The 57,075-nt window shown below is 70.1% G+C and carries 50 protein-coding genes and 2 pseudogenes (2 of these 52 only partly in view); 23 read left to right on the top strand and 29 right to left on the bottom strand.

What is annotated here, in order from left to right:
* Positions 1-419 carry the end of a bifunctional salicylyl-CoA 5-hydroxylase/oxidoreductase gene (locus ABZ953_RS19450; RefSeq protein WP_361725023.1) on the top strand. Its footprint begins 1,927 nt before the window's first position, so 419 of the gene's 2,346 nt are visible here — the last part of the coding sequence; its start codon lies beyond the left edge, outside the window; its stop codon occupies positions 417-419.
* Here the strand turns inward: ABZ953_RS19450 and ABZ953_RS19445 are convergent.
* From ABZ953_RS19445 to ABZ953_RS19435, 3 genes are read right to left on the bottom strand one after another with little or no spacing between them, the layout of a single operon-like run.
* Positions 394-984, bottom strand: a complete 591-nt coding sequence (locus ABZ953_RS19445; protein ID WP_361725020.1) for a HutD family protein — start codon at positions 982-984, stop codon at positions 394-396. The two genes, ABZ953_RS19450 and ABZ953_RS19445, sit on opposite strands and share 26 nt — an antisense overlap.
* Positions 981-1,793 carry a PaaX family transcriptional regulator C-terminal domain-containing protein gene (locus tag ABZ953_RS19440; RefSeq protein ID WP_361725017.1) on the bottom strand — a complete coding sequence of 271 codons (813 nt, stop codon included), beginning with the start codon at positions 1,791-1,793 and terminating at the stop codon, positions 981-983. The genes ABZ953_RS19445 and ABZ953_RS19440 overlap by 4 nt, the downstream gene beginning before the upstream one ends.
* 9 nt (positions 1,794-1,802) lie before the next feature.
* Positions 1,803-3,437 (bottom strand): AMP-binding protein, encoded by a 1,635-nt coding sequence (locus ABZ953_RS19435; protein ID WP_361725014.1) that lies wholly within the window; start codon positions 3,435-3,437, stop codon positions 1,803-1,805.
* A 109-nt stretch (positions 3,438-3,546) separates the two neighbouring features.
* On the opposite strand from ABZ953_RS19435, the gene ABZ953_RS19430 reads away from it, so the two are divergent.
* The 4 genes from ABZ953_RS19430 (at position 3,547) to ABZ953_RS19415 (ending at position 7,038) form a co-directional block, all read left to right on the top strand.
* Positions 3,547-4,836 carry an acyl-CoA dehydrogenase gene (locus tag ABZ953_RS19430; protein WP_361725011.1) on the top strand — a complete coding sequence of 430 codons (1,290 nt, stop codon included), beginning with the start codon at positions 3,547-3,549 and terminating at the stop codon, positions 4,834-4,836.
* On the top strand, positions 4,833-5,234 hold the full coding sequence (locus ABZ953_RS19425) for a RidA family protein (RefSeq protein WP_361725008.1): 402 nt from the start codon (positions 4,833-4,835) through the stop codon (positions 5,232-5,234). The genes ABZ953_RS19430 and ABZ953_RS19425 overlap by 4 nt, the downstream gene beginning before the upstream one ends.
* Before the next feature lie 24 nt (positions 5,235-5,258).
* Complete coding sequence (locus ABZ953_RS19420; protein ID WP_361725005.1) at positions 5,259-6,164, top strand: alpha/beta hydrolase; 906 nt, start codon at positions 5,259-5,261, stop codon at positions 6,162-6,164.
* A gap of 121 nt (positions 6,165-6,285) precedes the next feature.
* Positions 6,286-7,038, top strand: a complete 753-nt coding sequence (locus ABZ953_RS19415; protein WP_361725002.1) for a hypothetical protein — start codon at positions 6,286-6,288, stop codon at positions 7,036-7,038.
* On the opposite strand, the gene ABZ953_RS19410 is transcribed toward ABZ953_RS19415, so the two are convergent.
* The 4 genes from ABZ953_RS19410 to ABZ953_RS19395 form a co-directional block, all read right to left on the bottom strand.
* On the bottom strand, positions 7,010-7,870 hold the full coding sequence (locus tag ABZ953_RS19410) for a methyltransferase domain-containing protein (protein WP_361724999.1): 861 nt from the start codon (positions 7,868-7,870) through the stop codon (positions 7,010-7,012). The two genes, ABZ953_RS19415 and ABZ953_RS19410, sit on opposite strands and share 29 nt — an antisense overlap.
* Before the next feature lie 151 nt (positions 7,871-8,021).
* On the bottom strand, positions 8,022-9,137 hold the full coding sequence (locus ABZ953_RS19405; RefSeq protein ID WP_361724996.1) for an NAD(P)/FAD-dependent oxidoreductase: 1,116 nt from the start codon (positions 9,135-9,137) through the stop codon (positions 8,022-8,024).
* 442 nt (positions 9,138-9,579) lie between these two features.
* A complete protein-coding gene (locus ABZ953_RS19400; RefSeq protein ID WP_361724993.1) occupies positions 9,580-11,109 on the bottom strand; it encodes a UDP-N-acetylglucosamine 1-carboxyvinyltransferase in 1,530 nt (509 codons plus the stop codon).
* 116 nt (positions 11,110-11,225) lie between these two features.
* Entirely contained in the window at positions 11,226-13,184 is a 1,959-nt protein-coding gene (locus ABZ953_RS19395; protein WP_361724990.1) for an amidohydrolase, read from the bottom strand.
* Positions 13,185-13,277: 93 nt separating this feature from the next.
* On the opposite strand from ABZ953_RS19395, the gene ABZ953_RS19390 reads away from it, so the two are divergent.
* Entirely contained in the window at positions 13,278-14,303 is a 1,026-nt protein-coding gene (locus tag ABZ953_RS19390; RefSeq protein WP_361724987.1) for a LacI family DNA-binding transcriptional regulator, read from the top strand.
* Between the two features lie 20 nt (positions 14,304-14,323).
* Here ABZ953_RS19390 and ABZ953_RS19385 read toward each other — a convergent pair whose 3' ends face one another.
* The gene (locus ABZ953_RS19385) at positions 14,324-14,917 is read right to left on the bottom strand and encodes a TetR family transcriptional regulator (RefSeq protein ID WP_361724984.1); all 594 of its coding nucleotides are present in this window, start codon (positions 14,915-14,917) and stop codon (positions 14,324-14,326) included.
* Between the two features lie 186 nt (positions 14,918-15,103).
* Here ABZ953_RS19385 and ABZ953_RS19380 point away from each other — a divergent pair, with 186 nt between their 5' ends.
* The 3 genes from ABZ953_RS19380 (at position 15,104) to acnA (ending at position 19,624) form a co-directional block, all read left to right on the top strand.
* Positions 15,104-15,886, top strand: coding sequence for a class I SAM-dependent methyltransferase (locus ABZ953_RS19380; protein ID WP_361725113.1), 783 nt, complete (start codon positions 15,104-15,106; stop codon positions 15,884-15,886).
* 57 nt (positions 15,887-15,943) lie between these two features.
* Positions 15,944-16,639, top strand: coding sequence for a formylglycine-generating enzyme family protein (locus ABZ953_RS19375; RefSeq protein ID WP_361724981.1), 696 nt, complete (start codon positions 15,944-15,946; stop codon positions 16,637-16,639).
* 264 nt (positions 16,640-16,903) lie between these two features.
* The gene (gene acnA, locus ABZ953_RS19370; RefSeq protein ID WP_361724978.1) at positions 16,904-19,624 is read left to right on the top strand and encodes an aconitate hydratase AcnA; all 2,721 of its coding nucleotides are present in this window, start codon (positions 16,904-16,906) and stop codon (positions 19,622-19,624) included.
* A gap of 95 nt (positions 19,625-19,719) precedes the next feature.
* On the opposite strand, the gene ABZ953_RS19365 is transcribed toward acnA, so the two are convergent.
* Positions 19,720-20,112 (bottom strand): VOC family protein, encoded by a 393-nt coding sequence (locus ABZ953_RS19365; RefSeq protein ID WP_361724975.1) that lies wholly within the window; start codon positions 20,110-20,112, stop codon positions 19,720-19,722.
* A 219-nt stretch (positions 20,113-20,331) separates the two neighbouring features.
* Between ABZ953_RS19365 and ABZ953_RS19360 the strand changes: the two genes are divergently transcribed.
* Positions 20,332-21,504 (top strand): S1 family peptidase, encoded by a 1,173-nt coding sequence (locus tag ABZ953_RS19360; protein ID WP_361724972.1) that lies wholly within the window; start codon positions 20,332-20,334, stop codon positions 21,502-21,504.
* A 72-nt stretch (positions 21,505-21,576) separates the two neighbouring features.
* Here ABZ953_RS19360 and ABZ953_RS19355 read toward each other — a convergent pair whose 3' ends face one another.
* From ABZ953_RS19355 to ABZ953_RS19335, 5 genes are all read right to left on the bottom strand, one after another.
* Positions 21,577-21,930 (bottom strand): hypothetical protein, encoded by a 354-nt coding sequence (locus ABZ953_RS19355; RefSeq protein ID WP_361724969.1) that lies wholly within the window; start codon positions 21,928-21,930, stop codon positions 21,577-21,579.
* Positions 21,927-22,490 carry a hypothetical protein gene (locus ABZ953_RS19350; protein WP_361724966.1) on the bottom strand — a complete coding sequence of 188 codons (564 nt, stop codon included), beginning with the start codon at positions 22,488-22,490 and terminating at the stop codon, positions 21,927-21,929. Before ABZ953_RS19350 ends, ABZ953_RS19355 begins: the two co-directional genes overlap by 4 nt.
* 187 nt (positions 22,491-22,677) lie before the next feature.
* Positions 22,678-23,061, bottom strand: coding sequence for a VOC family protein (locus ABZ953_RS19345; RefSeq protein WP_361724963.1), 384 nt, complete (start codon positions 23,059-23,061; stop codon positions 22,678-22,680).
* Positions 23,062-23,067: 6 nt separating this feature from the next.
* On the bottom strand, positions 23,068-23,322 hold the full coding sequence (locus ABZ953_RS19340; protein ID WP_361724960.1) for a DUF397 domain-containing protein: 255 nt from the start codon (positions 23,320-23,322) through the stop codon (positions 23,068-23,070).
* Positions 23,319-24,146 carry a helix-turn-helix transcriptional regulator gene (locus ABZ953_RS19335; protein WP_361724958.1) on the bottom strand — a complete coding sequence of 276 codons (828 nt, stop codon included), beginning with the start codon at positions 24,144-24,146 and terminating at the stop codon, positions 23,319-23,321. The genes ABZ953_RS19340 and ABZ953_RS19335 overlap by 4 nt, the downstream gene beginning before the upstream one ends.
* A gap of 111 nt (positions 24,147-24,257) precedes the next feature.
* Between ABZ953_RS19335 and ABZ953_RS19330 the strand changes: the two genes are divergently transcribed.
* Positions 24,258-24,827 carry an ATP-binding protein gene (locus tag ABZ953_RS19330; RefSeq protein WP_361724955.1) on the top strand — a complete coding sequence of 190 codons (570 nt, stop codon included), beginning with the start codon at positions 24,258-24,260 and terminating at the stop codon, positions 24,825-24,827.
* A 455-nt stretch (positions 24,828-25,282) separates the two neighbouring features.
* On the opposite strand, the gene ABZ953_RS19325 is transcribed toward ABZ953_RS19330, so the two are convergent.
* The 3 genes and pseudogenes from ABZ953_RS19325 to ABZ953_RS19315 all read right to left on the bottom strand — a co-directional run bounded on the left by ABZ953_RS19325 (position 25,283) and on the right by ABZ953_RS19315 (position 26,340).
* The gene (locus ABZ953_RS19325) at positions 25,283-25,801 is read right to left on the bottom strand and encodes a hypothetical protein (protein WP_361724952.1); all 519 of its coding nucleotides are present in this window, start codon (positions 25,799-25,801) and stop codon (positions 25,283-25,285) included.
* Positions 25,802-25,833: 32 nt separating this feature from the next.
* Positions 25,834-25,971 (bottom strand): annotated as a pseudogene (locus ABZ953_RS19320) (IS630 family transposase); the annotation flags it as partial.
* Positions 25,972-26,007: 36 nt separating this feature from the next.
* The gene (locus tag ABZ953_RS19315) at positions 26,008-26,340 is read right to left on the bottom strand and encodes a glyoxalase superfamily protein (protein WP_361724949.1); all 333 of its coding nucleotides are present in this window, start codon (positions 26,338-26,340) and stop codon (positions 26,008-26,010) included.
* Positions 26,341-26,983: 643 nt separating this feature from the next.
* On the opposite strand from ABZ953_RS19315, the gene ABZ953_RS19310 reads away from it, so the two are divergent.
* Positions 26,984-28,339 carry a hypothetical protein gene (locus tag ABZ953_RS19310; protein ID WP_361724946.1) on the top strand — a complete coding sequence of 452 codons (1,356 nt, stop codon included), beginning with the start codon at positions 26,984-26,986 and terminating at the stop codon, positions 28,337-28,339.
* Positions 28,340-28,721: 382 nt separating this feature from the next.
* Here ABZ953_RS19310 and ABZ953_RS19305 read toward each other — a convergent pair whose 3' ends face one another.
* Positions 28,722-29,243, bottom strand: coding sequence for a TetR family transcriptional regulator (locus tag ABZ953_RS19305; protein WP_361724943.1), 522 nt, complete (start codon positions 29,241-29,243; stop codon positions 28,722-28,724).
* Positions 29,244-29,756: 513 nt separating this feature from the next.
* Here ABZ953_RS19305 and ABZ953_RS19300 point away from each other — a divergent pair.
* Complete coding sequence (locus ABZ953_RS19300) at positions 29,757-30,602, top strand: class I SAM-dependent methyltransferase (protein ID WP_361724940.1); 846 nt, start codon at positions 29,757-29,759, stop codon at positions 30,600-30,602.
* A 123-nt stretch (positions 30,603-30,725) separates the two neighbouring features.
* Here the strand turns inward: ABZ953_RS19300 and ABZ953_RS19295 are convergent, their stop codons facing one another.
* From ABZ953_RS19295 to ABZ953_RS19265, 7 genes and pseudogenes are all read right to left on the bottom strand, one after another.
* Entirely contained in the window at positions 30,726-30,884 is a 159-nt protein-coding gene (locus tag ABZ953_RS19295; protein ID WP_361724937.1) for a hypothetical protein, read from the bottom strand.
* 43 nt (positions 30,885-30,927) lie between these two features.
* A pseudogene (locus tag ABZ953_RS19290) lies at positions 30,928-31,092 on the bottom strand (tetratricopeptide repeat protein); the annotation flags it as partial.
* A 79-nt stretch (positions 31,093-31,171) separates the two neighbouring features.
* A complete protein-coding gene (locus ABZ953_RS19285) occupies positions 31,172-34,693 on the bottom strand; it encodes a tetratricopeptide repeat protein (protein WP_361724934.1) in 3,522 nt (1,173 codons plus the stop codon).
* Between the two features lie 121 nt (positions 34,694-34,814).
* Entirely contained in the window at positions 34,815-36,422 is a 1,608-nt protein-coding gene (locus ABZ953_RS19280; protein WP_361724931.1) for a serine hydrolase, read from the bottom strand.
* Positions 36,409-36,654, bottom strand: coding sequence for a hypothetical protein (locus ABZ953_RS19275; RefSeq protein WP_361724928.1), 246 nt, complete (start codon positions 36,652-36,654; stop codon positions 36,409-36,411). The genes ABZ953_RS19280 and ABZ953_RS19275 overlap by 14 nt, the downstream gene beginning before the upstream one ends.
* Before the next feature lie 94 nt (positions 36,655-36,748).
* Complete coding sequence (locus ABZ953_RS19270; protein WP_361724925.1) at positions 36,749-37,705, bottom strand: PDR/VanB family oxidoreductase; 957 nt, start codon at positions 37,703-37,705, stop codon at positions 36,749-36,751.
* 22 nt (positions 37,706-37,727) lie between these two features.
* A complete protein-coding gene (locus tag ABZ953_RS19265) occupies positions 37,728-38,321 on the bottom strand; it encodes an MSMEG_1061 family FMN-dependent PPOX-type flavoprotein (RefSeq protein WP_361725110.1) in 594 nt (197 codons plus the stop codon).
* Positions 38,322-38,562: 241 nt separating this feature from the next.
* Here ABZ953_RS19265 and ABZ953_RS19260 point away from each other — a divergent pair, with 241 nt between their 5' ends.
* The gene (locus ABZ953_RS19260) at positions 38,563-39,195 is read left to right on the top strand and encodes a TetR/AcrR family transcriptional regulator (RefSeq protein WP_361724922.1); all 633 of its coding nucleotides are present in this window, start codon (positions 38,563-38,565) and stop codon (positions 39,193-39,195) included.
* Positions 39,196-39,230: 35 nt separating this feature from the next.
* Here ABZ953_RS19260 and ABZ953_RS19255 read toward each other — a convergent pair whose 3' ends face one another.
* Both ABZ953_RS19255 and ABZ953_RS19250 read right to left on the bottom strand, forming a co-directional pair.
* Complete coding sequence (locus ABZ953_RS19255; RefSeq protein WP_361724919.1) at positions 39,231-39,839, bottom strand: RICIN domain-containing protein; 609 nt, start codon at positions 39,837-39,839, stop codon at positions 39,231-39,233.
* Between the two features lie 121 nt (positions 39,840-39,960).
* Positions 39,961-40,599, bottom strand: coding sequence for a helix-turn-helix domain-containing protein (locus ABZ953_RS19250; protein WP_361724916.1), 639 nt, complete (start codon positions 40,597-40,599; stop codon positions 39,961-39,963).
* Positions 40,600-40,649: 50 nt separating this feature from the next.
* On the opposite strand from ABZ953_RS19250, the gene ABZ953_RS19245 reads away from it, so the two are divergent.
* On the top strand, positions 40,650-41,579 hold the full coding sequence (locus tag ABZ953_RS19245; protein ID WP_361724913.1) for an NADP-dependent oxidoreductase: 930 nt from the start codon (positions 40,650-40,652) through the stop codon (positions 41,577-41,579).
* Positions 41,580-41,710: 131 nt separating this feature from the next.
* Here the strand turns inward: ABZ953_RS19245 and ABZ953_RS19240 are convergent, their stop codons facing one another.
* Positions 41,711-45,610 (bottom strand): GH92 family glycosyl hydrolase, encoded by a 3,900-nt coding sequence (locus ABZ953_RS19240; RefSeq protein WP_361724910.1) that lies wholly within the window; start codon positions 45,608-45,610, stop codon positions 41,711-41,713.
* A 534-nt stretch (positions 45,611-46,144) separates the two neighbouring features.
* Between ABZ953_RS19240 and ngcE the strand changes: the two genes are divergently transcribed.
* The 8 genes from ngcE (at position 46,145) to ABZ953_RS19200 (ending at position 56,797) form a co-directional block, all read left to right on the top strand.
* Positions 46,145-47,578, top strand: coding sequence for an N-acetylglucosamine/diacetylchitobiose ABC transporter substrate-binding protein (gene ngcE / locus ABZ953_RS19235; RefSeq protein WP_361724907.1), 1,434 nt, complete (start codon positions 46,145-46,147; stop codon positions 47,576-47,578).
* A 198-nt stretch (positions 47,579-47,776) separates the two neighbouring features.
* The gene (locus ABZ953_RS19230; RefSeq protein WP_361725107.1) at positions 47,777-48,718 is read left to right on the top strand and encodes a sugar ABC transporter permease; all 942 of its coding nucleotides are present in this window, start codon (positions 47,777-47,779) and stop codon (positions 48,716-48,718) included.
* 21 nt (positions 48,719-48,739) lie between these two features.
* Positions 48,740-49,636, top strand: a complete 897-nt coding sequence (locus tag ABZ953_RS19225; protein ID WP_361724904.1) for a carbohydrate ABC transporter permease — start codon at positions 48,740-48,742, stop codon at positions 49,634-49,636.
* A 149-nt stretch (positions 49,637-49,785) separates the two neighbouring features.
* On the top strand, positions 49,786-51,048 hold the full coding sequence (locus ABZ953_RS19220) for an extracellular solute-binding protein (protein WP_361724902.1): 1,263 nt from the start codon (positions 49,786-49,788) through the stop codon (positions 51,046-51,048).
* Positions 51,049-51,168: 120 nt separating this feature from the next.
* Entirely contained in the window at positions 51,169-52,047 is an 879-nt protein-coding gene (locus tag ABZ953_RS19215; RefSeq protein ID WP_361724900.1) for a sugar ABC transporter permease, read from the top strand.
* On the top strand, positions 52,047-52,928 hold the full coding sequence (locus ABZ953_RS19210; protein WP_361724897.1) for a carbohydrate ABC transporter permease: 882 nt from the start codon (positions 52,047-52,049) through the stop codon (positions 52,926-52,928). Before ABZ953_RS19215 ends, ABZ953_RS19210 begins: the two co-directional genes overlap by 1 nt.
* 3 nt (positions 52,929-52,931) lie before the next feature.
* Positions 52,932-53,435, top strand: a complete 504-nt coding sequence (locus ABZ953_RS19205; RefSeq protein WP_361724894.1) for a hypothetical protein — start codon at positions 52,932-52,934, stop codon at positions 53,433-53,435.
* Positions 53,436-53,482: 47 nt separating this feature from the next.
* The gene (locus ABZ953_RS19200; RefSeq protein ID WP_361724891.1) at positions 53,483-56,797 is read left to right on the top strand and encodes a CHAT domain-containing protein; all 3,315 of its coding nucleotides are present in this window, start codon (positions 53,483-53,485) and stop codon (positions 56,795-56,797) included.
* An 11-nt stretch (positions 56,798-56,808) separates the two neighbouring features.
* On the opposite strand, the gene ABZ953_RS19195 is transcribed toward ABZ953_RS19200, so the two are convergent.
* Positions 56,809-57,075: the final stretch of a serine/threonine-protein kinase gene (locus ABZ953_RS19195; RefSeq protein WP_361724888.1), read on the bottom strand. Its footprint extends 1,338 nt past the window's final position; only the last 267 of its 1,605 coding nucleotides appear in the window; its start codon lies beyond the right edge, outside the window; the stop codon is at positions 56,809-56,811.

The following is a 57,075-nucleotide window of genomic DNA, read 5'->3' as shown; positions in this document are numbered from 1 at the left end:
ATACGGCCGAGGACGCCGTCGAGATCGCCCGTGCCTTCGCCGCGCACGGCGCCGACGCGATCGACGTCTCGACGGGCCAGGTGGTCTCGGACGAACGCCCCGACTACGGCCGCTCCTACCAGACGCCGTACGCCGACCGCATCCGCAACCGGACCGGCATCCCCGTGATCACGGTCGGCGCCGTCTCCTCCTGGGACGACGTCAACTCCCTGCTCCTCGCGGGCCGCGCGGACCTCTGCGCCCTGGCCCGCCCGCACCTCTACGACCCGCACTGGACCCTGCACGCCGCGGCCGAACAGGGCTACTCGGGTCCGGGCGCGACCTGGCCCGTCCAGTACCGCGCGGGCAGCCGGAGGCCCCAGACCGGTCGCACGGACGCCCCCAAGCAGCGGCTCACGCTGGGCGACCGAGCGGGCTGAGCGGGCTGAGCGCGCTGATCGTGACCCGGGCCACCGTGCCCTCGCCCCGCAGCGTCAGCGCCCCCGGACCATCCCGGCGCACGCAGTCGAGACGGCCCAGCGCGATCGCCCGGCCGTCAGGGCCGCCGACGGTGACACCTTCGGTGACGGCCATGACGAGCAGGGTCTCGCCCGCGGCGCACGCGGCCTCCGTCGCCCGTTCGGCGGTGACCGGGACGATCCGGACCTCGGCCGTCGCCCGGCCCCTGCGGGTCATCACGTTCATGTTGCGGACCGCGCCCGCCGTCAGTCGGCAGTCCGTCTCCGCGTCGCCGGGGAAGGTGAAAGGGCTCAGGGAACCGACCGGGTGCGAGGCCCCGTCCACGGTCAGCACCATGCCGTCGCCCTCGACCGGGGTGATCACGCGGTCGAGCCCGGGGAAGACGGAGAAGGCGCCGTCCCCGGCCACGTCCGCGACGCTCAACCGCCAGTCGTCACCGTCCGCGACCTCCCTGGTCGTACCGCCGCCGTTCTTCCACGGCACGCTGCGGTACGCGCTCCAGCGCAGCACGTCCGTGTCCCTCATGCGGGGCCCACGAACCGCGCCCCGGCCTCCCGCAGCCGCTCGTCCAGGGCCGCGAACACCGCCGCCGAGCGGGCGCCGGGCCACTCCTCGGGCAGCAGGGCGGCGGGCAGACCCGGGTCGGCGTAGGGGAGTTGCCGCCAGGAGTCCAGGGCGAGGAGGTAGTCGCGGTAGGCCTCCTCGGCCGGTGGCGCGTCCTCGCGGGACTCCCAGGAGCGCAGCACCGGCTCGTGCCGGTCGAGGAACGCCTCGTGCTGCTTGGCCAGGGCCGCCAGGTCCCACCATCGTGCGACCGCCTCGGCCGTCGCCGCGAAGCCCAGGTGCTCGCCGCGGAACAGGTCGACGTACGGGGCGAGTTGGAGCCGGTCCAGGGTGTGCCGTGTCTCCTCGTAGAGATGGGCGGGGGCGATCCAGACGCCGGGGGCCGCCGTGCCGAAGCCGAGGCCCGCGAGGCGGGAGCGCAGCACGTGCCGCTTGTTGCGTTCCGCCTCGGGGACGGAGAACACGGCGAGGACCCAGCCGCCCTCCTGTCGCGCGGCCTCCGTGCCGTAGATGCGGCGGTCGCCGTCCTCCAGGAGCTGGCGGGCGTCGGGCGAGAGTGCGTACCCCGCGGCGCCCGCCTCGGTGCGCGCGGGCACGAGGAGGCCGCGCCGCTTCAGACGGGACACCGAGGAGCGCACCGACGGCGCGTCCACGCCCGCCGGTGCGAGGAGGCGCACCAGTTCGGCCACCGGGACCGGGCCGGCCGCGGCCCGCCCGTAGGCGCCGTAGAAGGTGACGATCAGGGACCGTGGAGTGTGCTGCTCGGACACGTGATCACTCTACGGGCGTCCGGGCCCCGCCGCCCGCAGCCGGAACCGCTGCAACTTGCCCGTGGCCGTCCGCGGGAGCGCGTCCAGGAAGACGATCTCGCGCGGGCACTTGTACGGCACGAGTTCCGCCCTGACGAATGCGCGCAGCCGGTCCGCGTCCGGCGTCGAGCCCGCGCGCGGGACCACATACGCCACCGCCACCTGCCCGCGCAGTTCGTCGGGGCGCCCCACGACCGCTGTCTCCGCGACGTCGGGATGGCGCAGGAGGGCCTCCTCCACCTCCGGGCCCGCGATGTTGTACCCGGCCGAAATGATCATGTCGTCCGCGCGCGCGACGTAGTGGAAGTAGCCGTCGGCGTCGCGGATGTAGGTGTCGCCGGTGATGTTCCAGCCGTGCCGCACGTACTGCGCCTGGCGGTCGTCGGCGAGGTAGCGGCAGCCCACCGGGCCGCGCACGGCGAGCAGACCGGGCTCGCCGTCCGGCACCGGCGTGCCCGCGTCGTCGACCACGCGCGCGTGCCACCCCGGTACGGCCCGTCCCGTCGTGCCGGGTCTGATCGCGTCGTCGGCGGCGGAGATGAAGATGTGCAGCAGTTCGGTCGCGCCGATGCCGTTGATGACGCGGTGCCCGGTGCGTTGGTGCCAGGCCTGCCAGGTGGCCGCGGGGAGGTTCTCACCGGCCGAGACGCAGCGGCGCAGGGAGGACACGTCGTGCCCGTCGAGCTGGTCGAGCATCGTGCGGTACGCGGTCGGCGCGGTGAAGAGCACCGTGATCCCGTGCCGGCCGATCGCGGGCAACAGCTGCTTGGGCGCGGCCTGTTCGAGCAGGACGGACGAGGCGCCGAAGCGCAGCGGGAAGATGACGAGGCCGCCGAGCCCGAAGGTGAAGCCGAGCGGCGGGCTGCCCGCGAAGACGTCGTCGGGGACCGGCTTCAGGATGTGCCGGGCGAAGGTGTCGGCGATGGCGAGCACGTCGCGGTGGAAGTGCATGCACCCCTTGGGGCGGCCGGTCGTGCCGGAGGTGAACGCGATGAGCGCGACGTCGTCGGCCGCCGTGTCCACCGCCTCGTACCGCTCGGGCCGCCCGGCGGCGCGCGCGAGGAGGTCGTCGGGCCCCTCGCCCCCGTACGTGGTGACGCTCAGGCCCGGCACCCCGGCCTTGATCAGGTCGTCCACCGACCGGACGTCGCACAGCGCGTGCCGCACCTCGGCTATCTCGCACATGGTGGCCAGCTCCTGCGAGCGCTGCTGGGCCAGTACCATCACGGCGACCGCGCCCGCCTTCAGCACGGCGAGCCAGCAGGCCGCGAGCCACGGCGAGGTGGGCCCGCGCAGCAGCACGCGCCCGCCGGGCAGGACGCCGAGTTCGTCGGTGAGGACATGCGCGATCCGGTCGACGTGCTGCCGCAGCCTGCCGTACGTCCAGATCTCGCCGGACGCCGCGTGGAAGGCGGGGCGCTCGGAGCCGAACCGTTCGAGGGTCCGGTCCAGGAGCTCCGCGCCGCAGTTGAGGCGGTCGGGGTAGTGCAGCTCAGGGCGGTCGTGCACCAGCGCGGGCCACTGTTCGCGCGGCGGGAGATGGTCCCGGGCGAACGTGTCGATGTGGCCGGATGGTGTCAGCCCGTGCTTGCCGGTGGATCCCATGGCGGCTCTGCCCCCTTGCCTGCCGGTCGGGCGCTGTGGTGGGCTCGCTCCATGAGCGTATCGTGATGGTGACGACAGTCAACGGTGCGCGATAAAGGAGGGGTCCGCGGTGACGGCATTCTCGCTCAATCCCGAACAAACCGCCCGTTGTGCGGAGCTGCGCACGCTGGCCGCCGAGCGGCTGCGCCCGCTCGCGGAGAAGGGCGAACCGGGCCATGTGAACCGGCCACTGGTCGCGGCACTCGGCGAACTGGGCTTGCTGGGGGCACTGTTCGAGGGGGGAGAGGCGGGAGAGGGCGCGGGGAGAGCCGCGGGCTCGGGCGAAGGCGCGGGCTCGGGCGAAGGCGCGGGCCCAGGTGGCGCTCCCTCAGGGGCGCGGGGAACCGCGCGACCAGCCACATCCAGCGCCGGGAAGACCGGTGGGGCCTCCGCCATGGACCTCTGCCTGACCCGCGAGTCCCTCGCGTACGCCTGCACGGAGGCCGAGACCGCCCTCGCCCTGCAGGGCCTCGGCGCCCACCCCGTGCACGCCCACGGCTCCCCGGCGCAGCGGGAACGCTGGCTGCCGCCCGTCCGCGCCGGACAGGCCGTCGCGGCCTTCGCGCTCTCCGAGCCGGGCGCGGGCTCCGACGCGGCGGCCCTGGACCTCACGGCGGCACCGGACGGCCCCGACGGCTGGCGCCTCACCGGCGAGAAGTGCTGGATCTCGAACGCCCCCGAAGCCGACTTCTACACCGTCTTCGCCCGTACGAGGGCGGGCGCGGGAGCCCGCGGCGTGACCGCGTTCCTCGTCCCCGCCGACCGCGCGGGCCTCACCGGCACCCCCCTCGACATGCTCTCCCCGCACCCGATCGGCGCACTCGCCTTCGACGGCGTGCCGGTCGGCCTGGGCGACGTGCTCGGTGAGGTCGACCGCGGCTTCCGGGTCGCGATGACCACCCTCAACCGGTTCCGGCCCAGCGTCGGCGCCTTCGCGGTCGGCATGGCCCAGTCCGCCCTCGACGCGACGCTGGCCCACACCGCCGCACGGACCGCGTTCGGCGGCACCCTCAAGGACCTCCAGTCCGTCGCGCACCAGGTCGCCGAGATGGCCACGCGCACCGAGGCGGCCCGCCTGATGGTGTACGCGGCGGCCGAGGCGTACGACCGCGAAGGACCCCAGGGCCCCGGCATCGCCCGGCGCGCCGCCATGGCCAAGCTCATCGCCACCGAGACCGCCCAGTACGTGGTCGACGCGGCCGTCCAACTGCACGGCGCCCGCGCCCTGCGCCGCGGCCACCTCCTCGAACACCTCTACCGCGAGGTGCGCGCGCCCCGCATCTACGAGGGCGCGAGCGAGGTCCAGCGCACGGTCATCGCCAAGGAGCTGTACGCCGACCTGAAGGAGCCCTCCGCATGAGCAGCCTGCACCGCGTCAACCCCGCCGAACTCTCCCCGCCCACCGGCTTCTCGCACGCCGTCACCGCCACCGGCTCCCGCCTCGTCTTCCTCGCCGGACAGACGGCGCTCGACAGCGAGGGCAAGGTCACGGGAGCGACCCTGCCCGAGCAGTTCGAGCGGGCCCTGACCAACCTCCTCACCGCCCTGCGCCACGCGGGCGGCACCCCCGCCGACCTCGCCCGGGTCACCGTCTACGCCACCGACGTGGCCGACTACCGCGCCTGCGCCCCCCAACTGGGCCGCATCTGGCGGAGGTTGGCGGGCCGCGACTACCCCGCGATGGCAGTGGTGGGGGCGGTGAGGCTGTGGGACGATGCCGCGCTCGTGGAGATCGACGGAACGGCCGTACTCGACTGAGCGGCCCGGCCGGGGGGAGCGCATATGCCACAGGTGGAGACCAGCGCGGGGGACGTCGCGTACGAGGACACCGGCGGCGACGGGGTGCCGGTGGTCCTGTTGCACGGCCCGGCCCAGGACGGCACGGTCTGGCGCCGCGTGGTCGCGGAGCTGGGCGCGACGGGCTCGGAGTCGGGCGCGACGGGCTCGGAGTCGGGCGCGCAGGGCTCGTCCGGCCCGGGGTTCCGCTGCCTCGTGCCCACCCTGCCCTACGGCAGCCACCGCGTGCCGCTGCGCCCCGGCGCCGAGCTCACCCCGCGCTCGATGGCGCTGCTCATCGGCGAGTTCGCGGACGCCCTGAAGCTCGGCGACGACGCGGTGTTCGTGGAGAACGACGGGGGCCGCCTCCAGCAGCTCGTCGCCGAACGGCCGGACCGCGTGGGGCGGTTGGTGATCGCCGGATGCGAGGCCTTCGACAACTATCCGCCGCGTGCGGGCGGCAAAATGATGGCGGCGGCGGCCCGGGTGCCCGGCGGCATCGCACTCATGGCGAACGTCCTCGCGGTCCGGCCGCTGCGCCGCGTCCCCGGTACGGGCTACGCGGTGATGGCCCACAGACCCGTGCCGGACGACCTGATCGACCGCTGGACCGAACCTCTGCGCAAGGACCCCGTGGCCCGTGACGTCCTGGTCCGCTACCTACGGGCCGCGCACCCCTCGGACATGCTGGACGCGGTCGGCGGCCTGCGCGCCTACGACCGCCCCGCGCTCGTGGTCTGGGGCAGGCAGGACCGCATGATGCCGCCCGAACACGGCCGCAGACTCGCCGAGTTGCTGCCGCGCGGCAGACTCGTGGAGCTGGACGACTGCCGCACCCTGATCCCGCTGGACCGCCCCGAAGGGCTGGCCGCGGCGGTACGCGACTTCGTACGGGAGACGGCTGCCGCGTGAGCACAGGCGGAATGCCGGATACCGGGTGAGGGCTGGGGATCAGTGGGTACCTGGTGACGACCGCGGCCACCCGGGCCGCGGCTTACCGGGACGTTCCAGCGTTCCGCGGGAGGGTGACCACGTGCGGACGACCAAGCTTTCGGGTGTCATCGGGATCACGGTGCTTTCGGCGGCCCTGCTGACTAGTTGCGGTGACGGGGACGACGGCGGGGGCGGTTCGGACAAGCCGTTCGCCAAGGACAGCGCCGACCAGATCGCGGCCAAGGCGGTGGCGGCCACCAAGGGAGCCGACTCGATGCGCCTCAAGGGCGACATGAAGCAGGCCGACGGGAAGTCGGTGAGCCTGGACCTCGCGGTCGACCAGGAGAAGAACTGCGAGGGAACCGTCGACACGGCGGGCTCCAAGGCGGAGCTGCGGCACACGAACGGGACGCTGTACGTGCGCGGCAACGAGCAGTACTGGAAGAACGCGCTGAAGAACCAGCCCGGCTCGGACAAGGTGCTCGCCAAGGTCGCCGACAAGTGGGTCAAGATGCCCGCCGACGACGCCTCGACCTCAGGACTGTGCGACAAGCAGGGCCTGGTCGCGTCGATGGACGAGGACAAGTCGAGCCGCAAGGGCCTGAAGAAGGGCGACACGACGTCGATCGACGGAAAGGAGGCCATCACGCTGACGAAGAAGGCATCCGGCGGCGAGACGCACACCTTCTACGTCGCCACGGAGGGCAAGCCGTACATCCTGCGCAGCTCGGTCAAGGGCGGCGACAAGCCCAACGAGGCGACGTTCAGCGACTACGGCAAGCCCGTGAGCCCGAAGGCTCCGGGCAAGGGCGAGACGGTCGACCTCAAGGAGCTGGCCGCCTCGGGCCGATGACCCGAGTAGCCCGAGTACCCCCAGTAGCTCCAGCAGCACGCTGGTCCTGGTCGGCGCGGGTGATGAGGTGGAAGTGCCGGGCGACGCGCCGGTACGGATCGATACGCCCGGCCTCCCACTCCACCCGCACCACCTCGTCGAGGTCGGCACCGGCGCGCTCGTCCTCCAAGTGGTCGGTGAACACCCGCACTCCGTACCACTGCAGCAGTTCGAGGTGGTGTTCGGCGAGGACCCGCAGGACCATGGCGCGGTCCACGCCCCGGCTGACCGTGCCGATGCTGTTGTCCTCCACCGGGTCGTGCAGTGCCCGCAGCGCGCCGCTCCAGTCGCGCGTCAGTCCGTGCCGTATGGCCAGGGCATCGGCCTGATAGGCGAGGACGGAGACGATGCCGCCGGGGCGCGGGCACTGTGCGAGCGCGCGCAGCAGCGGGACCGGGTCCTCCAGATACATGAGGACGCCGTGGCACAGCACCGCGTCCCATCCGGTGCCGGCCAACTGCGGTGCCTGCTCGCCGAACCCATGGCGGAAGGCGATGCTGCCGGGCGCGTCGGAAGCGTACGGCAACCAGGAGGCGCGGGCCCGGTCCAGCATGGTCGCATCGGGGTCGAGCACGGTGACGTGGTGGCCGCGCTCGGCCAGGAGCCGGGCCTGGACGCCGGTGCCGCCGCCGATGTCGAGCACGCGCTGCGGCGGTGCGGCGGGCAGGTGCTCGGCCAGGGCGCGGTCGACGAGCCGGTGGCGGACGGTGCCGCGGAGCGTGCCGCTGCGGTGGGCGTAGCGGTCGGCGAGCGGTTCACCGGGGCGGGCAGGCGTGGTCCAGGAATTCGTCATGGGTGTCTCTGCATCTGGGGCCGGGGTGTCATGTCCGTTCCGCGCGGGCCGAGGGGCCCGCGCGGTCCGCCGGTCACTGCTCAGCCAGCGGAACACCAAGCCAACGAAGTGAAATCCCTTAAGAAACGGGACAGTTGACTGACGATCGGGCTCACCTGCCGGTCAGCACATCGATCGAGCCCTCCGGAACGCCGAGGTCCGCAAGACCATCGAGGCCTCCGAAGGCCGCCGCCTCGGCGCTGCGGGGGAACATTTCCCGCTCGTACGCGGTGAACGCCGTCTCGATGTCGTCCGGGTGCGCGGCGATGGCCTTGCCGAGTTCGGCGCCGTCGACCATGGCCAGATTGGCGCCTTCGCCGTTCGGGAGCGCGAGGTGGGCGGCGTCACCGAGCAGGGTCACGCCCGGCACCCGGTCCCACCGGTGCTCGGGCGGCAGGGTGTAGAGGGGGCGCAGGGACGGGGGGATGTCGCAGTCGGTGATCAGCGCGAGGATCTCCGGCGCCCAGCCGTCGAACTCCTTCGCGATGCGCGCGGCGGTCGCGGCGGCATCGGTGAAGTCGATCGCGTCGAACCAGTCGAGGGGCCTGTCCAACCCCACGTAGGCGTGCAGAGTCCCGCCCCTTTCCCGGTGGGCGAAGATCTCCCGGTCCGGCGCGGGCACGATCATCGACCCGCCGCCGACCGCTTTCGCGGTGGCCGGGTGCCGGGTGTCGGAGTCGAACAGGTAGGTGTCGACGACCGACTTGCCGGTGTACGCGGGTGTGGCGTCGGAGAGCAGCGGCCGGACCCGCGACCAGGCGCCGTCCGCGCCGACCAGCAGGCCGGTGACGACGGTGCCGCCGTCGGTGAAGGTCACCTCGTGGCGCCCATCGCCGAGGCTCCGCACGCCGCTGACCTTGTGGCCCCACCGCACGGTGCCTGCCGGAAGCGAGTCGAGCAGGATCTCCCGCAGCTCGCCGCGCTGCACCTCGGGGCGGCCTCCCGTGCCGTCGTCGGGCATCTCGTGCAAGACGGCCCCGTCGGGGTCGAGGACCCGCATGACCTGGTGTCCCTCCAGGACGATGCCACGGAACTCGTCCATCAGGCCCGCGTCCGCGAGGGCGAGTTGCCCGTTGTTCTCGTGGATGTCGAGCAGCCCGCCCTGCGCACGAGCGGCGGGGGAGGGCTCGGCCTCGTACACCGTGGCCGGTATTCCGTGCACGTGCAGAACGCGGGCGAGCGTGAGGCCGCCGAGCCCGGCGCCGATGATGGTGACGTCAGTGACCATGGGACTTCTCTCCTGATCGAGGACTGCTGGGCGGATCGCCAACAAGCCTCAATGTCCCGGCAGTCGTCGACAGCCTACCGACAGCCCACCGACAGAGGGCCACCGCCACCGACAGCCGTCCGACAACGTGCGGGCCAACCCGCCGTGTTCGACCGGGAGTTCCGCGTTCTGCGGACGGGGGCCCATACCTCGTGATGTCGCCACCTGACGGCCGATCAACCGGGTTCCGTCCAGGGGCACTTAGCAGATCGGGCACGCATATACGATACCGCCCAGTATGGGAAGCGGTACTTCCAGTCAAGGTTGGCTTACTTCGGGGCCGGGCAGTCGGAGGTCGAGATCGCCGACCTCTACGTCGTGAACAAGGCCGATCAGGACGGAGCCGCACCGCCGGACCCGACCGGGCGCTGAGCCGCCCGGGTCCGGCGGTGCGGCATCCCGCTCAGATGTCCCGGAACGTCTCGATCTGCGCGCCCACCGAGTTCAGGCGCTCCGCCAGGTCCTCGTAACCGCGGTTGATCACGTACACGTTGCGCAGCACGGACGTGCCCTCGGCCGCCATCATCGCGAGCAGCACGACGACGGCGGGCCGCAGGGCGGGCGGGCACATCATCTCGGCGGCGCGCCAGCGGGTCGGGCCCTCCACCAATACCCGGTGCGGGTCGAGGAGTTGGAGGCGGCCGCCGAGGCGGTTCAGGTCGGTGAGATAGATCGCCCGGTTGTCGTACACCCAGTCGTGGATCAGCGTCTTGCCCTGCGCCGCCGCCGCGATGGCCGCGAAGAAGGGGACGTTGTCGATGTTCAGGCCGGGGAACGGCATCGGGTGGATCTTGTCGATCGGCGCCTCCAGCTTGGAGGGGCGCACGGTGAGGTCGATCAGGCGCGTACGGCCGTTGTCGGCGGGGTACTCCGCCGTGCGGTCGTGGTCGAGGCCCATCTCCTCGAGGACCGCGAGCTCGATCTCCAGGAACTCGATGGGCACCCGGCGGACCGTCAGCTCGGACTCCGTGACGACGGCGGCGGCCAGCAGGCTCATCGCCTCGACCGGGTCCTCGGAGGGGGAGTAGTCGACGTCGACGTCGATGGTGGGGACGCCGTGCACGGTCAGCGTGGTCGTGCCGATGCCCTCGACCTCGACGCCCAGCGCCTCCAGGAAGAAGCACAGGTCCTGGACCATGTAGTTCGACGAGGCGTTGCGGATGACGGTGGTGCCCGCGCTGCGCGCCGCGGCGAGGAGCGCGTTCTCGGTGACCGTGTCCCCGCGTTCGGTGAGGACGATGGGGCGGTCGGGGCTGACGTCGCGTGCGACCTCGGCGTGATACAGCCCCTCGGTCGCCGCGATGTCCAGACCGAACCGGCGCAGCGCGATCATGTGTGGCTCGATCGTGCGGGTGCCGAGGTCGCAGCCGCCCGCGTACGGCAGCTTGAAGTGGTCCAGGCGGTGCAGCAGCGGGCCGAGGAACATGATGATGGAGCGGGTGCGACGGGCGGCCTCCGCGTCGATGGCCTCCATCTCCAGCCTGGCGGGCGGCACGATCTCCAGGTCGATGCCGTCGTTGATCCAACGGGTGCGTACGCCGATGGAGTTGAGCACCTCGAGGAGGCGGTAGACCTCCTCGATGCGGGCGACGCGGCGCAGCACCGTACGCCCCTTGTTCAGGAGGGACGCGCAGAGCAGCGCCACGCACGCGTTCTTGCTCGTCTTGACGTCGATGGAGCCGGAGAGCCGGCGGCCACCGACCACTCGCAGGTGCATCGGCCCGGCATAGCCGAGCGACACGATCTCGCTGTCGAGCGCCTCGCCGATCCGGGCGATCATCTCAAGGCTGATGTTCTGGTTGCCGCGCTCGATGCGGTTCACGGCGCTCTGGCTTGTGGAGAGCGCCTCGGCGAGCTGCGTCTGTGTCCAGCCCCGATGCTGCCGGGCGTCACGGATGAGCTTGCCGATGCGTACGAGGTAGTCGTCTGCCATGCGTCGAAGGCTATCTCAGATATGAGATGAAGGCCGTGCTGGGGTAGGCCATATGGGGATCGGCCGTCCGGTGGCTTTTCCCGCCCGGAAGTCCGCCCGGAAGTCCGCCCGGGAGGTCAGCCGCACCCGCACGAGGCGTGCCGCCCGCCGTGCACCGACGCGTACGACGTGGGCCGGGGCCCCGCCGCCGCCCGCGTCACTCGGGCGGCGGCCGCGCGTCCTGCCGACGACTCCGCGTCGTGCACCACTGTGCCTCCGACCAGCGTGAGGCGCACCTCGGACGAGCTGATATCAGCCACCGGACACCGCGTCACATCGCGGTCGAGCAGCACGAGATCGGCTGCTTTTCCCCTCTCCACGGTCCCGGTGACGTGCTCCGAGCGGAGTTGACGCGCGGTGCCCAAGGTGTGCATGAGCAGGGAGGACGTCCGGCTGATCCCTTCCTGTGCCCGGTAGAGATCGCCCTCGCCCGCCATGCCCTCGCGGTCGACCGCGGTGCGGATCTGATTCCAGACCTGCAGAGGGTCGACCGGCCAGTCCGAGCCACCCGCGAGCGCCGCGCGCCGCTCGCGCAGGCTGCGCGCCGGGTAGAGCCGCCGGTGGCGCGCGGCGCCGATGTAGGGCAGCAGGGCGTCCATGGTCCAGACGTTGCGCGTGGCCCACTGGAGCTGCATGCACGCCACGACACCGAGCGCGGCGAAGCGCGGCAGGTCGGCGGGGTCGACCAGCTGGAGATGGGCGGTGGTGTTGCGGACATCGCGGCGGCCGGTCCTGCGCAGGGCGTACGCGTATCCGTCGAGGGAGGTGCGCACGGCGCGGTCGCCGATGGCGTGGGCGTGCATCTGCCAGCCCTCGGCGTTGAAGGCGGCGCTGAGCCGTCCGTAGTCGGCGGCGCTCACGTACAGGTCGCCGCGGTGGTCCGTGGGTGTGCCGTCCTCGTCCAGATAGGGGGCGAGCAGGGCGGCGGTCTGGGCCGGGTACTCGATGACACCGTCGAGGAAGACCTTGACCGTGCCGAAGCGCAGCCCGGGTACGTCCGAGAACCGATCCCGCAGCCCCTTCGCGTACGCGAGCGCGGCGGCCGGGTCCTTCGTCAGGTCGGCGTCGAGGCGCAGGGCGGGCACGATGCGCTGGAGCAGCCGGTCCGACTCGGCGAGCCGCTGATAGAGCTTCAGCTCGTCGTGCCCCACCACGGCTTCCATGAAGGTGGTGATCCCGGACGCGGCGGCCTCGGCGAGGATTTTCGCGGCGGCATCGGCCAACCGGGTCCCGTCGGGCTCGGGGATGTGCCGGGTGACGATCGGCTGGGCGTCGTCCTTGAGCACGCCGGTCGGCTTCCCGTCCGTGCCCTTGACGATCTTTCCGCCGACCGGGTCGGGGGTGCTCGCGGTGACCTTCGCGATGTCCAGGGCGCGCTGATTGGCCCACAGGTTGTGGCCGTCCCCGCCGCGCAGGGCGATGGGGCGCCGGGTCGGCAGGGCGTCGAGCATCGAGTGGTGCGGGGCCGTGCCGCGGGGGAGCAGCCCGACCGGATTCCAGTCCTCCACCACCAGCCAGCCGTCGGGCTCCTGCTCGGCGGAGTCCTTCAGGAAGCCGGTCAGCGTCTTCCGCAGCTCCTCGACGGTCTGCTCGGCCCCCGCGAGCGACGGCCGCAGCGAACGGCTCGCGGCGTCCATCGGGTGGGCGTGCCCGTCGTGGATGCCGCTCATGAGGGTGCCGCCCCGCGCGTCCACCACGTCGGTGTCGCGCCCCACGAAGCGCCTGACGGCGGAGTCCGGGCCGACGGCGAGGATCCGCCCGTCCCGCCCGACGGCCACCGCATCGGGGCAGCCGCGGCCCGAAGTGCCGGTGCCCGAAGCGCCGGTGCTCGAAGTGCCGGTGAAGACGCGGGCGTTGTGCACGACGAGAGCGGCGGACCTGCGGGGCGACGAGGCCGCGGCGGGACCCGCCGCGGTGACGGTGAGGCCGATGGCCCCTGCGGTTACGGCGACTCCGGCGACTCCGGCGGCTCCCGCGGTGGCGAGGAGGCCGCGCCGGGAGAGGGCGGAGGGCACGGGGACGGGCGGCTGGGGCATGACCACACTCCAAGACGTAGCGGCTGCGAGTGGGGGAACCCTCGACGAGTAATCCGTTAACCAGAACCCGCCCCGGACGACGGATTCCGTACGATGAGCCGCGTGCCAGGGCCGACTCTCGCCGACATAGCCCGCGCCGCGGAGGTTTCGACGGCGACGGTCTCGCACGCCCTCAACGGCACCGGCAGGGTCGGCGAGGCCACCCGCCGCCGGGTCCGCGAGACCGCGACCCGGCTCGGCTACGGCACCCCGGGGCCCCCGCGCAGCCGCACCCTGGGCATCGCCGTCACCACGTTCCCCGCCGCCTGGAACTACACCGAGATCGCCTACTTCTCACGCGTGGTCACGGCGGCCACCTCGGCGGCCCACGCCCGCGGCTACGCCCTCACCACGCTCCCCGCCGACCGTGCCGCCGACGACTCCTGGCACCGGCTCGCCGTCGACGGCATGCTGATCGTGGACAGCCCGCGCGGCGACCCCATGGTCCGCGCCCTGCGCGCCCGCGGTGTCCCCCTCGTCTTCGACGGCCTCCCCGGCGACCCGCGCCCCGGCGACCACTGGGTCGACAACGACCACGACACGACCACCCGCCAGGTCCTCGACCACCTCGCCGCCGCCGGTGCCCGCCGGACCGCCCTTCAGTCGGGCAACGGCGACGAGCACTACGCCCGCGCCGTGACGACGGCGTACGAACAGTGGTGCGCGGAGCGCGGCGCGGCCCCGCTGGTCGTGCCCTTCGACCCGGACGACGGCCAGGGGCACGCCCTCGACACGCTGCTGACGTGCCGGGACCGCGTCGACGCCGTCTATGCCGCCTACGACCCCGGCGGCCGCCAGCTCCTCGCCGCGGCGAGGCGGCACGGGCTGCGCGTCCCCGACGACCTGCGCGTGGTCTGCGCGAGCGAGGACCCCGCCTACGAGACGACCGACCCGCCCGTCACCACGGTGACCCTCGACCCGGAACGGACGGCCCACGCCGCCGTCGCCGTTCTCGTGGACCTGATCGAGGGCAGGAGCACGCCGCTCCGGGGCCCGGTCGTCGTACCGGCGGGGCTGCTGGTCCGCGCGTCGTCGGGAACCGGTCCGGGCCCGCACAGCGGCAGGTCACACCGGCCGTAGGGCGCACCGGCGCCGGAGACTCATGCCTCCCCCGCGGCTCCTCCGACCACCGACGCCACGACCTTCCGTACCGCCCCCGGTTCCGGCGGCGCGCCCTCCCGCCCGGCGAAGAGCAGGTGCCCGCTGCCGATCAGGGTGAGCGCGAGCGTATCGACGTCGGCGTCCGCGGCGAGACGGCCCAGCTCGCGCTCCGCCGCGAGGTAGCCGATGAGCACGGCTCCGGCCTCCGTCAGCAGGGGGATGCCGACCGGTGTGGTCCGGCGCAGCCGTGCGCGCAGGGCGTCCCGCGAGGTGATGAGCCCGAGGATGCCCAGGGCGGCCGACCCGAACAGCTCCGTCAGGGCGTCGGTCACATGACCGGTGACGGTGCCGGTCCCGGCGGCGGCGCGCAGCGCATCGCCCTGCTCGGTGATCCTGCCGATGCGGTCGAGCACCAGCTCGGCGAGGAAGGCGTCGAAGTCGTCGAAGTGCCGGTGCAGGACCCCTTTGGCGCAGCGGGCCTCCGTGGTGACCGCGCGACTGGTCAGGGCGTTCGGCCCGGCGCGGAGCAGAACGCGCTCGGCGGCGTCGAACAACTGCTCGCGCACATCGCGGATGGCGACTCCGGTCGGCACGTGTGCCTCTCCTTCTTCGGCCCCTACCGAACTGTGGTCGCCCGTACGTACGTTGACGAGTGGGCACGTGCCCACCATAGTGGGCGCATGCCCACTATGCCTGAGAACGGGCCCGGCAAGGAGCCCCACGAGCCCCACGAGCCCCACGAGTCCGACGAGTCCGACGAGCCCCACCGGTACCGCCGGATCGCGGAGTCCTTCGGTGTGGACGCCGAACGCTACGACCGCACCCGCCCTCGCTACCCGGATGCCCTGATCGGCCGGATCCTCACCGGCGGGTCCGTCACCGGTGGCCCCCGGCCCGCCGTTCTCGACGTCGGCTGCGGCACCGGCATCGCGGCCCGGCAGTTGCAGGCGGCGGGTTGCTCCGTGCTCGGGGTCGAGCCCGACGGCCGGATGGCGGAGCTGGCGCGGCGGCTCGGAGTCGAGTCCGAGGTGGCGGCGGTCGAGGATTGGGAGCCCGCGGGCCGACGCTTCGACGCGGTGGTCTCCGGTCAGGCCTGGCACTGGGTCGACCCGGTCGCGGGGGCGGCCAAGGCCGCGCGGGTGCTGCGCCACGGCGGGCGCCTGGTGGCGTTCTGGAACGTGCCCGAGCCGCCGCCCGCCGTGGCGGAGGCGTTCGCCGAGGCCTACCGGACGGAGGCCCCCGATTCCCCGATCGCGGTCCAGTCGACGTCGCCCCTGGCGAACGACGCCTACCGGCCCATCCTCGACAAAGTCACGGACGGCATCCGGCGGGCGGGCGGCTTCGGCGCACCCGAGGAGTGGCGTTTCGACTGGGAGCACGTCTACACCCGGGACGCCTGGCTGGACCAACTGCCGACCCAGGGCGCCCTCACCGGACTCCCGCCGGACGGCCGGTCCCGGATCATGGACGCGGTCGGCGCGGCCGTCGACGCACTGGGCGGCGCCTTCACGATGAAGTACGCGACGCTGGCGGTCGCCGCGGAGCGCACAGCGGACGCCTGACTAAGATCCACACCTCATGAGCACGAGCACGAGATGCGCACGAGCACGAGCACGAGCATGAGCGCGAGCACTGGCTTCGAGCCCGAGATGGTCCCCGTCCCGCCGGGCCGGGTCACTCTGTCGGACCGCAGGACCCGCCGCAGCTGGCAGGCCGAGGTCGCGCCCTGCCGCCTCTCGGCGTTCCCGGTCACCCAGGCGCTGTACGCGGAGGTCACCGGCGAGCGGCCCGGCGCCGCCCACGGCGATCTGCTGCCGGTCGAAGGCGTCTCCTGGCGGGACGCGGTCCTCTTCTGCAACGCCCTGTCCCGGCGCGACGGCCACACGCCCGCCTACCGCCTCGACGCCGAGAGCCTCGCCGAGGGCCGCGACGAGACGGTCGAGTGGGACACGGCGGCCGACGGATACCGGCTGCCGACCGAGGCCGAGTGGGAGCACGCCTGCCGCGCAGGAACGACGGGCCCGCACTACGCCCCGCTCGACGACATCGCCTGGTACCGCGGCAACTCGGGGGAGCGCCTCCACGAGGTCGGCGGCAAGCGCCCCAACGCCTGGGGCCTGTACGACATGCTCGGCAACGTCTGGGACTGGTGCTGGGACGTCTACGACGCGGAGGTCTACGGCACGTACCGGGTGCTGCGCGGTGGAGGCTGGTTCGACGAACACTGGAGCTGCCGCGCCTCCGCCCGCCGCCGCAGTCACCCGAGCTACCGCGTCGACGACGTGGGCTTCCGCCTGGCCCGCTCCGGCCCGTGAGGGACCGCACATGGGCCGCACGGAGGGCGCACGGGGGCCGCACAGAGGCCGCGCCGAGCCACCCGTCGGCGATGGCGGGCGGGCGCGCCTCGTCGTACGCACGGGTCATGTACTAGAGTTATCTCGACATCGAGATATCTGCCGAGGCGCACCAGAAGCCGCCACTCGGTAAGGGTTACCTAACTAAGCCTTACCTTAGCGGATCGACGAGGAGTCGTGGCGGCAGGATGTGAGCGAACGCGCACAAATATGAAGGAGACTGTCGTGTCGGCGAACAGCTTCGACGCCCGCAGCACGCTGCGCGTGGGCGACGAGTCGTACGAGATCTTCAAGCTGGACAAGGTCGAAGGCGCCGCACGGCTGCCCTACAGCCTGAAGGTCCTCCTTGAGAACCTGCTCCGTACCGAGGACGGCGCGAACATCACCGCCGACCACATCCGCGCACTCGGCGACTGGGACTCCCAGGCTCAGCCGTCGCAGGAGATCCAGTTCACGCCGGCCCGCGTGATCATGCAGGACTTCACCGGCGTGCCCTGCGTCGTGGACCTCGCGACGATGCGTGAGGCCGTCAAGGAGCTCGGCGGTGACGCGGACAAGATCAACCCGCTGGCCCCGGCCGAGCTGGTCATCGACCACTCCGTGATCGCCGACAAGTTCGGCACGTCGGACGCCTTCGGCCAGAACGTGGAGCTGGAGTACGGCCGCAACAAGGAGCGCTACCAGTTCCTGCGCTGGGGCCAGACCGCCTTCGACGAGTTCAAGGTCGTCCCCCCGGGCACCGGCATCGTCCACCAGGTCAACATCGAGAAGCTGGCCCGTACGGTCATGGTCCGGGGCGGCCAGGCCTACCCCGACACCCTGGTCGGCACGGACTCGCACACCACGATGGTCAACGGCCTCGGCGTGCTCGGCTGGGGCGTCGGCGGCATCGAGGCCGAGGCCGCGATGCTCGGCCAGCCGGTCTCCATGCTCATCCCGCGCGTCGTCGGCTTCAAGCTGACCGGTGAGCTGCCCGCCGGCACCACCGCCACCGACCTGGTGCTGACCATCACCGAGATGCTGCGCAAGCACGGTGTCGTCGGCAAGTTCGTCGAGTTCTACGGCGAGGGTGTGGCGGCCACGAGCCTCGCCAACCGCGCCACCATCGGCAACATGTCGCCGGAGTTCGGCTCCACCGCCGCGATCTTCCCGATCGACGACGAGACCCTGAAGTACCTGCGCCTGACCGGCCGTGACGACCAGCAGGTCGCGCTCGTCGAGGCATACGCCAAGGAGCAGGGCCTCTGGCTGGACCCGGCCGCCGAGCCGGACTTCTCGGAGAAGCTGGAGCTCGACCTCTCCACGGTCGTCCCCTCCATCGCAGGCCCGAAGCGTCCGCAGGACCGCATCATCCTGGCCAACGCCGCGCAGCAGTTCGCCCTCGACGTGCGCAACTACGTCGACACCGCGGACGAGGCCGGCGAGGAGTCCTTCCCGGCCTCCGACGCCCCCGCCACCACCAACGGCACCCCGTCGCGTCCCACCACGGTCACGGCCCCCGACGGCTCGACCTACGAGATCGACCACGGTGCGGTGACGGTCGCGGCCATCACCTCCTGCACCAACACCTCGAACCCGTACGTGATGGTCGCCGCCGCGCTCGTCGCGAAGAAGGCCGTCGAGAAGGGCCTGACCCGCAAGCCGTGGGTCAAGACCACCCTCGCCCCGGGCTCCAAGGTCGTCACCGACTACTTCGACAAGGCGGGGCTCACCCCCTACCTCGACAAGGTCGGCTTCAACCTCGTCGGCTACGGCTGCACCACCTGCATCGGCAACTCGGGCCCGCTGCCCGAGGAGGTCTCGAAGGCCGTCAACGACCACGACCTCGCGGTCACCTCGGTCCTCTCCGGCAACCGGAACTTCGAAGGCCGCATCAACCCCGACGTCAAGATGAACTACCTGGCGTCCCCGCCGCTGGTCGTCGCGTACGCGCTCGCGGGCTCCATGAAGGTGGACATCACCACCGAGGCGCTCGGCACCGACCAGGACGGCAACCCGGTCTTCCTCAAGGACATCTGGCCCTCCGAGGCCGAGGTGAACGACGTCGTCGCCAACTCCATCGGCGAGGACATGTTCAACAAGTCCTACCAGGACGTCTTCGCGGGCGACGCCCAGTGGCAGGCCCTCTCGATCCCCACCGGCAACACCTTCGAGTGGGACGCCGAGTCGACGTACGTCCGTAAGCCCCCCTACTTCGAGGGCATGACGATGGAGACCAGCCCGGTCTCCGACATCGAGGGCGCCCGCGTCCTCGCCAAGCTGGGCGACTCGGTCACCACCGACCACATCTCCCCGGCCGGTGCGATCAAGGCCGACACCCCGGCGGGCAAGTACCTGACGGAGCACGGCGTGCAGCGCCGCGACTTCAACAGCTACGGCTCGCGCCGAGGCAACCACGAGGTCATGATTCGCGGCACCTTCGCGAACATCCGCCTGCGCAACCAGCTCGCGCCGGGCACCGAGGGCGGCTTCACCCGCGACTTCACCCAGGCCGACGGCCCGGTGTCGTTCATCTACGACGCCTCGCGCAACTACATCGACCAGGGCACCCCGCTCGTCATCCTGGGCGGCAAGGAGTACGGCTCCGGCTCGTCCCGCGACTGGGCCGCCAAGGGCACCGCGCTGCTCGGCGTCAAGGCCGTCATCACCGAGTCGTACGAGCGCATCCACCGCTCGAACCTCATCGGCATGGGCGTCCTGCCGCTGCAGTTCCCGGAGGGCCAGACCGCCGACTCCCTCGGCCTGACCGGCGAGGAGACCTTCTCCTTCACCGGCGTGACCGAGCTGAACGAGGGCACGACCCCCCGCACGGTGAAGGTCACCACCGACACCGGCGTGGAGTTCGACGCGGTCGTCCGCATCGACACCCCCGGCGAGGCGGACTACTACCGCAACGGCGGCATCATGCAGTACGTGCTGCGCAGCCTGATCCGCAAGCAGGCCTGATCCGCAAGCAGGCCTGAGCCACGCAGCAGTTGAGCACGCAGTAGTCGAGGCCCGCACCCCGTCGCGTACGGGGTGCGGGCCTCGTCGTTCTCCGGCTACTTCTGCGGCCACCCGCCGTAGGGGACGGTGATGAGCTCCATCGCGTGCTCCGCCGGGTCCAGGAAGTACACGCCCTTGCCGCCGTCGTTGCGATTGATCTCACCGGGCTGCTTCTGGTGCGGATCGGCCCAGTGCCGGATGCCGCGCGCCCCGATCTTCTCGTAGGCGGCGTCGAACTCCGCCTCGGAGACCAGGAAGGCGTAGTGCTGCGGGGTGATGTGCTCGGCCGGAATGGTGGCGAAGTCCAGAGTGACTCCGTTGCTCAGGGCCACCGCGACGAACGGCCCCCATTCTCCGGCGACTTCGAGCCCGAGCAGATCCGCGAAGAACTCGGCGGACTCCCGGTTGTCCCGGGCGTGGACGATCGTGTGATTCAGCTGTACCGACAAGGAATGCCTCCAACGGGCATGTCCCGACACCTCCATGCCTCACCCAGCCGGTGACCGACACGCGATGTCGCCGTGGATCTTAGCAGTGCCCTCCCGGCGGCAGGTATGGACTTGTCCGCACCGCCTCCGTACGCTCATCCGCACCATGGATTGAGAGCGCTCTCAATAGTTCAACTCCCGTTCACCAAACCCCCGTTGGCACGACGAGAGGACCCCCCTGTGAGACGCACGCCCAAGTCCAGCACCCGCCTCGGCCTGTCGGCCGTACTCCTGACGGCCGCCTGCATCGGCACCGGCCTCACCCCCGTCACCGCTGCCGCCGACAGCGGGAGCACGAGCCGGGCCCCCGCCTCCGACGCCCTGCTGCGGGCCATGCAGCGCGACCTGGGCCTCAGCCCCGCCGCCGCGCGTGAGCGGCTCGCCGACGAGAAGCAGGCCGTCAAGACCGAGCGCGCGGCGCGGAAGGCGGCCGGTGCGGCCTACGGTGGGGCGTGGTTCGACGCCGGGCGCGGGCGGCTCACCGTCGCCGTGACCGAGCGGGGCGCGGCGGCGGACGTCCGCGAGGCGGGCGCAGACGTCCGCTTCGTCGAGCACAGCGCCGCGGGCCTCGATGCGGCGAGGAAGCGCGTAGACCGGCTCGCCGTCACAACCAAGGCGCCCTCGGGCGTGGCCAGTTGGCGGGTGGACGCGCGGGCCAACCGGGTCGTGGTGGACATCGTCGAAGGCCACCGTGCCGACAACGATGTCACAGCCTTCCTGCGACGCGCTCGCGCCACCGCGCCCGTAAAGGTGGGCACGGTCCCCGGCGCCCCGAGCACCTTCGCCGCCGGAACCGTCGGCGGCGACCCGTACTACACCGGCAACGTCCGCTGCTCCATCGGCTTCTCCGTGCACGGCGGCTTCATCACGGCCGGGCACTGCGGCAAGGCGGGCGCGGGCGTGCGCGGCTGGGACAACTCCACCATCGGCTCGTTCCAGGGCTCTTCGTTCCCCGACAACGACTACGCGTGGGTGTCCGTCGGCAGCGGCTGGTGGACCGTGCCGGTCGTGCTCGGCTGGGGCGCCATCCCCGACCGGCTGGTCAAGGGCTCCGCGGAGATGCCGGTCGGCACGTCGATCTGCCGCTCCGGTTCCACCACGAAGTGGCACTGCGGCAATCTGCTCGCCAAGAACGAGACGGTCAACTACTCGGGCGGCGCCGTCGTGCACCAGCTCACCAAGACCAGCGTCTGCGCCGAGGGCGGCGACTCGGGCGGCTCGTTCATCAGCGGCGACCAGGCCCAGGGCGTGACGTCCGGCGGCTGGGGCAACTGCAGCAGCGGCGGCGAGACGTGGTTCCAGCCTGTGAACGAGATCCTCTCGCGGTACGGGCTGAGGCTGCACACCGCCTGATCCTGCCTGACTGGGATACGGGTCAGAGGGCGCCCGGCAATCGATCGACCGGGCGCCCTCCTTCCCCTCCCGCTACACCAGCGTGCGCGGATCGACCCCGCCCGGAAGCAACTTCACCTCTGCCACTCCGCGCGTGCCGAAGCCCGCCTCGCCGAGCGCCCGGCGCGTCTCCGTGACGGCGAGATCAACGGCCTGGCCGGGTGTCATGCCCTCGACCTGGAAGACGCCGCCCGCCGCCGCGACCGCCCCCGCGGGGCCGTCCGGGCTCGGAGCGGTGGCCGTCGCGACGAACTCGTAGGCCTCGCCCATGGCGCCCATGAGCTGTTCGCACAACTCCGGCCAGTCCGGTGCGGGAGCGGCCAGCAGCAGCTCCACATGCACTTCCCACGCGTCGTCCACGGTCACACCCTTTTCCGCTGCGCTCACGGAGCCTTCACGTAGCGCTGCTTGCTGTCGGCCTTCGCGCTCGTCCCCTTGTACGGGGACACGATCTGGGCGGTCGAGTGGCCCCAGAAGTTGGCCGAGTACTTGACCTTCTTGCCGTTCGCCACCGGAGTGTAGAACGTGGCCGTGTTGCCGAGCGTCCCCATCTTGCGCGTCTCCGAGGACGTCGCCGCGGTCTGCTCGAACTGGCCCGAGTAGTACTTCAGCTTCCCGGTCACCTTCACCTGGACCGTGGGGATGTTGCCGAAGCACTGCACCCGCGTCTTGTAGATGACGCTCTTCGCGCCCTTCGACCAGTGCGGGGTGTCGGCCGTGACCTTGCAGTACGCCTGCTTCACGTCCCGCTTGGCGGGCGCGCCCGCCTTCGCGGGAGCGGCGAGCTCCGTGATCACGGTCTGCGCCGAACGGCCCTCGCTGCGAGCGCTTTCGCCACCGCTGTGGCCCGATTCGACCGCTCCCGCGGAGGTGGCGAAGAGGAGGCTCCCGAGGAGAGAGGCGGACATCCCGACGCCGTAGCAGATGCGACGCGCAGACTTTTCCATGTGACGATCCCTCGTTTTTGCTGACGTTGTGCAGAACCCCGTGGCCAGGGGCAAGGTCATCTTTTCCTGATTACGTGAGGATCAGTCGGGGCCGGGGCATGTCGATGATCACGCTGTGCGGAAGCAACCGAAGGCGGTTTCAGGACATCTGACTACTGATCACGGGGCGGTGGGATGCCCGCTGCCCTTAAAGCGGCTGGAGCCGACGACGCAGCAGGCAGAACTCGTTGCCCTCGGGGTCGGCCAGAACCTGCCAGCCCTCGTCCCCGGTCTGCCCGACGTCGACAGACTTGGCCCCGAGAGCGAGCAGCCGTTCCAACTCGGCGTCCTGGTCGCGGTCGGTGGCGTTGACGTCAATGTGCAACGGCAGCTTCCCGGTCCGGGGATCACTGCTGGGGCTGAGGACGAGAGTGGGCTGCGGCCCGCCGAACCCGACGCCGGGCGGCCCGATCTCGATGCTCCCGTCGTCCTCGCGCCCCACTTCGACGTAACCGAGCACGTCACACCAGAACGAGGCGAGCCGCTCGGGATCGGCGCAGTCGAGGACGAGTTCACTGATGCGGCAGGCCATGACGGGTCAGGGGGCCGAGCGGCGACGCGTCAGGGGGAGGAAGGCGGTCCAGGCGGCCGGGGCGACGGAGAAGTGCGGGGCGTCCGGGTTCTTGGAGTCGCGGATGTGGATGGCGGTGGGGTGGGCGGCGATTTCGAGGCAGGCGCCGCCTTCGCCACTGCTGTACGTCGACTTGCGCCAGGTGTAGGCGACTTCGAGACACTGGCCGCCTTCGCTGCCGCTGTAGCTCGACTTGAACCACTCACGTGCGGTGCCGCTCATTGCTCTCCTAGCAGACGGTCCAGCAGGTCCCTGGTGTCCTCGGGATTGAGGGCCTGCGTTCGCAGCATCGCATACTTCTGCGTCAGGATCGCCACCTCGTCCGGATCGGCGATCAGGTGGCTACCACGCTGGGTTTCGGAGTAGGCGAGCCGCTGGTGCTCTGGGGTTTCGAGCAGGATGAATGGGCCTTCGAGCCCTGCGTGCGCGCTGCGCCCCAACGGCAGAATTTGCAGAGCCAGTCCGGGCAGTTCGGCGCACTCCCGTAGGTGGCGCAACTGCTCTGCGTACACCTGCCTTCCGCCCAGGTGGTCCCGCAGTGCGGCCTCCCAGATCATGAAGCTTGCCATGGGTGGCTGCTTGCGGTGCAGGATGTCGCGGCGCTCGATCCGGGCTGCGACGAGCTGCTCGATCTCGTCCTTGTCGTACACGGGTACGCGGCTACGGAAGACCGCCCGCGCGTACGCCTCAGTCTGCAAAAGGCCGGGTACCAGCAAGCTCTCGTACCACGAGATCGCAATAGCCTCCCGCTCACAGTCCAGGAACTCCTCCGCCCACCTCGGGATCAGGTCCACCTCCGGCATGTTGTCGACGGCTGTCTGCAGGGTGCGGTTCGTGCCGAGGAAATCGTCCAGCTGGCCCGCCAGGTCCATCTTCAACGGCCGCCGTCCCTGCTCGACGGAGGCGATCAGCTCCTCGCTGATGCGGAACTGCTGGGCCAGGGAGCGCTGTGTGTGGCCCGCCGCCTCCCGGTGGACCGCGAGCAGCGCGCCCACCATCCGCATGGCCGAGGCGTTCCTGCGTGATCGTCGCTTTGGGCTGCTCATACGGTCCAACTCCCCAACAGAAGCCGTGCTTTCACACTTGAAACCCGTACAGCCCGGCCGTACGGGTTCACGTACTGCTTCATTGTGGCAACGGAGAGTGACTATGGTCACGTGAACCGAGAAAGTTTCTACCGGCGCGACCGCCGATCCGTCCCCGCGGCCCGCGCCTTCACCGCTGCCGCGCTCGTGGACTGGGGTATCGGCGGAGAGCGTGCGGACGACATCACGCTCTGCGTGAGCGAGTTGGCGACCAACGCACTGCTGCACGGCGTGCCGCCGGGACGGGGGTTCCGGCTGTATCTGGGCCACGAGGCCGACGTACTCCGTGTCGCGGTGCACGACAGCGGTGACGGGTGGCCGCGGATCGACCTCGAAGAGCGCGAGGACGACGAGTCGGGGCGCGGGCTCCTGCTCGTGGCGGCCCTGGCCGACAAGTGGGGGGTCGCGGAGCGGCTGCCCGGCAAGACGGTGTGGTGCGAGTTCGTCCTTGCGTCGCCCCTTCTCGCGTCACGCCTTCTTTTTGCGGTCGAACCAGATCGTGGCGAGGGTCGGGACGAGGCCTGCCCAGAACAGCGCCTGGGGGGCCGCCCGTTCCGACCACGGGACTTCCGCGAGGAGCAGGGCGCCCACGGCCCAGATCGCGGCCATCGATACGAGGAACCAGAGCCGTTGGCCGAGTGATGAACTGGCACTTCGCCATCATCTCGACGGCCTCGCGCAGCTTCTGCACGATCTGCTCGTACCGGTCGACGCTGACGTTGCCGATCTTCTCCGAGCCCGGCACCACACCCACCCCTGCCCGGCCGGAGCGCGGACTCGTAGCCGTGGAGAAAGGGACTCCGGCCCACTTGGTACGGGCAGAATCTGCCCGCCAGCCGGTGCCGCAAAGGCGTACCGCCACGGCGTACGGAGCACCCGAAAGCTCTCCGCAAAGCCCACTGCCGGACCACCGCGAGAGCAGGGCCTCATGGGCAGCGAGCCCGTCACTGAGGCGCGTGTACGAGGTCAGCCGAGGTTCGAAGATGGGTTCTCAGCGCCGCGGCGAAGGCGTCCAGCGCGGCCTTGGGTATCCGCACCTCCGCCGGCTTCCGCTCGATCCCCGCCCCACCAAGCTCTTCTCACCGGAGCGGCCCACGTCAGTCTTCGTCGATGCCCATGCTCTCGAAGGTCTCGCGCATCAGCTGGTCGATGGTGCCGGGCTTGTCGACGAGGGAGTCGAAGAGGTCGGCGAGCAGCCACAGCACGAAGCCGTGGACCATCGCTTCTTTCGGCTCGATCGCCCCGAACCGGTCGCGCCACGCCACGGTGTCCATCCCCATCGCGGCCGCCATCAGGACGCCGGTGGCCATCGGCACCTGCTCCGGGTCGGCCATCTCAAAGGTGGGCAGCTTGCGGATCACCGCCGGGATGAGGTCATTCAACGGATCGAGCCGCTTGCCACCGCCGAGTGGCTGAGCGATCAGGTACCCGGTCAGCACCCCCACCAGGAACACCGTGCCCCGCGAGACCTCCTTACGCCCCACGGAGTCCATCGCGGCCTTCACCCGCTGCTGCGCCTCCTGGCGCTCCTTGGCAGGAGTCCCCTTCTCCAGAACCCGGTAGGTGTCCCACGCCGCACGGACCGCCTCATCCACCACTACGCCGTCGCTGCTCATGCAGGCGACCGTAGGCGAGCCGAACTGGTCCGGGGCATGCCCTGCGCGCACAGCAGCACCATCTGTGCCCGCCGCCACGTGACCGCCGAACCGCTGCCCCGGCGGATGATCCGCAACAGACGCTGCCCCTCGTCGTCATCGATCTCGCGGACGCGTACTCGCTCAGCCATCAGCGCAGCTTCCCTGCCGTGCGCTGCCAGCGAGTGTCATTCCGTCGGCGTGCCGATCCGAAGGCGGTTGCCGTCGGGGTCGCGCAGCTCAATCTCACGCGCCCACGGAGCATCATTTGCCTGCACGCCGAACTCGAAAGCGATGGCCTCGACATCACGAACGCGGAGGTAGACCAACGTGTCGGGACGGGCGTCGCCCTTGTGCTCCGACAAGAACAACCGCACCCCGCCCCGGGCGACCTCGACGAACGCGGGAAGGCCCGGTTCGAAGCGGTGTTCCCACTGCTTGGCGAAGCCCAGTCGCTCGTACCACGCGACCGCCGCCGCAGCGTCCTCGACGCGAAGAATGGGAATGACTTCCTCGTCCATGGAGCCATCGTCGCAGACCGCCCAGGGCGAACATTGCCTGATGCGGCACTAGATGCTCAGTGGTGCTGAGGCGCTGGGTCAAGAGGGCGGCACGGTCAAGGGCCTGGTCGGCTTCGTGGAGTCGGCCGGTGAAGGACTGGAAGACGTCGACCTCGGCGTCGCGGGCCCGCCGCCTGACCGGTACCGGACAACAGCGAAGGCCCTCTCCCGTAAGGGGCCTCGTATGAATGGGCCGCGGCAGGCCGCACCTCTGGGGCCCCTCCCGATGGAGCGGTACGCGATGGCTCGGGCGGCGGCGAGCCCAGCCTGGTCATCGTGGCCTGGCCGGTGACGCGGGGCAGGTGGGCGGGACTGTACTTCATCCGCGATGACACGGGCAGTCGGCCCCGTAGGTCACGGCCGTGCCGGGATGCGCCCGCACGGTGCGATGGGCCGTCGCTCGGGTCGCGCGCCGGTACAAGCGGCGTTGCGGCGCGCCGGCCCGGTGCCGCTGGTGATGGAGAGGCGGCTGGGGCACAGGGGTTGACCGGATCACGGCTCGGCGTGCTCGGGCGGGCGAGATTAGCCTCCACTTTCTGACGCAGCGTCAGGCGCAGAAAATCAACAGGGGTGTCAGGTGCGCAGATGGGCTGGGGCAGTCGTGATGGCCGCAACACTGACGGTGTTGGCGGCCGGCGGGGCGGTGGCGCAGGCGGATGAGCCGGACGCAGCCGGGGCGGGGGTCACCTCGCAGGCGCGGGTGGCGCAGGCGCGGGTGGCGCAGCCGCCGCCGCAGGGCAGGCAGCAGGCCGCACCCGAGGCTGCTCCCGGTCCGCGGGTCCACGACAGCTGCCGGGGCTGGGGAGCGGTGCGGGCCCGGGCGAAGGCAGCCGGCGTCGCGCGGGTGGTGTGCGTGCGCTCCGGCGGTGCCCTGTCGGGGCGGGCGAAGCAGGCGGCGTCCCGCACTCTGAAAACGCTCACCGGCGAGGCGCCCGGCGAGGCGCCCGGCGGGCCGCGGCCGGGCGCGGCCCGTGGGGAGCGTGCGCAGCCGCTGCCGCTCTGGTGTGCGAGCCACGTGGACGGGCAGTGGTGGTTCACCCGCCGCGACGCGTGCGCGGCTACCCCTGGCTCGGTGATCGTGAGGGACGTGAACACCGGCGCGGTGACGGGCACGATGGAGTACCACACCGTGGAGTACACCTGGGCCCCTTCCTCCGGGCTCACCTCGGTGTACCAGGTCTCGGTGACGCCACACCGGTACACCGGGACCTCGGCCGCGCTGATGACGCTGCTGGCGACCGGGTCGTGCCGCAGCAACTGCACCCTGAACGCCTCGCCGCCGGTGCGCGAGTTCCTGGCCAAGGACAGGATCGTGACCCGGGAGTTCGGCATGGATGCCACCACGACCGGGCCAGGAGCCCGAGGCCAGGTGTGGTCGAATGTGAACCTCGCCTTCGCGATCCCCAACCAGAGCTTCGGCACCACGCGAGACGTGCAGTCCCTGCCGATCCGCTGCGACAACGACCTGCCGGGCAACAACCTGCCTTCCGGGTGCGTCTTCGAGGGCTACGAGCCTCTGCTCGTCCTGCACTACGACGACCCGGAACTGGGATGGAACGCGCTGCACGTGGGCTGGGCGATCTACTCCGGCCTGCCCAGCCGCCTGAACCGCCTGGCCAACATCGCCGAGTCCACACCCAACCGTGACCGCGCCTGCCCGCGGGGACCTGAGTACCCCCGTCCTGCGGGCTACCAGTGCGACGAGTACCCCTTCGCCTCCACCCAGCAGGGCGCGAAGACCAGCGGCACCGTGCACGCGCCCCGCACCTTCGGCTTCTGCCAGCTCACCGACCAGTGGCCCAACACCCCCGTGGTCAACGGCCCCGTAGGCCCCCAGGGCTGGAGCCGCTGCAACATCCTGGAGGGTCACAACGACAAGGGCGGCAAAGCCCTGAACGCCTTCTACCTCACCGAGCGCATCCTGCCCGGCGATCCCTTCGACGTCGCCACCACTGCCTGACCCTGCCCGCAGGCCTGCCCTGCCCTGTGCCCGGGCAGGCCGTCGGCCAGCGGGCCCTTGGCCGCCTGACCACCTTCACTGCCCCGGCTCGCGAAGGAGCAGCCATGCCCGTGCCCCCCGCCCGTCCTCGCCGCCACGTGGCTCGCCACCGGCGCCACTCTGGCCGCCGCGCCCCGGCTGCGGCGGCGCAGAACAACATCCGCTGCCCCAGCGCCCAGCACTACCCCGACGACATCGACTGCCGAGGGGAATGGGTCGCCGTGAGCCTCCGCCAGCTTGAAATCACAGGTCAAAGGGCTGGCATGACCGGCTCTCGGGGTGCTCACGCTGGTAGTCGACGGGCGCCACAGTGCCCGTGGCGTCGACAGCCGAGCGGCATTGATCAGCCCAGGGATGCCGTTGCCGCGCGCAGGTCCTCCAGGGCTGCCAGTGCATGCGGTGCGAGCCCTTCTGGGTCATCGCGATCGCTTTCGGACCACTGGGCTTCGGACCACTGGGCGTAGCCCCGTTTGAAGGCGAGGACTCCCAGCTCGCCCGCGAGGTGCGCGGTCGGGTCGGGGACGCCACGGGCGATGAGCGCGGCTGTCATGGCGGCCGCGAGACCGACGCTCTTGAGGGCGTCGCGCTCTTGTAGTTCGGTGCTGGCTGCCACGGCTGCTTTGAGGCGGGGGCCGAGTTCGCGGTTCGCTGGTCCCATGGCGCTCGACGCGCGCTCGAGACCGGCTGCTACGGCCTGGAGCGGGCTGGCGCTCGCAGGGGCCTCGATAATGCCGTCGGCGAGCAGCCTGCTGAGCGTCTCCTGGCCGGCGACCAGTAGCTCGCGCTTGTCGGCGAGGTGCCGGAAGAAGGTGCTCTTGGTGACCCAGAAGCGTTCTTCTCGAGCCCGAAGGGAGACGCCGGGCACTTCCGGGCCGCGGTACGGGCGCGGTCGCTGAGCTGCGCCATGCCGTGCTCGGGGTAGACGGCGACGGTGACCGCGGTGACTCCGGGCCACACCGGACCCAGTTGGACCTGGAAGGGCGTCATGTCGGTCATCTCGGCTCGGAGGGATTCGCGGAGCTGGGTCATCTGGTCGTCGTCGATGGTGTGGTGGATGCCCTGGACTGTGGAGTGCGGCCACGACTCGGGGATCACTCCAAGCGCATCGCCGTACGCGCTGAGCAGTTCGTGGTGGGTGTGGGTTCGCATTCGGAATGTCCCATTCCGTTACGACGACCTGCGGTTCTCATGGCTGTCTCATCCCAGGGCCACGCCGATTTGCCTCGTGCTCTTGTCCCTTGGAGGGTCTCGTTGCCCGGTTCTGGGCTGGGCGGGGAAATCTCTCACCTCAGGCCTGTGGCTGTCAGGGCGCTTCAGGCGCATCCTGTGAAGTGCGCAGAGTGGGCGCGCGTGGGTTCTGTCCGGCGAGGAGGAATGCATGGAGAGCGCGCCGAGCAGGACGGCGATGTTTGCGGCCGTGTCGCGTGGATTGTTTCGCCTGGAGACGGCGTCGCCGTGGGTACTGGATGATGTGCTGGCCCTGGTGCTTGTCGGCCCGGTATGGCGGGAGCTGCGAGACCGGTTCGATCCGCTGTTCCCCGACCCGGTCCGTCGCGAGTCCCGCGCGGCTGTCTGCACTCGCAGCCGGTACGCCGAGGACCGGCTGGCTGCTGGCGCCTTCACGCAGTACGTGATTCTTGGCGCGGGGCTTGACTCGTTCGCGTGGCGGCAGCCGGATCTGCTCGGCTCGCTGACGGTGTTCGAGGTTGATCATCCTGCTTCCCAGGCCTGGAAGCTCGAGCGGGTCAGGGTGCTCGGCCTGCCGCTCAGCGACTCGCAGGTGTTCGTGCCGGTTGATTTCGAGGCCGAACCGCTTCAGGACGTTCTGGGCGCGGCCGGGTTCGACTGGGCGCAGCCGGCGATGTTCTGCTGGACGGGTGTCGCTCCCTATCTGACGGCGCAGGCGATCGAGTCGACGTTGCGCACGATCGCGGCGGCTGCTCCCGGGTCTGAGGTGGTGTTCTCCTACCGGGCCGAGGACTGTGTGCTGGACGACGTGGGGACGGAATTCGCCCGGATCTACACGCCGATCGCGGCTTCTGCCGAGGAGCCTCTTCAGCCCGGCTGGCCGGTGATCGAGATCGATAGGCTGATCAGCCGGTGCGGGCTAAAGGTCGTGGACCATCCCGCACGTGCAGACCTCCAGCAGCGGTACTTCGCCGGCCGTACCGATGGGTTGCGGCCCTATACCTTCGAGACCCTGGTGGCCGCGCGGGTCACCTGAGCGAACGCAGCTCCGCGCTCATCAGGGAGAGCGGCATGGGCCTGACGTCTCGTAGACGTACGACGGTCTTTGCCACGAGTCAATCCACCGGCATGAACGAGAGCCAGTGAGAACCTGACTGCTTCAACGCGCCTCGCGCAGCCTCTCCACGATCTGCCCATAGCGCTCGATGTTGACGCGGAACACGGCCCCATGGCCGTGAAGGGGAACCCCGACCCGCCCGGTACGGGCAGAGTCTGCCGCCGCCGCACCGGAGAGCCCGGTGCGTACGGAGTCCTCCATGAGGCGCGTGTACTAGATCAACAGGGGTTCAAAGATGGGCTCTGAGGTCCCGGGCCTGCGGGTCGCCCGGCGCGTGCTGGAGCGCGACGGCGGCCTCGGCGACCGCTTCGTCGTGCTGCCCGCCCGCGATGAGCAGCTCCGCGAGGTGCAGCCGCAACGGCACGTCATCGGGCGCGCTTGCGACGGCTGTGCGCAGGCTCTGGATCAAGGGGAGTGGTCGGGCATGGGATGAGGATACGGGGGGTGTGCGAGCGGTGTTCGAGTGGTGTGTCGGGGCGCACGGACGGTCACTCGCGGGAGTCGGCCGGGTCGGGATTGGCCGTGAGCCAGTCGCGGACCGTCCGGGCGTCTCGGAGTCGGCCGAGGCTGACGAGTAGCTGCGCCTGCAGGCCCAACACCACGCGCAGACGCGAAAGAAAGAGAGGTTGGTGGGAGCTCGCCGACATGAGTCTTCGATGGATTTCCACCGCCTCGCTGGTGGCTCGCAACGCACCGGAGAGGCTCTGCCGCTCTTCAAACTGCACTGCGGCCCAAGCGTGCAACGAATTTGCGAGGTTGGGTTCGTGGGCGGCTGGGTTGTCCCCGGCCAGTCGTCGGTAGATTTCTACAGCCTGTGCGGCGGTGGTCAGGGCCTCATCGTGCCGCCCTCCCTTCGACAGGAGGGGCCCGAGGTTGGTCAGGGATGCGGCGAGGTTGGGTTCGTGGGCGCCTGGATTGTCTGCTGCCAGCCGACGCCGGAGCGCGACAGCTTGTTCCGCGGCGGCCAGGGCTTCTGCCGGCCGCCCGACTTCCGACAGCCGGATGCCGAGGTTGGACAGGGAGGTGGCGAGGTCGGGTTCGTGGGCCACCGGGTTGTCCGCTGCCAGCCGAGCGTGGATCTCTACGGCGTGTTGTTCGGCAGTCAGGGCTTCTGTCCGCCGCCCCACTTCCGACAGCAGGATGCCGAGGTTGGACAGGGACGCGGCGAGGTTGGGTTCGTAGGCGGCTGGGTTGTCTGCAGCTAGTCGGCGGTAGATTTCTACGGCCTCTTCTGCGGTGGTCAGGGCCTCTGCCTGCCGCCCGACCCCTGACAACCAGGTGCCGAGGTTGGACAAGGAGCGGGCGAGGTTGGCTTCGTGGGCGGCCGGGTTGTCTCTGGCCAGTCGGCGGTAGATCGCCACGGACTGTTCAGCGGGGGGCACCGCCTCAATTCGCCGCCCGACTTCCGACAGCCGGATGCCGAGGTTGGACAGGGAGGTGGCGAGGTTGGGTTCGTTGGCGGCTGGGTTGTCTGCAGCTAGTCGGCGGTAGATTTCTACGGCCTCTTCTGCGGTGGTCAGAGCCTCTGCCCGCCGACCCACCCCCGACAGAAAGGCTCCGAGGTTGGATAGGGATGCGGCGAGGTGGGGATTGTGGGCGGCTGGGTTGTCTGTGGCCAGTCGGCGGTAGATTTCTACGGCCTCTTCTGCGGCTGCCAGGGCCTCTGCCCGCTGACCCACCCCCGACAACCGGCCGCCGAGGTTGGACAGGGAAAGCGCGAAGTTGGGTTCGTAATCCGGGTTGCTCGTGGCCAGCCGACGAAAGGTTCCTACCGCCTGTCGCTCGGCAACCAGGCCTTCTGTCCGCCGCCCGACCTCCGACAGCCTAGTGCCGAGGTTGGACAGGGAACGCGCGAGTTTGGGTTCATACAGGGCCGGTCTCTGCACCGCGAGTTGCTGATGAACGTCAGCTAAGGCAGTGGTCAGGCGGATGGCGAGGGGAGCGGTGACAAGGGACGGGTACGGGAGTGCCTCTGTCACCGTCTCGACCGCCTGGTAGGCGAGAGGAGCGGCATCCAGGGCCGTATCCAGGGTGCTCATGACCTGTTCGCTGTCCGTGGCCCGGCCCGCGTTGTAGTGGGCGATGGCCGCACGGGCCAGAACCGTGATGACCTGGGCCTGTTGGCCGGGGGCCGACGCGCCGAGCAGGGCCGGTAGCCCGATGCCGTCCTCGGCGAGTACGCGGGACGCGTGGTACTCGGCGATGCGGTCGGGCTGGAGGGAGCCCCAGTAGCGGTCGCCGTCGGACGGGTACAGGGAGGCGAGCCACCTGGCGGCGGAGTCAGATTGATGGCTGGGCAGGCCCGGCAGTGTCGTGATGACGCCCAGGGCCTCGTCTCGCGTCCCGGCTCCGCACAACGCCGCCACCGCCACCGCCGCCCCCAACGTGGGTCCCGGCAGGTCGAGTCGGTAGGCGGGGGCCTGCGCGCTCGCCTCCCAGAAGCGGTCCTCGTGTTTGAGGAGCGTGCGTTCCGGCGGGGTGCCCGGGGCCGCGTCGACCGAGCGGGGACCGTGCTGCAACAGGGCGACCAGCGCCGTCATCTGCAAGGTGAGGACGTTGTCGTAGCGGTAGTCGTCCAGGTCCGCCGGGGGCCGGAGCGCGGCCGCCACGGATGTCCAGTCGTACGGGGGCAGCGTCGGCAGCAGGGGGAGCAGGCGGGTGAGGTCCTGGGCGGCGCGGTGGAAGGCGTCGCGTCGGTCCTGGGCGGGGCGGCTCGTGGGGATGAGTGGGGTGAGCGGGACGACCGGGGCTTCCTCAAGGAGGTCCCGTACGGCCGGAATCGCCTGGAGGGAGTCCGTGCGCCACGGGCCGTCGGAGCGGGCGAGCAAGAGGACCCGTACGCGGTGGCGTGAGCGGTGCAGGTGCGCGACCAGGCGGCGTACCAGGCGGGGACGGGTTTCCGCGTAGTCGATGACCAGGAGCAACGGCAGGGACGTGGCCAAGGTGGTGAAGTCGGGTGGCGCGGCGTCCAGGGACGGGGCGTCCGGGGAGGGCGTGTCCGTCAGGTCGGAGGTCAGGTGCCCCGTGGCCCAGCCGTGCCAGCCGAGGGCGTCGGTGAGGCGGCGGGCGAGGCGGGTCTTGCCTTGGCCTCCGGGGCCGGTCAGTACTCGTATACCGACGGCGGACGGGTCGGTCTCGCACCACGCTTGCAAGTCCGAGAGTTCACTGTCACGGCCATGGAACGCGACGGCTTCCGCGTCGGCGCGCAGGAGGGCTGCGGGGGAGCGGAGGTTACGGTCGACCGCCGCCGGAGTGAGCAGGGCGGCGGGCTCGACCGGTTCGAGGACGGGGGCCCAGCCGGTGTGCTCGGTGAGGAGCGCGCGGAAGGCTTCGTCGGCGAGGAGGTGGGCCGCCGGGGTGGCGGTCAGGCGGGAGCCTCCGCCGTCCGCTTGGCGGTCGAGCCGTATGACGCCGCACAGCAGGTCCCCGCCGTAGCCGTCGTCGGCGAGGACGGCGGCGCCCGACATCCCCGACCATCGGCTACCGCCAGCGGTGGTGCTGTCCGACCCCGCGAACGTGGGGTCCGTGCCCACCAACTCGTAACGTCCGGCCAGCGAGCCGCTCCCCGGGACGATGCGCCCCGTGAACTGCTCATCCAGTCGTCGGCCGTCGGGGGCGCTGTCCTTCTGCATGCGGGGGAAGCCGGACGCGGTGACCGGGTGGGGACGGGTTCCGATGACGAGGCCGTACCGCTGAGGGGGCCGGGTCACCAAGTCGGCCAGGGAGAGGGGTACTTGCCAGCCACATCCCTCGGCGACCTCGATCAGTGCGGCGTCCACGGTGTCGTTCATACGTTGCCGCCAGCGCACCGACGCAGGGAAAGCTTCCTCACCCATGCCGGGCGCGGTCACCGTCACCACGCCGCTCACGTCCGGGTCCACACGGTCCACCACATGCGCCGCCGTCAGCACCAGCCGCGGCGCGACCAGATAGCCCGACCCGAAGCCCTTCCGCCGCACCCCCTCCACCACCCGGTCCACCCGAACCCGCACCCGACGGTCCAATTCCATCGCCGGTAGCCCCTCCTGTGCACCCCGCCCCTCGAATTCTCCCGTCATGCACCGGCGGAAAACCATGTCCAGGTCGTCGTATTCTCCGATCCGTGCGCTGCCGGGGTTGGTGGACCGGCGGTCAGGTGTCTCTCCGTCGGCAGAACTCCGCCTCCAGCAGATCGGTGAAGATGCCGATGGGGTCGTCCCAACCGCCGTCGCTCCAGTCGCCATTGACGTTGGCGGTGACCATCCGGCTGCCATCACGCGTGCCGTAGGCGTAGGACCACGATCCGAAGAGCGCACCGCCCATGCCCCAGACCGTTTCCCCGCAGGGCAGCCGCACCGAGGAAACGCCGAGGCCGTAGGCGGAGTCGGGGATCCAGTCGCGGGTGGGCACGGTGGTGAACATGTCGCGTTGCTGGTCCGGCGGCAGTATCCGGCCCCCCAGCAGGGCGCCGAAGAACCGGTTGAGGTCCCCGGCGGTGGAGATCATGCCTCCGGCGGCCCAGAACATGGAGGAATCGAACTCGGTCGCGTCGTGGACCGGCGCACCGGGGTCGGTCCGGAACAGCTTCGTGTAGTGCCGGGAGTGCGGCCCGAGGATCACCGGGTCGCCGCCGTGCGGCAAGTACGTACCGGTCAGGCCGAGGGGGCGGGAGATCCGTTCGGTGATTTCCTCGGCGAGCGCGCGGCCGGTGGCCCGTTCGACGATCATGCCCGCGAGGACGTAGTTGGTGTTGGAATACGCCCAAGCGGAACCCGAATCCGAACCCGAATCCGAACCCGGCGTGAAGGTGGGCGGATGGGACATGGCGATCTGTACCAGTGACTCGGGAGAATGCGTCTCGCGACGGTTCAGTGCTTCCTGGTCATCGGTGTAGTTGAAGATCCCGCTCGTGTGGTTGAGCAGCATCCTGACGTCCACCCCGGCACCGTCGTGGTGATGGCCGTGGACCACGCCGGGCAGCCACTGTTCCGCGGTGTCGTCCAGGCTCAGCCTGCCTTCCGCCGCCAACTGCAGCACGACGGTGGCCACGAACGTCTTGCTGATGCTGCCGATGCGGAACCGGTCATGCTGCGAACGCTTGCGGCCTGGTCGGGTGGTGTCTGCCACTCCTGCGGTCCCGAACCACTGCCCGTCGCCGTCGCGGACCTCGGCGAGAATGCCGGGAAGGCCGCCTTGCGCCACCGCTTGCTGAAGCAGGCGCTGGACCGCCTCGTGCCCCTCGGCTCCCGATGTCGGCGCCGCCTGCCGTACACGGTCCACCAGCTCAGCCTGATCGATACCGGCCAGGGCGAGAGCGCGTGGCACGGTGCCGACTTGGGCCTGCAGGATCCCGAGCAGCAGATGCTCTGACCGCTGGTCCTTCTTTCTGGCGGAGGCGAAGCTCCGCTCCAGTGCCAGTCTGGCGGACGCCCCCATCTTGGGCTGCTGGGAAGCGGGGCTCGGCCTGGGAAGGTCATGGCCGACCGGAGACACTCCGACCGTGCTCAGACTGTGCTCGAACTCCCGGTCCAGTGCCTCGCGGACAGCATCGCGATCGAGCCCGACCGAGGCCAGGACCTGTTGCGCGGTGCTCCCTTGGCTCCCTTGATTCCCTTGGCTCCCTTGGCTCCCTTGGCTCCCTGCACCGGCGGCGAGTGACAAAAGGAGGTGCTGCGCGTCGATCGTCGCCGAACCGTCCTCCTGGGCTTCGTGCGCCGCCCTCACGATGACCTCGTGCAAGTACTTGTCAAACGCGCTCATCGCCGCGCCTCCTCAGCTTGACTCCGGCGGCGATGAGCCGCTTGGCGTGCTTCTTGTGGACGGCTTGGCGGGTGACTCCGAGCGCCTCGGAGACCTGCGGCCAGCTCCAGCCCGCCCGCATGGCCTGCTCGACAGCGGCGTCCTCCAGTTGATCGGCGAGGCGCCGCAACGCCACGACAGCTGCCAGGGCGTCAGCGGGCTCATGGGGAGGGGGATTTTCGCCGTCGGACATGTAAGCAACTGTAGTTGACTAATAGGGATAGTCAACCCGGGTTGCTAATGGACGCACGCGCCGGTCGTGGTCGCCGCCGGACGCGCCGAACACGTCACAGGTCCAGCACCAACCGCGCTGACCGCGCCCGCGACACGCACGCGTACATCCGGCCCGCCGGGGCGCCGATGTCGTCGCGATGGTCGGGCTCGCCCTCAAGGACCGTCAGTTCGCAGCTTCCGCAGACGCCCTCGCGACAGCCGGAGGCGACGGGGTGCCCGGCGTGCGTCAAGGCGTCGAGGAGCGACTCGTCCGCCGGGACCCGTACGGTCCGGCCCGACCTGGCGCACATCGCCTCGAACTCCGTGGCGGGGGCGAACTGCCGGGGCTGCGGGTGGAAGCGCTCCGTGCGCAGCCGGTCGGCGGGGAAGGCCGCCTCCGCCGCGGTGAGCATCGAGGCGGGGCCGCAGCAGTAGATCAGGGCGCGCGGGTTGAGGGTGGAGCTGAGCGCGGCCAGGTCCGGGCGGCCTTGATCGCGCGTGGCCGCGATCCGTACCCGGTCTCCGTACCGTGCGGTCAGTTCCTCGGCGAACGGCATGGTCGACACCGACCGGCCCACGTATACGAGCGAGGCCGGTATGCCCGCTGTGATCGCCGCGTTCAGCATCGGCAGGACCGCGGTGACGCCGATCCCGCCCGCGACGAACAGGTACTCCGGGGCGGGAGCGAGCGGAAAATGGTTGCGGGGGAGCGATACGTCGAGGGTGCGGCCCCGGCGCAGGAAACGGTGGATGTACTCCGAACCGCCCCGGCTCAGGGGGTCGTACCGGACCGCGATGCGGTAGGTCTCCCGGTCCGCCGGGTCCCCGCACAGCGAGTACTGCCGGGTCAGCCAGTTCGGCAGCGCCACGTCGATGTGGGCGCCGGGCTCCCAGGGGGCGAGTGGGTCGACGGCGCCGCGCAGGTGCAGGGCGACGACGTCCTCGGCGACCTGCTCGATGTGGTCGAGGGTGACCTGCTGGGTTGTTCGGTCAGTGTGTTGGGCCTGCTGGGCCTGCTGGGCGTGCTGCATCAGTCGTGCTCCCGCAATCCGTTCAGTAAAGCTTCCGATAGCCCTCTTCGAGGGCCTCCTCCATCACCGCCGGGTCGATGCCGAATTGCTCGCCGGCCACCTCGCTCACCGAGGGGGCCTCGTCGGCGAGGGCCTGGCTCGCGGGGTCCCACAGTCGGGAGCGGATGAGTGCGCGGCCGCAGTGGAAGAAGACCTCCGCCACGTCGACGACGATCGCCAGCTCCGGAGTCCTGGCCTCGGTCGCCATCCGGGCGAGTACGTCGGGCTCGTCGGTCGGATAGGCGCGGCCGTTGACGCGCAGGGTCTCCCGGACGCCCGGGATCAGGAACAGGAGCCCGATTCCGTCGTTCTCGGCGAGGTTGCGGAAGGAGTCGGCGAGCTTGTTCCCGGGCCGGTCCGGGATCGCGATCATGTGGTCGTCGAGGACCTTCACGAACCCCGGGTAGTCACCGCGGGGCGAGCAGTCGGCGAGCCCTGTCGCGCCTGCCGTCGCCATGGTCATGAAGGGCGAGTGCGCGATGAAGCGGCGGGAGTGGTCGTCGACGCGGTGCTGAATCTTCTCCTTGAGCACGGAGTCGGGTTCCCCGAGCCGCGCGCGGACCTCGGCCGGTGATATCCGCCGAGGACGCGTGCGGGTCGCGCCGGTCGCGCCGGTGGTGCTGGTCGTGCCGGTCGTACCGGTCGTACCGGTCGCGCCGGCGGTGCTGGTCGTGCCGGTCGTGCCGGTCGTGCCGGTCGTGCCGACCGTGCTGGTGGGTGTCGCGAGAGTCTGTGCTTCGCCGCAGGTCATGGCACTATTGTGAGCAATTGCTCAGGTCGTGCGCTACTCGCTTCCGAGGCGCAGGAAAGGACGAGGGATGGCAGCGGACTCACGCAGACTTCAGCCACGTAAGAGGCCGCTCCAGGCCCGCGCCGAGCTCACGCGGCAGCGCATCCTCGCCGCGGCTGCTCACGTTTTCGCCGATCACGGGTACGCCGCGGGCACCACCAACCGGATCGCGGAACGGGCGCGGATCTCGATCGGCTCGCTCTACCAGTACTACCCGAACAAGGACGCGATCCTCATCGAGCTCCTTATGCGGCACCTGGACGCGGGCATGGTCGCCATCAGGCGCCGTACGGCGGCGGGGCTGCCCGACTCCCTCGAAGAGATCATCCGCGGCGTGGTCCGCACGACGATCGACAACCACCGTGACGACCCGCAACTGCTCCGCGTCTTCGCCGAGCAGGGGCCCCGGTCTCCGGCCCTTCTTGAGAAGGTCACCGCGAACGAGCGCGAACGCATCGAGTACGTCGAGGAGTTGCTGGAGAACCACCCCGAAGTCCGCGTGGAGGACACCCGCGTCGCCGCCCGGCTCTTCGTCTCCACCGCCGAACTCCTCATCCACCAACTCGTCGCCGCACCCGACCCGGTCGACCTGGAGCGCCTGGAGAACGAGCTGGTCGCCATGCTCACGCGCTATCTGACCGCCGCGCCGCCGAGCGACTAGTGCCTAGGTCGAAAGTCCCGCCCCCCGGGGCCCGGCTATTCCCGGGACCACCGCTGGTTGTTCCCGTCGTGGCAGGACCACTGTCCCAGTGCGGCCCCGTCTTCCCCACGCCAGGAGAGAACCTCCAGGCATTTTCCTGAGTTCCTGTTGGTGAGCTTGTAGAACTTCGGGTTCGTGTCGCTGCTGTAGACCGTCCAGTGTTGAGTGTGCGAGCCATTGCAGCTCCACTGGCTCGCCGACGCCCCGTCCGCCTTGGAGTCGCCGCGTATTTCCAGGCACTTTCCCGAGTGGCCATTTCTGAACTCGAAGTAACGGCCGTTCACGATCTTGGTGTTCCAGCGCTGATTGGGGCCGCGGTGGCACGACCATTGCACCGCCCCGCCACCGTTCGCGTCGGAGTCCCCGTAGATTTCCAGGCACTTACCGGAGTGCCAGTTGCTCCAGATCTCGTTGTTGGCCGTCAGCCTGGCCAGCTCGGCCCCCTTGACGGGGGTCCACCCCGCAGGCTCGGTGGCGGCGACAGAGGGCGCAACTCCGCCGGGATCTGCTGCGGCAATTGCGGTTGCCTGAGGCAGAGCCATGGGGAGAGCGACGGCTGCCAAGGTCACTGCGGCCCGGGCCGTACGGACGACGCGACGCTTCACGATATTTCTCCTCGGAGGTCAATCGACAGAGCCGGAAAACACAGCGACACCGTAAATCAACCCGACCGAAAAAGGTCCGGACCAGCTTCGTCTGACTGAAAGTGGCCGGAGGGCCGCGGGATCACCGCCGGGATCCCGCGTCGGCGGACAGCGGAAGGCGGACCGGCGGAGGCAGCGGCGAGAGGGCAGGCTCGGCCCGCATGCCCTGGATAAGGAGCGCGGCGAAGCGCCGTGAGGCGGCCACCGAGGCGGGCGGGGAGGGGGCCCGGATGCCGCCGTTGGCCATGAGGACCATGACCAGGTCGTCCGGTACGAAGTCCGGGCGCAGCTTGCCTGCCGCCTTGGCCCGGCGGGCGAGTTCGGCGACCTTGCCCAGGGCCTGCCCCCGGTCCGCGGCGAAGTCGATCGCGCGGGGGAAGGCCGAGACGAACGCCGCGGTGAAGCCCCGGTCCCGCGCCTGCATCTCACACACCGCCTCGATCACCAGGCAGAAGCCGCGCCATGGGTCCGGATCGGCCAGTGCCTCGTCGACGATGGCCGTGCAGGCCGTCATCTGCTCGCGGAAGGCCTCGGTGACCAGCGCCTCCTTGGTCGGAAAGTGCCGGTAGAGGGTCGCGGGGCCGACCTCGGCACGCCGCGCGATCTCACGCATCGCCACGTCGAGACCCCGCTCCGCGAACGTCGTGCGGGCCACGGCGAGGAGGCGCTCCCGGTTGTCCCGGGCGTCGGAGCGCAGGGAGTGAGGCAAAGGGGTCGTCACCGCTCTCACTTTAGTCAAACGGACGGGGTGTTCCGCTAGCGTCCGACGGCATGAGAGCACTGACATTCTCCGAGTACGGTTCCGCGAACGTCCTGGAAGTCACCGACGTACCGGAACCACACGCGGGACCCGGCCGCATAAGGGTGGCCGTACGGGCATCGGGTCTCACGCCCGCCGACTGCCACCTCCGTTCGGGCCGGTTCCGCGACCTGGCGCCGCTGCGGCTGCCCCACACGCTCGGCATGGACGCCGCGGGCGTGGTCGACGAGGTCGGCGCGGAGGTGACAGGTGTCCGGCCGGGCGACGAGGTCTTCGGCATCGTCGACGTCGCGGAACTCGGCGGCGCCAACGCCGAGTTCGCCGTCCTGGCCGTCTGGGCGCCGAAGCCGGACGCGCTGAGCTGGGAGCAGGCCGGGGGCGCGGCCGGGAACGTGGAGACCGCCACGCGGGCCCTCGACCGCCTCAAGGTCGGCACCGGCACGACCTTGCTGATCGAGGGCGCGGCCGGCGGGGTCGGCACGGTCGCCGTCCAGCTCGCGGCGGCCCGCGGGGCGACCGTCATCGGTACGGCCGGCGCGCACAACCACGCGTTCGTCGCGGGCCTCGGGGCGGCGCCGACCACCTACGGCCCGGGACTGGCGGAGCGGGTCACCGCCCTGGCACCGGACGGAGTCGACGCCGTCCTTGACTGTGCCGGATCCGGCTCGCTGCCCGATCTGGTGGACCTGGCCGGGAGCCCGGACCGGGTGGTGACCATCGCCGACATGAACGCCGCGAAGCACGGAGTCCACCGGACGCGCTCGGCGGGCCCGGGAGCCGACCCGCAGGCGGTCGAAGGGCTTGCCGTGGCCGCCGATCTCGCCCGGCAAGGCCGCTTCACCGTGCCGGTCGCGGCCGCCTTCACCATCGAGAACGCGGCCGCGGCCCACCGGTTGAGCGAGACCGGCCACGCAAAGGGAAAGATCGTGCTCACCATCTAGTGGGCCGAACGAGCACAAGAAGATCCCGGTGCCACGCCGAAACGCATGACGTGGCACCGGGATCCGTCGAGATCAGGCCGCGACGACCGCGACGACCGCGACCACCGCGACCGCCGCGACCACCGAACGGATCAGGAGAGCAGCTCCACCTCCGCCAGCGTCGCCGAGCCGTCCGGCACCAGGCGGTAGTGCCCGTACGTCCCCGGGCGGGCGACCGTGAAGACCCGGGTCTGCTGGTCCCAGGCGAAGGACTCGCCCGAGCGCCGGTCCAGCGTCTTCCACTTCGTGCCGTCCTTCGAACCTTGCAGCACCCAGCCGCGCGGCGCCTTCGCCTTGTCGGCGGACGACGTCAGCGTGTACTGGACCGCCTTGGTCTTCCTGTCGACCGGCAGCTTGACCGCGGAGTCCAGCGTCGCGTCCGTGGCCGAGGAGTTGTCGAACAAGGCGCCCTCGCCCGCCACCGCGTCCTTCCTCGGCGACGGAACCTTGTCGTCCTTCGTGATCGACGTCGGCTGGGCGTTCTTGCCGGAGCCCCAGGCCGACGGCTTCGGGCCCATGTCGAATTCCAGGACGCCGCCGCGGGCGACGATGTCGTGCGGGAGCGCGGTCGACTTCCACTTCTTGCCGTTGACCTTCAGGCCCTGCACGTACACGTTCTTCGCGCTGTTCTTCGGCGCCTTGACGACCAGGTCGCGGCCGTTGTCGAGGTGCAGGGTCATCTTCGTGAACTGGGGCGAGCCGATGGCGTACTCGCCGCTGCCCATGACCAGGGGGTAGAAGCCGAGCGAGGAGAAGAGGTACCAGCCCGACTGCTCGCCGTTGTCCTCGTCGCCGTGGTAGCCCTGGCCGATCTCGCTGCCCGTGTAGAGGCGGGAGAGGACCTCGCGGACCTTCTCCTGCGTCTTCCACGGCTGCCCGGCCGCGTCGTACATGTACGCGGCGTGGTGAGCGACCTGGTTGGAGTGGCCGTACATCCCCATGCGTACGTCGCGTGCCTCCGTCATCTCGTGGATGACGCCTCCGTAGGAGCCCGCGAACTCGGCGGAGCCGGACTCGGGGGTCGCGAAGTACGTGTCCAGCTTCTTGCCGAGACCGGACCGGCCGCCGTAGAGGTTGGCCAGGCCGCGCGAGTCCTGCGGGGCGGTGAAGGCGTAACCCCAGGCGTTGGTCTCCGTGTAGTCGTAGCCCCACACGCGCGGGTCGAACTTCTCCGAAGGCACCCGCCAGACGCCCTTCGCGCTCTTGCCCTGGAAGAAGCCCGGGTCCGTGCCCGCGCCCGCCGCCTTGTCGTCGAAGAGGTTCACGTAGTCGCGGGCGCGGTCGGAGAAGTACGCGGACTCGTCCTTGTAGCGCTTCTTGCCCGTCTTCTTGTAGAGGGCGGCGCCCATGCGCGAGATGCCGTAGTCGTTGAGGTAGCCCTCAAGGGCCCACGACAGGCCCTCGTGCGTGTCGCTGCTCGTATAGCCGAGGAACGGCGAGGTCTTCATGCCCTTGCGGCCGACGCCCGAACTCGGCGGCACCACCGTCGCGTTCTTCAGCGCCGCGTCGTACGCGGCCTCGGCGTCGAACTTCACGCCCTTGACGTACGCGTCGGCGAACGCGACGTCCGACGACGTGCCCGTCATGAGGTCCGCGTAGCCGGGCGAGGACCAGCGCGAGGTCCAGCCGCCGTCCTTGTACTGCTGCACGAAGCCGTCGACCAGCTCGCCCGCCTTCTTCGGGGTGAGCAGGGAGTAGGCGGGCCACGTCGTGCGGTACGTGTCCCAGAAGCCGTTGTTGACGTACGGCTTGCCCTCGACGATCTTCGCGCCGGTGTGGGTCGGGGTGTCGGGACCGGTCTGCGGCGAGAACGGGGACGCGTACTTGTACGTCGCCTTGCCACCGCCCTGCGAACCCACCTTCTCGAAGCCCGAGTTGGGGTAGAGGTAAAGGCGGTAGAGGGAGGAGTAGAGGGACGTGCGCTGGCCCTCGCTCGCGCCCTCGACCTCCACCTTGCCGAGGATGTCGTCCCACGCCCGCTGGGCGCGGTTCTTCACGCGGTCGAAGGAGGTGCCGGACGGGATCTCCTGGGCGAGGTTGTCCTTCGCCTGGTCCAGGCTGATCAGGGACGTCGCCAGGCGGAGGTTGACCGTGCGGTCCTTGCCCGGCTTGAAGCGCAGGTAGCCGGTGACGTCGCCGCCACCGCCGCCCTCCAGCTTGCCGCCCGCGGTGACCGGCGCGTCGAAGACCCCGTACACGAAGAGGCGCGTCGCGCCCGTGGACAGGCCGGACTTGACGTCCGAGAAGCCCGTCACGACGCCCTTGTCCTCGTCGAGGGTCAGGCCGCCCTTCTCCGAGACGTTGTCGAATATGACGCTCGCGTCGTCACCGGGATAGGTGAACTTCATCATCGCGGCGTGGTCGGTCGGCGCCATCTCGGCCTTCAGGCCGTTCTCGAAGGTCACGCCGTAGTAGTGCGGGCGCGCCGTCTCCTTCTCGTGCCGGAAGGGCAGCGCCCGCTTGGTGCGTGACGCGTTCGGCGTGTCCTTGTCGACCGACGGCATCATCTGGAACGTCTGCCGGTCGCCCATCCACGGGCTCGGCTCGTGGCTCGCGCTGAACGCCTGCATGGTCGGCAGGTTGTCGTCGTTGTTGCCGCGCGCGTAGTCGTACAGCCAGCTCAGCGAGCCCGCGTTGGTCACAGGGGTCCAGAAGTTGAAGCCGTGCGGGACCGCGGTGGCCGGGAAGGTGTTGCCGCGCGAGAAGCCGCCGCTGGAGTTGGTGCCGCGCGTCGTGTCGGCGTAGTCGGAAGGGTGCGCCTTGGGCTTCGCGGGCGCCTTCTCCTTCAGGGACACGTCGTCGAGCCAGCCGCGGAACTTCGCCGGGCCCTTGGGGGCGTCGTACGCGATCAGGATCCGGTCGACCGTCTTGCCGCTCGCCACCTGCCCGATGCCCGATTCGATGTTGTTCCACTGGTTCACGTAGAGCGCCTTGGCCGCGCCCTGGCCCCGCGGGGTCAGCGGGAAGCCGTGCTGGTCGACGGCCTTGAGGTCGCTGAGGTACGTGCCGTCGGTGAAGGCGAGGTCCACGGAGACGTTCGTGGCGGCGTAGTCACGGTCGCCCTCGGCCATCGAGGGGAAGATCCGGTAGCCGAGCTCGGTGTTCCTGCCCACCTTCACATCGACGTCGAAGACCTTGTTGTACGAGTAGCCGCGGCCGTCCGCCTTGTGGCTGCCCGCGTAGCGCAGCGCCTGCTTTCCGGTGAACCCGGCGCGGGACTTGGCGGTGGGGGAGCCGCTGGGGCCGCGGTCCACCAGGCTCAGCATGTCCTCGGGGGCCGGGGTGCCCTCGCCGCCCGCCGACAGCTGCACGTCGGCGAGCTGGAGGGCGTCGGTCGCGCCGTTGTTCGCGGTGACGTCGAGGCGGTAGTGCGCGTAGGCCGTGGTGTTCTCGAAGTCGTACTTCTTCGTCTTGTGGCGACCGTCGAAGGTCTCGCCCTTGCGCTCGTCGAGGACCTTCCAGTCCTTGCCGTCGGTGGAACCCTTCAGGGTCCAGTCCTTCGGGTCGCGCTCGGCGTGGTCGTTGGCGGAGGTGAGCGCGTACGTCACGACCTTGGCGGGCTCGTCCAGGTCGAACTCCGCCCAGCCGTCCTTCGCGAACGTCAGCCACTTGCTGGTCGCCTCGCCGTCGACGAGGTTCGCCGCCACCTCGCCCGAGCCGGCGTTCTCACCGCTCGCCCGGACCTCGGTGACGTGGTCGTTGACGCTGCCGGGCAGGCCGGAGCTGAACTCGCCGTTGACGCCCGAGGCCTTCTTCTTGCCGTCGGGGCCCGTCTCGACGGTGTTCAGCCAGTCGGGCTGTGCGTCCTCCTTCTCGAAGGACGACGAGAACTGCCGCTCCGAGCGGGGGGATTGTTCGGGCCCGGCGACGGCGGCCCCCTGTGCCGCCACGACGAGCGCGAGCGCCAGCGTCCCGGCGGCCACGGCCGAACGGGGTACCGGGCCGGGTGGACGGTGGTGTCTAGAACGAGGTCTGCGAGCCGAGTGCGGCATCCTCGAGCCCCTCCTTGCCAGTTGGACAACGTTGTCACGATCGCTGCGCAAGGTCTAGTAGGGCGTCAAGTGTCGGTGGGTGTCAAGGTTGTTGACGGGGGCCGTGAGTCGTTCGGGCGCACACGCCTTGCGGGAAAGTCCATGGAAACCGGCGCGAAAGTCCAGGGGTTCCGGCGGTGATCTGCGAGAGGTTTTCACCGGGGATCACCGCGGGTCTCCATTCGGGATCACCGCAGGTCTCCACCGGGGATCACCGCAGGTCTCAACTCGGAAAAGGCTGCGGAGCAAAGCTGTATTCGATCTTGCTCACCCGGCCGCGAGTGGACTATACCTGTCGGCGTCCGCGCAGGCCGTCCGGCAGGTCGCGGGCCCGGGGGCAGCGGGGTGGGAAACACTGGAACGCCAACCGCCGCTCTCCGTCAACCGAATCCCGCTGCTTCAACGATGTATCGCACGACCCCAGCTTCACACCACCGCGGTGCCGGGGAGGGTCCGGTTCACCGCCTGAGTCCTGGAGAAGGCGAGGACTTGAGCATGGGATCCACCAGCGTCAACCGTCGTGATGTCATGAAAAGGGCGGCAGCCGCCGGTCTGCTCGCGGTGCCGGCCGTCGGGGCAGTGAGCTCCTGCGCCAGTGGTGGCGGCGACGAGAACAAGGCCGAAAAGGGCGACAAGACCAAGAAGAACCCGCTCGGCGTGAAAGAGGACGCGGACCTGACGGTCTACATCTTCAACGGCGGGTACGGCGACAAGTACGCCCAGTTCGTCACGGACATGTACGCCAAGAAGTACCCCAAGGCCGACGCGGAACAGAAGCCCACCGAGAAGATCGCCACCCAGGTCCAGCCGAAGATCGTCCGAGGCAAGCCCACGGCGGACGTCGTCAACAACTCCGGCGCCGACCAGATCAACCCCGGCAAGCTCGTGCACAACAAGCAGGTCGCCGACCTCAGAGAGGTGCTCGACGCCCCCTCGTGGGACGACCCGAAGGTCACCGTGCGCGAGACCCTGGTGCCGGTCGTCGAGCAGATGGGCCGCTTCGGCGGCCAGGAGTGCTACCAGCTCAACATCGCACTGACGGTGTACGGCAACTGGTACTCCAAGAAGCTCCTCGAGCAGGGCCTGGACGCCGAGTACCCCAAGACCTGGGACGAGATGCTCGCGGTCTGCAAGAAGGCCAAGGCCAAGGGCATCCACGGCTGGAGCTACCCCGGCGGCCACCCCCGCTACATGTTCTTCAGCATGTACGCGATGTTCGCCCAGCGCGGCGGGCGCGAGGTCACCACGGCCATGGACTACCTGGAGCCGGACGCGTGGAAGCACGACGCGGTCAAGGACGTCTTCGAGGCCTGGGAGGAGCTGGTCGCCAAGAAGTACGTGCTGACCGGCTTCGACGGCACCGAGGCCCACACCGAGATGCAGACCGCGTGGACGAAGGAGGGCAAGTGCCTCTTCGTGCCCAACGGCTCCTGGGTGGAGAACGAGGCCAAGGACACGACGCCGAAGGACTTCGCCATGACGGTGGGGGCGACCCCGTCGCTCGACTCCGGCGACAAGATGCCCTTCGGCACGCTCTACGCCCCGGCCGGTGAGCCCTTCATCATCCCCGCCAAGGCCAAGAACCGGCAGGGCGGCCTGGAGTGGATGCGGATGATGTACAGCAAGGAGGCCGCGCTCAACCTCTTCAAGGAGATCGGCTCGATCCCGGTCGTCAAGGGCGCCATCGACGGCCAGACGCTGCCCTCGGGCGCGGCGAGCGCCCAGGCGGCGACCAAGGCCGCCGGCGAGAACATCGTCATCCCCCAGTTCATGGACTGGTACAACGAGCTGTTCCGCGAGGACTTCAACAACATGATCCACAAGTTCATGCAGGGCCAGATCGGCGCCCGGCAGGCGATGGACACCATGCAGAAGGCCTCGGACCGGATCAAGAACGACCCCGACATCACGAAGGTCAAGAAGGCCTGAACCTCCTGTGGGTCCGGGGCCGCGAAGGCCCCGGACCCGGCACGCGACCGAGCACATAGGCATGTGGAAGAGCGGGCGGGGCTGAGCAGCGTGAAGACCGACACCCGGGTGGAGAAGACCCCACCTCCGAAGAAGCAGGCGGGCGCGAGGCCCGCACCGGCCGCTCCGGGCCGGCTGTTGTTCCTCCTGGCGGTGCTCCTGCCGCCCCGCTTCACCCCCGAACGGGTGCGTTACGACCGGCGCTACCGCACGCTCGACAAGTACCGCTTCATCGTGGGCTTCCTCGCCGTGCCGCTCGCGTTCTACGCGCTGTTCGTCGTCTCGCCCTTCCTGCAGGCGATCTACTACTCGTTCACCGACTGGTCCGGCGGCCCGGCCGCGCACTTCGTCGGGTTCGACAACTACCAGAAGATGTGGAACGACGAGCGGTTCTGGGACTCCGTCCAGGTGAGCGCCCTCCTGCTGCTCATCGCGCCCGTGGTCACCCTGGTCCTCGGCATGTTCTTCGCCTACATGATCACCTCGGGCGGCCGGCACCGCAGGGGCCAGGCCATCGCGGGCGTCGCGGGCTCCTCGGTCTACAAGGTCGTCTACTTCTTCCCGCAGGTCCTTTCCGTCGCCATCATCGCCGTGGTGTGGGGACGCGTCTTCAACACCAACAGCGGCCTGATCAACGGCGGCCTCGACAAGGTCGGCATCGACGGGCCCGCCTGGCTGGGCGGCGACGAGACCCTCGGCATCATCTCGCTGCTCACCGTGATCAGCTGGAGCTTCATCGGCTTCTACGTCGTGCTCTTCTCCGCCGCGATGGGCGCGATCCCCAGGGACATCTACGAGGCGGCCCTCCTCGACGGCGCGGGGCGCGCCCGTACCTTCTTCAACGTCACGCTCCCGCTGATCTGGGACACGGTGCGCACCGGCTGGATCTACATGGGCATCCAGGCCCTGGACACCTTCGCCATCTGCCTGGTCATGGTGCCGCCGCACGTCCTGAAGGTGACCCCGGTCTTCCTCTACGAACGGTTCCGGGACGGCCAGTACGGCTACGCCACCGCCATCGGCGTCGTCCTTCTCTTCCTCAGCATGGCGTTCTCCCTGATCGTCATGCGGGTCGGGAACCGCGACCGGATCGAATACTGAGACCGCGGGAGCCACTGCATCATGACCACGATCAAAACCTCCGCGCCCCGTTCCGAGACCACCTCCGCGGCCCGCCGCGAGAAGGAGGCGGGCGGCGCCACCCTCAACGTCTTCTCGCACGCCTTCCTCGTCCTGTGGGTCGTCCTCGCCGCCGGACCGCTCATCTGGGTGGCGCTCACCGCGTTCCGCCCCTCGGCCGAGATCCTCAGCGACCCGATGGGCTGGCCCGCGTCCTTCCACTGGGAGAACTTCAGCAACGCCTGGAGCAAGGCGAGCATCGGCCAGTACACCCTGAACTCGCTGATCATCCTGTCGGGTTCGCTGACCGGCACCATGCTGCTCGGCTCGATGGCGGCCTACGTCATCGCCCGGTTCAGCTTCCCCGGCAACCGCGTCATCTTCATGCTGTTCGCGGGCGGCATGATGTTCCCGGTCATCCTCGCCCTGGTGCCGCTCTTCGCGGTCATGGAGAACTTCGGCCTCCTCGACACCCGGCCCGGCCTGATGATCGCGTACATCGCGTACTCCCTGCCCTTCACGACCTTCTTCCTGACCTCCTTCTTCCGCACGCTGCCGACCGGCGTGCAGGAGGCGGCGATGGTCGACGGGGCCTCGCACACCCGCACGTTCTTCCAGATCATGCTGCCGATGGCCAAGCCCGGCCTGGTCAGCATCGGCATCTTCAACTTCCTCGGCCAGTGGAACCAGTACCTGCTTCCGCTGCTGCTCAACAACGAGGACGAGAAGAGCTACGTGCTGCCGCAGGGGCTCGCCTCACTGGCCGTCTCGCAGGGCTACCGGGGCGACTGGGGCGCGCTCTTCGCGGGCCTGACGATCGCCATGCTTCCGGTGCTCGTCGTCTACGCGGTCTTCCAGCGACAGGTACAGGCCGGACTGACCGCGGGCGCCATCAAGTGACCTGGTGGAGCGGGTGATTTCAGGTTGGCCACGAAAGTGGTCTAGGCCTGTCGAGGCCGATCGGGCCGTGAGTAGTCTCGGCGCCACGGCGCCGCGGGGGGCGACCGGACGCGCTCAAGTCGACACCGATGTCGAAGGGTTGAACCATCATGAGGAACCGAATAATCGCCACCGGTGCGGCAACGGTCGCCATGGCGCTTGGGCTCACCGCCTGCGGCGGTGACAGCGACAGCGGCGACAGCAAGACGATCAAGCTCGTCGCCGCCGACTACGGCGACAAGGCCTCCAACGCCTCCAAGGTGTACTGGGCCGAGGTCAAGAAGGAATTCGAGAAGGCCAACAAGGGCTACAAGGTCGATGTCCAGGTCATCAACTGGAACGAGATCGACAAGTCCGTCAAGAACATGATCCAGGCGGGCAACGAGCCCGACCTGCTGCAGACCGGCGGTTACGCCGACAAGGTCGCCGACGACCTCCTCTACAAGGCGGACGAGGTGATGTCCGCCAAGACGCGCGAGAACCTCATCCCCACCTTCGCCAAGGCCGGTGAGGTCGACGGGACCCAGTACGGCATCCCGTGGGTCTCCTCCAGCCGCGTGATGTTCTACAACAAGGCCGTCTTCAAGAAGGCGGGCATCAAGTCGCCGCCCAAGACGTGGGACGAAGTCGCGGACGCGGCAAAGAAGATCAAGGCCAAGAAGGCCGCCGACACCCCCTACGCGCTGCCGCTCGGCCCCGAGGAGACCCAGGGCGAGTCGCTGATGTGGGAGCTCGGCAACGGCGGCGGCTACACCGACGCGGACGGCAAGTACACCCTCGACAGCACGAAGAACGTCGAGACCTTCGACTGGCTCAAGACCAACCTGGTCAAGCCCGGCCTGACGTACGCCAACCCCGCCTCCACCGACCGCAAGACCGCCTTCGCGGACTTCGCGGCCGGCAAGGTCGGCATGCTCAACGGCCACCCGAGCCTCATCCAGATGGCCAAGGAGGGCAAGGCCGACTACGGCGTCGCCCCCATCCCCGGCAAGACGGGCCCGCTGGCGAGCACCCTCGGCGTGGCCGACTGGATGATGGCGTTCAAGGACGGCGGCGCAAAGAAGGAGGGCGTGAAGAAGTTCCTGGACTTCACGTACTCCAAGAAGATGCTGGCGTTCGACGAGATGTACAACCTCATGCCGGTCACCCAGGACGCCCTCAAAACCATGCAGGGCAACGGCAAGCACAAGGATCTGGAGCCGTTCTTCGCGGTCCTGCCGAACGCCAAGTTCTACCCGCTGGGTGACACCTCCTGGGACGTCGTCTCCGCCGAGATGAAGAAGACCGGCGGCAAGGCCGTCGCCGACGACCCGAAGCAGGTCCTCGGCGACCTGCAGAAGAAGGCGGAGTCGGCCGCGGCCGACGCCAAGTAGCAGCCGCTACCGGTCCCTTCACCCCCTTCATCCCGTCCGCAAGGAGTCGTTGTGTCCCTGAAGGCCCCTCCGTCCCCGGCCGAGTCCGGCCGGGGACGGGGCGGGCGCGCACCCAGGCCCGTGAGCCGCCGCAGCGGCATCGCCAGGCTTGGCCCGCTGCCCTGGATAGCGCCCGTCATCCTGCTGATCCTCGCCGTGGTCGTCTGGCCCGTCGTCGAGCTGATCCGCACCTCGTTCCTCAACATCTCCATCGCCGGCAAGGTGCGCGGCAGCGCCGGGACCGACAAGTTCAAGAAGCTCTTCGAGGAGAGCGACTTCGGGGCCGTCCTGCTCTGGACGGCGGTGTGGACCGTCGTCGTCGTCACCGTGACGATGCTGCTCTCGCTGGCCCTCGCCCAGCTGTTCAACCAGAAGTTCCCCGGCCGCACCATCACCCGCTGGGCGCTCATCGCTCCCTGGGCGGCATCCGTCCTGATGACCGCCATCGGCTTCAAGTGGATGCTCAACCAGACCGCGGGCGTGCTCAACACGCTGATGCTCGACCTCGGTCTGATCGACGACTCCAAGGACTGGCTCGGCAAGCCGGAGACCGCCTGGCCGTGGATGATGGCGGTCGCCGTCTTCGTCTCCCTGCCCTTCACCACGTACACGCTCCTGGCCGGTCTGCAGACCATCCCGCAGGAGGTCTACGAGGCCTCGCGGATCGACGGCGCCGGGAACTGGCAGACCTACCGCCACATCACGCTCCCGATGCTGCGGCCCGCCTTCCTGGTCGGTGTCGTCATCAACCTCATCAACGTCTTCAACTCCTTCCCGATCATCTGGGCCATGACCCAGGGCGGTCCGGGCTACGACACCTCCACGTCGATGGTGTTCATGTACAAGCTGAAGGAGACCGACATCGGCGAGTCCGCTGCCATGTCGGTCGTCAACTTCCTGATGGTCGTGGTGCTCGTGCTGATCTTCCTGAAGGTCAGCCGGTGGAACGAGGAGGACTGATGGCCACCGCGACGGCGACCCGCCCCGCGCCCCGGAAGGACGGCGGGCCGAAGAAGGCCCGGCGCGCGTTCCGGCCCCGCACCCTGGTCATCACGGCCTGCGCCTGGCTCCTCGCCGCGATCTTCCTCGCGCCGTACCTGGAGATGGTCATCACCGCGCTCCGCCCCAAGGAGGAGCTGCGGGACCGCACCTATCTGCCCCAGGACCTGGAGTGGGCGAACTTCGTCGACGTCTGGAAGGAGTCGGAGCTCGGCCAGAACCTCCAGGTGACGCTGTTGGTGGCGGGCGGCGCGACCCTGCTCGTCCTGCTGGTCGCGCTGCCCGCCGCGTACTACACGGCCCGCATGCGCTACCGCGGCCGCAAGCTGTTCCTGCTGCTCGTCCTTGTCACCCAGATGTTCCAGCCCACCGCCCTGCTTGTCGGCCTCTACCGCGAGTTCCACGAGCTGGACATGCTCAACTCGGTCTGGACCCTGATCCTCACCAACGCGGCGTTCAACCTCGCCTTCGCGGTGTGGATCCTGACGGCCTACATCAGCTCGATCCCGCCGGAGCTGGAGGAGGCCGCCATGGTGGACGGCACCAGCCGCTTCGGCGCGATGATCAGGGTGACGCTGCCGCTCGCCCTGCCGGGCGTCGTCACGGCCGTGATCTTCACCTTCATCACGTCCTGGAACGAGTTCGTGATGGGCCTGACCTTGACCACCGAACCGGAGAAGCAGCCGCTGACGGTCGGCATCAACAACTTCATCGGCAACTACACGGTGCAGTGGAACTACCTCTTCGCGGCGTCCGTGGTCGCGATCGTGCCGGTCATCGTGCTGTTCGCGTTCATCGAGCGGCATGTGGTGTCGGGGCTCACGGCGGGGTCGGTGAAGTGACACATGACGGAAAGGGACCAGTTGGAACAGGATCAGTTGGAACGGGAAGTCCGGGCGCTGTCCGACGAGGCCGCCGTCCAGGCGCTCGCCGCGGTGGTCGAGGAGCGCGGACTGCTCGCCGAGGCGCGCCGGTACGACTGGGACGGCTCGGAGCTGAGCGAGCCACTCGATTCCGGGGACGTGGCCGAGTATCTGGAGGCCGGGCAGGCGCCGGTGGCGGATGGGGAGTTGGCGCGCGCCGCCCTGGAGTACGCGGCCTCGTCGGGCGAGGACATGGCGCGTACGGTCGGTGAGGCCGTCGACTACGCGCGCTCGCCCATGGTGCGTCTCGACCCCGTGTCGCTTCCGGTCGCCGTGCTCGTCGTCGTGCTTCTGCAGACCGAGGTCGTGGTGAAGCGGGACACGCGCGGGAAGTGGAGCCTGACCATCCATAAGAAGGCGATGAAGGACGCCGCCCTCGGACGGGTCTTCACGGCGCTGCTCTCGCGGATCGGCGGCGGCAAGTAGGCGAACCCGGGCGCGAGCACGCGGCAGCATGGCACCTAGGAGGCAGGGTGGCGGTCTCAGCGAGGGAGTCCTACACATGGCGCTGCGATGAGTGCGCCCGGGAGTGCACCGCCGCGGTGTGGCGCATCGTTGATGCCCGTGAGCGCCCCGACGCCCTGGCGGCGCCGGGGCCGCCCGGCCTGTCGTGGGCGGACTGCCCCGGATGCGGGGCGAGGGCGGGCATCGACGCGCCACTGCTGGTGCTCAGGCCCGGCGCGACGGCGCCCCTGCTGCTCGCGACCTCCCTCGCCGAGCTCAGGGACGACCCCTCGCCGTCCGCGCTCGCCCTGCTGGGAGAGGCCGAGCGGGCCGGAGCCTTCCGCGAGGTTGTCTTCGACGGGCAGGTGATCCCGCTGCCCCGCAGGTTGCTCCCGGTCGTCCTGGCCCGCGACCTCGACCGGGACCTGGCCGACCCCGAGGCGGCCCGCGCGCAATTAGAGCCGGAGGGGGAGCCGACGGCCGGGCACTACGAGACCTTCCTCCAATACCTCGCGGAGGAGCGCGAGGTCGCCAGGACGAGCCGCCTGCTGTACGCCGTACTGACCAGCATGCCGGACGAACTCGCCGAACTGATCCGTAACCAGCCTGAGTTGACGAACGACACAAAGGTGCGCGACGCCGGCCGTGAAGAGCTGCGCGCGGCCGAAGGCGCCCGGGACGTATCGGTCCTCGAACGGCGCCAGCAGCTCCTGGAGGACCTGAGCGACGGCCGCACGCCGCAGAGCGAGGCGCTGCGACGCTACTTCGACTCGCTGAGCCGGTTCGGCGGCGATCTGCGCGAACGGCTGGACGCGCTGTACGAGACGGCCTTCGCCGCCGAGGGGTTCGACGGCATCGCACCGGCCCGCGAGGGCCTCGCGCTCGCCGCCGACCTCGGCGAGCAGGAGATGGAGACCGAACTCGCCGCACTGCTCGGTGAACGCCTGGTGGTCGCCGTCCACGCCGGGCTCGACGCCGATCTCGCCGAGGCGTTCGGGCTCCTGGAACGCGCACTGGACCGGTTGCCCGAGGGCAGCACGGAGTGGGCGCACACGGCCAACAACCTTGCCAGCGCGCACTATTCGCGTGACGACGGCGACCGACTGGAAGTCTGGGAGACCGCCCGCGACCTGCTGGCCCGCGCGAGCGGAATCGATCGCCGCGAGCACCCCGAATTCTGGGCGCGGATCCAGACCAACTACGGACTGCACCTCTCGGAGCGGCCCGGCGGCGGCCCCGCAGACCTCACCCTCGGCATCGACCACATCAGAGCCGGTCTCGAAGAGCGCTCACCGGCGCGCTCCACGGTCAACTGGGCCTACTCCATGGTCAACCTCGGCCTGCTGCTCCACCGCCGCGCCGAGCCGGACGACCTGCTCGAGGCGGAGCGCTGCTACCGCGGCGCGCTCGAGCACCTCGGCCCCGGCGACGACGCCGCGCTCTGGTCGCAGGCGCAGTGCAACCTGGCCGATCTGCTGCTCACCCGGGACCCTCCGGACGCCCATGCCGCGCGGGCCGCCGCGACCGCCGCGCTCGACCTGTCCACGGCACGCCCGGGCCTCCTCAACACCGGCCGCATCACCTCGCTCCTCGCCACTGCCAGTGACCTGCTCGAAGGGCCGGACAACGCCGAGAGCATCAGGCTGCGCCGGGCGGCGCTGGCCGCCCTGCCACCCGCCCTCGCGCCCTCCTCGTACCTCCGAGTCGCCCGGGAGCTCGTCAACTCCTATGCCGTGCTGGAACGTTGGGATGACGCCGCCGATGTCGCGTCCGGCATGCAGGTTGCCGTGAGTGCGCTCTATGACGCGCAGGTCACCGTCGCCAGCCGCCGCGGTGTGCTGGTGCAAGTGGACAGGCTCGCCCGCTGGACCGCCTTCCTGCTCGCCCGCGCGGGCCGTCCAGAGCGCGCGGTGGAAGCGATCGAACGCGGTCTCGCCTGCGAGCTCTCGGTGGTGGCCGGGCGGGGCGCCGCGGACCTGGCGGAACTCGACCGCGTCGACCCCCTCATGGCCCGCCGCTACCGCACCGCCAGGGCCCGCTATGGGGCCTCCGTCACCGGGCCGTCCGCGGTGACGCCTGCCGGGATCGCCCCGGTGGCCCGCGAGCAGGCGGTGGCGGAACGAGCCCTGCGTACGGTGGTCGAGGAGATCCGGGCGATCCCGGGCTTCGAGGACTTCCTGCGCACCACCGAACTGCGCGACATCGTCAAGGCCGCGGGCGGCGTACCACTCGCCTACCTGGTCAACGCGCCCTGGGGCAGCTACGTCCTGGTCATCACCGGTAAGGAACCCGCCGTGCGGGCCGTGCACGTGCCCGAGGTCAGCAGCATCACCTTGCTGAACCTCCTGGTCATGGACGCGGCGGAGGACACCACCGGGCTCTGGCTCGTCCAGCAGGCCCCGACGCTGACGTGGCGGCGCGAGTTCCCCGCGACCCTGGAGCGCCTGGGCGCCCTCGAACCGCTGATGCGTCCGCTCGCCGAACTCCTCGCGGACGATCCCCGCCGGGAAGCGGTCGTCGTCCCGACCGGGTTGCTCGGCCTGGTCCCCCTGAACGCCGTACCGCTCGGCCCCGAACCGGAGCAAGTCCTCGATGACATCGGCACATTGACCGTCGCCCCGTCTGCGGCGGTCTACTCCGCCTCCCGCTCCCGGGCCGCGCGCCCGGCAGCCGCCGTACCGCGCCTGGTCGCCGTCGCCGACCCCGACGGCTCCCTGCCCGGCAGTCGCAGTGAACTCGCCGAGATCCAGGCCATGTTCGAGCGGCACGGCGAGGCCAGCAGTGCGATGGGGGGCGAGGCCACCGTGGGCTGGGTGCTCGACCGGCTGGCCGACGCGTCGTATCTGCACCTGAGCTGTCACGGCAGCGCGGTCTCCGGCGGCGAGGGTGGCTCACTGGCCCTCGCAGACGGCAGCCTGGACATGGACACCGTCGTACAGCACCAACTCCCGGCATGCAGACTGGCGGTGGCCAGCGCCTGCCAGTCGGGTCACTACGGAATCATCGAGGCCCCCGACGAATTCCTCGGACTCCCGGCCGCCTTCCTCCAGGCAGGGGCCGCCTGCGCGGTGACCAGCCTGTGGCAGGTGGACGACATGGCGACCGCGTTCCTGATGACACGCTTCTACGAACTCCTCGCGGACTCCCACGCCCCGGTGCCCGCGCTGCGCCGGTCACGCCGGTGGCTGCGCCGCCTCACCTGGGACGAGCTCGCGCGGTACGCGGAGTCGCACCGGCATCTGGCGCCCCTCAGCGAGCGGTACGCCGCCCACGCGATGCCGACGAAGGAGCGTCCCTTCGCCTCGCCGGTCCACTGGGGGGCGTTCACGGCGTGGGGAGTGTGAGGAGCGCCCCGTCAGTCTGCCCTTACCGGACCGTTCGAGCCGAGCCGGTACGAGCGGACAGGGTCGTCGGGCGTTGTCGGGGCGTCGACCCGCAAGATCGTGTAACGCTGGGAGGCCAGGCCGGTGACGGTCACCGTCACCGGGTACTGCACCTCCCTGCCGTCCGCGCAGCTGGGCTCGCAGATGACGTGCCACCCTCGCCCGGTGGCGCGGGCGGTGGGCGTGCCCCAGCCCGACCACACCAGATCCAGGAGCCCGGCCTTCCCGTCGCCGCAGGC

This window comes from Streptomyces sp. NPDC046465, from assembly GCF_040646035.1.
GTDB lineage: Bacteria > Actinomycetota > Actinomycetes > Streptomycetales > Streptomycetaceae > Streptomyces.
The sequence above is the reverse complement of the archived record's forward strand: the minus strand, read 5'-3'. Positions and strand labels throughout refer to the sequence as shown.

Bases quoted from the DNA above. Each gene is read 5' to 3' on its own strand.
- ABZ953_RS19260 (WP_361724922.1), top strand. From the start codon at position 38,563: ATGGCAGCGGACTCACGCAGACTTCAGCCACGTAAGAGGCCGCTCCAG.
- ABZ953_RS19325 (WP_361724952.1), bottom strand. From the start codon at position 25,801: ATGAGCAGCGACGGCGTAGTGGTGGATGAGGCGGTCCGTGCGGCGTGG.
- ABZ953_RS19435 (WP_361725014.1), bottom strand. From the start codon at position 3,437: ATGGGATCCACCGGCAAGCACGGGCTGACACCATCCGGCCACATCGAC.
- ABZ953_RS19280 (WP_361724931.1), bottom strand. From the start codon at position 36,422: ATGAGCGCGTTTGACAAGTACTTGCACGAGGTCATCGTGAGGGCGGCG.
- ABZ953_RS19205 (WP_361724894.1), top strand. From the start codon at position 52,932: ATGACGGAAAGGGACCAGTTGGAACAGGATCAGTTGGAACGGGAAGTC.
- ABZ953_RS19350 (WP_361724966.1), bottom strand. From the start codon at position 22,490: ATGGAAAAGTCTGCGCGTCGCATCTGCTACGGCGTCGGGATGTCCGCC.
- ABZ953_RS19335 (WP_361724958.1), bottom strand. From the start codon at position 24,146: ATGAGCAGCCCAAAGCGACGATCACGCAGGAACGCCTCGGCCATGCGG.
- ABZ953_RS19210 (WP_361724897.1), top strand. From the start codon at position 52,047: ATGGCCACCGCGACGGCGACCCGCCCCGCGCCCCGGAAGGACGGCGGG.
- ABZ953_RS19300 (WP_361724940.1), top strand. From the start codon at position 29,757: ATGGAGAGCGCGCCGAGCAGGACGGCGATGTTTGCGGCCGTGTCGCGT.
- ABZ953_RS19420 (WP_361725005.1), top strand. From the start codon at position 5,259: ATGCCACAGGTGGAGACCAGCGCGGGGGACGTCGCGTACGAGGACACC.
- ABZ953_RS19295 (WP_361724937.1), bottom strand. From the start codon at position 30,884: ATGGAGGACTCCGTACGCACCGGGCTCTCCGGTGCGGCGGCGGCAGAC.
- ABZ953_RS19390 (WP_361724987.1), top strand. From the start codon at position 13,278: ATGAGCCGCGTGCCAGGGCCGACTCTCGCCGACATAGCCCGCGCCGCG.
- ABZ953_RS19405 (WP_361724996.1), bottom strand. From the start codon at position 9,137: ATGGTCACTGACGTCACCATCATCGGCGCCGGGCTCGGCGGCCTCACG.
- ABZ953_RS19245 (WP_361724913.1), top strand. From the start codon at position 40,650: ATGAGAGCACTGACATTCTCCGAGTACGGTTCCGCGAACGTCCTGGAA.
- ABZ953_RS19240 (WP_361724910.1), bottom strand. From the start codon at position 45,610: ATGCCGCACTCGGCTCGCAGACCTCGTTCTAGACACCACCGTCCACCC.
- ABZ953_RS19315 (WP_361724949.1), bottom strand. From the start codon at position 26,340: ATGGACGAGGAAGTCATTCCCATTCTTCGCGTCGAGGACGCTGCGGCG.
- ABZ953_RS19225 (WP_361724904.1), top strand. From the start codon at position 48,740: ATGACCACGATCAAAACCTCCGCGCCCCGTTCCGAGACCACCTCCGCG.
- ABZ953_RS19400 (WP_361724993.1), bottom strand. From the start codon at position 11,109: ATGGCAGACGACTACCTCGTACGCATCGGCAAGCTCATCCGTGACGCC.
- ABZ953_RS19395 (WP_361724990.1), bottom strand. From the start codon at position 13,184: ATGCCCCAGCCGCCCGTCCCCGTGCCCTCCGCCCTCTCCCGGCGCGGC.
- ABZ953_RS19410 (WP_361724999.1), bottom strand. From the start codon at position 7,870: ATGACGAATTCCTGGACCACGCCTGCCCGCCCCGGTGAACCGCTCGCC.
- ABZ953_RS19445 (WP_361725020.1), bottom strand. From the start codon at position 984: ATGAGGGACACGGACGTGCTGCGCTGGAGCGCGTACCGCAGCGTGCCG.
- ABZ953_RS19345 (WP_361724963.1), bottom strand. From the start codon at position 23,061: ATGGCCTGCCGCATCAGTGAACTCGTCCTCGACTGCGCCGATCCCGAG.
- ABZ953_RS19340 (WP_361724960.1), bottom strand. From the start codon at position 23,322: ATGAGCGGCACCGCACGTGAGTGGTTCAAGTCGAGCTACAGCGGCAGC.
- ABZ953_RS19285 (WP_361724934.1), bottom strand. From the start codon at position 34,693: ATGGAATTGGACCGTCGGGTGCGGGTTCGGGTGGACCGGGTGGTGGAG.
- ABZ953_RS19220 (WP_361724902.1), top strand. From the start codon at position 49,786: ATGAGGAACCGAATAATCGCCACCGGTGCGGCAACGGTCGCCATGGCG.
- ABZ953_RS19310 (WP_361724946.1), top strand. From the start codon at position 26,984: ATGGCCGCAACACTGACGGTGTTGGCGGCCGGCGGGGCGGTGGCGCAG.
- ngcE (WP_361724907.1), top strand. From the start codon at position 46,145: ATGGGATCCACCAGCGTCAACCGTCGTGATGTCATGAAAAGGGCGGCA.
- ABZ953_RS19275 (WP_361724928.1), bottom strand. From the start codon at position 36,654: ATGTCCGACGGCGAAAATCCCCCTCCCCATGAGCCCGCTGACGCCCTG.
- ABZ953_RS19375 (WP_361724981.1), top strand. From the start codon at position 15,944: ATGAGCGCGAGCACTGGCTTCGAGCCCGAGATGGTCCCCGTCCCGCCG.
- ABZ953_RS19270 (WP_361724925.1), bottom strand. From the start codon at position 37,705: ATGCAGCACGCCCAGCAGGCCCAGCAGGCCCAACACACTGACCGAACA.
- ABZ953_RS19425 (WP_361725008.1), top strand. From the start codon at position 4,833: ATGAGCAGCCTGCACCGCGTCAACCCCGCCGAACTCTCCCCGCCCACC.